Consider the following 52,319-nt stretch of genomic DNA (forward strand, 5'->3'; position numbering starts at 1 on the left):
ATTTCGGCAAGCAGCTGGTGCGGGTCGGGCCGGACAAAGCTTGATCGGCCGCTCTCGCCCCCTCGGGGGCCGGGTATGGTTAACAAAGAGTGACTGATCGGCCACACCCGCCCGTAAAAGCCGCAGGTGTGACCGTCGGTTCATTGACGGGCTCGCGAAGGCATTGAATCATTGCGCATATTTCAGGTGCGATGATGTTAGAGCTTGTTGTTTTCTGCGTAATCCTGCTGGCTGCCGGTTATTGGGCGACCATGTTTGTCATGGGCCGTCGCGACGACGTCATCCATGGCAAGTTCGTCCATACCGAGGACGTGTTCGCGCAATCCGCGATGCCCACACCCACGCCGCCATTCCCCAAGCGCCCGGTCAATGCCGCGCGGCCTGCCAATGTTCTGCCCGCCAATACCGGGGCCAAACCGGTGAACAGCGACGCGCTGCAGTCCTTGCTTGCCGCGATCCAGCAGGATCTCAAAAGCGTCGCTTGAGCCGCGACTGGCGGCGCTAATGCGCACCGCCCATCTGGGCGAGCAGCTCCTCGATATCGATATCGACCTGGCCCGCGGCCCTGACGTGGCGAACCTCGAAGCCGTCGGGCTGGAAGCGGTACTCCACGAGCCCGACCTCCTTGATCGCGATCCGGTCCTGGCGCGCATCGTTGATCTTGAAGCCGGCCGACGGCGCCCAGACGTGGCGGGTGTGGCGCCAGGTAAAGTCGCGCCGCTGGTGCACGTGACCGCTGGCGATGAGGCGCAGGTCGACATGTGCAAACATCTCGATCAGCCGCGCGCGGGCCGGCTGCGGCACATAGCGGATCGACGTCTCCGGCGTCTCGGGGTCGTCGGGCCCGTTGAGAAATACCGGCTTGTGTACGAACAGCGCGACCGGCTTGCCGTTCGTGCGCGAAACTTCCGAAGCAAGCCAATCGAACTGCTCGGCCTCGAAGGCGAGCCCTGAGTTCATCACCAGCGAGTTGAGGCCGAGGAAGCACCAGCCCGCGGCCTCGAACGACCAATGGTCCTCGCCGATGATCTCGCGGAATTGCTGACGATGCGCTTCCGCGACCGGCGGCTTCGGCGCAGGGCCGATCGCGGTCGGATTGTCGCCAATGTCGTGATTGCCGGGGATGTAGCGGCAGGCGACGGGCAGGGCATCGTGCAGGCCCTTGGCGAATTCGACATCGTCGCGGCTGGTCGGCCCGTCGAACGAGACGTCGCCGGTGTTGACAACGAGATCGGGCCTATCGGTGTCGATATGCTCGCTGAGCGCCTGGAAGTTGGCGATCAGGCCAGGGAAGCGCCGGCCAAGATGGGCGTCGGAGATCTGTGTCAGGCGAAATTCGGACATGGATCGATCATAGGCCACGCCCGACGTCGGAACGATGACGGCGCGTCCGCGGTCAGCGATCGAACAAAGTTTAAAGCACGCGATAGCGGATTGTGTAGGCGTCCTGCGGCGCGACCGGGCTTGCCAGCGGCGAGGCGATGCGGTCGGCGAGGTGCCAAGGGCCGAACTGAGGGCCGAACTGAGGGCCGAACTGAGCGCCGGACTGTTCGGAGCGATGCGGCTCGGCCGGCAGGCGGAGGCGGAATTCGAAGGTGCCCTTGCCGGGCAGGTTCACGACCAGCACGCGGTCCGCAGTGCGGTGGTTGAGCGGTACCGCGCCACGCAGCACGGAGCGGCCATCACCGAGCTCCCGCACGCCCTCGACCAGTGCCAGCGTCTGGTTGCGCTCGGTATGCAGCTCGATCTGGGTGTCGGACACCGCCGCCAAGGTCTCCTTGGGCATGCGGATCTCGAACTCGACCGCGGGTTTCGAGGGATTGAGGCCGAGATAGGCCAGCGCGGCATGGCGCATGTCGTAGGCGGCAAACGCAAACAGAGCGAGGAGGGCGAGCGCAGCGAGGCCATGCCTGAGGACATCGCGCCAGGTCCGATAGCTCATTCGGAAGTAGACCGTCATCGCCAGCGCCACCGCAAGCGCGGTCGCGATGCCTGCCAGCGCCGACATCAGGATGCCGAACTGCCCGTCGGCTGACTCGGTCAAAGTGCCGGTCAGGCTGCCGATCTGGCTGAAGAGGGTGTTCATGGCGGTATCTCGCCTTGCGCCCCGAGGGGCCAAAATCGCTTTAACTGTCGACAGTTGGTCGCCTCATCGGGAACGCCGGTTCAACTCGTTGATTGTCAGGACCAGCGGTGACCGCTAATGGACGCTAGCTGTGCCTTCCGCCGGATGGGAAAATCCCGAGAAATTTCGATGTCCATTCAAATGGTTTTGCTGCCGGTCTTCGTGCAGGTCGGTCTCACCTTCGCGCTCCTGATCGCCATGGCGCTGGGACGCCGGCGCGCGCTCGTCTCCGGCGAGACCAAGAGCCGTGACATTGCGCTCGGCGAGCCCAACTGGCCCAAGGGCGCCACACAAATCGCCAATTGCTACCGCAACCAGTTCGAATTGCCGGTGCTGTTCTACGCCCTGATCGCGCTGGCGCTCCCGTTGCGCCATGCCGATCTCTTCATCGTGCTGATGTCCTGGGTGTTCGTGGTGACGCGCTTCGTCCATGCCGGAATCTTCGTCTCCTCCAACAATCTCGGGCGCCGCTCCACGATCTGGCTCGCCGGCGTGCTCGTGCTGCTCGCGATGTGGATCTACTTCGCACTGAAGATGCTCTTGTTGATCTGACGGTTAGCCGTCGGATTTGATCTGAAAGATTCAAATGACTCCCGCTGCCCGGCTGTCCGCAGCCATCGAACTGATCGACACCATCGAGAAGGACCGCGTGCCCGCGGCCAAGGCGCTGAAGGAGTGGGGCACCGCGCACCGCTTCGCCGGATCCGGCGACCGCGCCGCCATTGCCGGCCTCGTCTGGGACGTGCTGCGCCGCTATGCCTCGAGCGCCTACCTGATGGATTCGGACACCGCGCGTGCTCGGCTGATCGGCATGCTCCGCCTCGAGCGCAACATGGACGCGGCGACCATGGCCGCGCTGTTCGACGGCAGCCGCTTTGCCCCCGCGCCGTTGACCGAGGCCGAGCAGGCCGCGCTCGCCTCGCGGTCGCTTGAAGGTGCCCCGGCCGCGATCGCCGGTGACTATCCGGAATGGCTGGATCCGTATTTGGCAAAAGCGTTCGGCGACGAACGCGTCGCGGAGGCGGCCGCGATGGCGAGCCGGGCGCCGCTCGACCTGCGCGTCAACACGTTAAAATCCAATCGCGACAAGACGCTGGGGGCGCTTGCTCACCTTCATGCGAAACCGACGCGTTGGTCCGCAACCGGCCTGCGCATCGAGCTTTCGGCCGATGCGCGCAACCCCGGCATCCAGGCCGAAGAGGATTTCATCAAGGGTGCCATTGAAGTGCAGGATGAGGGGTCACAGCTTGCGGCTGCGTTGACCGCGGCAAAACCCGGCGAGCAGGTGATCGATCTCTGTGCGGGGGCCGGCGGCAAGACGCTGGCGCTCGCCGCGATGATGCAGGGCAAGGGCCGGCTGATCGCGACCGACAGCGACAAGCGGCAACTTGCGCCCATTCACGAACGCCTGTCGCGCGCCGGCGTCCACAATGCCGATGTGCGCACGCCCAAGGGGGAGGCCGATCCGCTGGCGGAGATCAGCGCGACCGCCGACCTCGTCGTGATCGACGCGCCCTGCACGGGAACCGGAACCTGGCGCCGCAATCCCGATGCCAAATGGCGCATGCGTCCGGGCGCGCTGGAGATCCGCCTGCGGGACCAGACCGCGGTGCTCGATCGCGCGGTTCCGCTGCTCAAGGCCGGCGGCCGCATTGCCTACATCACCTGCTCGGTGCTCTCAGAGGAGAACGGCGACCAGGTGAGGGCGTTCACCGCCCGCCATCCCGAGTTCGCTGTGGTGCCGCCCGAGCAGACCGCGAGCGTGCTCTGGGACAAGGCCGAGGAGTTTGCGCAAGCCGCGCTGCAATCGCCGGAAGGCTGGCTGATGACACCGCGGCGGACGGGAACGGACGGGTTCTTCGTCTCGGTCTTGAAGAAGGCATAGCCCACCCCACGACATCGCGGATGACGCGACGCCTGTCTCACCAAACAAAAACCCCGCGAACCGGAACCCGGTCGCGGGGTTTTCTAACTCGACGTTCTGCCGGTACGTCCGTGGTCAGAACGGTGCGCGGGCTTTAGCCGACGCGGAGATTGTCAGCCGAGGACTTGCCGCTGCGACGATCGGCGACGATGTCGAACGAGACCTTCTGACCTTCGTTTAGGGTCGAGAGGCCAGCGCGCTCGACGGCGCTGATGTGCACGAACACGTCCTTGTCGCCGTCATCCGGCTGAATGAAACCAAAACCCTTTTGATTGTTGAACCACTTCACGGTGCCCATAGCCATGGGAATTTCCTTTGCTTAAGAAGTTAACACGCGGACCGGTACGCACTATTGCGCCCATAGTCCTGATCAGTCGATGTTGGAGAAATCATCTGAAGCGTGCGCGCCCGTCAGCAACGAAGCGAAGCGGCCCAGTCGTTCGGCCAAGTATCGATGATCACAATATAGCGAGATTTTGGGGCCACTTCAAGGCACCACCCGCCGCTCGGGATGTCGCCGAATTTTGCTATTTTGCGGTGCAAATTAACCCTTCCGGGGCGCCTCAATCGACGATAAACAGCGTCGCCCCCGTCGTCGTCGAGGATCGGTGCGCTGCATCGCCGAAATCCGAGACCTGGTAGCTCATCCCCGCCGTGAGCTTGAACTTGCGGCCGTCGCGCAGCTCGCTGTCGAGCTCGCCCTGCAGCACGTACAGCACGTGGCCGCGGTCGCACCAATGGTCGGCGAGATAGCCCGGCGAATATTCGACCATCCGCACCCGGAGATCGCCGATGTCGAGCGTACGCCACTTGGCTTGCCCGGTCTCGCCGGGATGGACGGTCGGCTCGACCTTGCTCCAGTCGGTGACGGTGAAAGGGGAGGTGGGGAGCTTCATGATGGTGATCCTGAGGCGGCGACGGCAGTGCCGTTACTATCGGATGCTTTCGCGGTAGTCCTCATTTTTACAGTTCTTATTGTTTTCGGCCCTTATTTTTGCCCATGCATCAGCGCGCAATCTGCCGTCACCGGCATCCTGCTTGCGATGATGACCCAGACCAGCAGCGCGGCGGCACTGATTCCCGCGCCGAGCACGCAGACGCCGGACCAGCCGGCCATCGCGTACACCATCGTCGACGCGATCGCGCCAATCGCGCTTCCGACCGAGTAGAACACCATGTAACCGCCCACCAGTCGGCTCGCCGCATCGGGCCGCACGGCGATGATCAGGCTCTGGCTCGTCACGTGCACGGCCTGGAGTCCCAGATCCAGCACGATCACGCCGGCGACGACCAGCCAGAGCGAGCTTTGCAGGCAGGCGATCGGAGCCCAGGCAGCCAGCATCAGCAGCAGTGACAGCCCGGTGGTCCGCTGGGCCCATCCGAGATCGGCAAGCCGCCCGGCATTGCGCGCCGCGAGCGCTCCGGCGAACCCGGCGACGCCGAGCAATCCGATGGTGGTATGCGACAGCGCGAAGGGAGGCGCCGAGAGCGGCAGCACGATCGACGTCCAGAACACGTTGAGATTGGCGAAGATCAGAAACGCAAACAACGCGCGCTCGCGCAGTATCGGCTCGTCGACAAACAGCGAGGCGGTTGAGCGCAACAGCGACAGATAAGAGGATCGGGCCAGCGCCGACTGCCGGCCGCGCGGCAGCACGCGCAGGAGCAGCGCCGCCATGGCCAGCATGAGGCCGGCCGAGACCAGGTAGACCATTCGCCAGCCGCCGAAATCGGCCAGCGCGCCCGAGGCGAACCGCGCCAGCAGGATGCCGGCGACGATGCCGCTCGTGACGGTGCCGATCGCGCGGCCGCGCCCGTCCGGTCTGGCCAGCGTCGCGGCAAAGGCGACGAGGACCTGGACGACGACGGCGAGCATGCCGACTAGCGCCATTCCCACAAGCAGCACGGCGGCATGCGCCGCCGTGCCGACGATGACGAGGCCGATCGCCGACAGCACGGTCTGGCCGACGATCAGGCGGCGGCGATCCCAGAGGTCGCCGAGCGGCACGATCAGGATCAGGCCGAACGCGTAGCCGATTTGGGTGAAGGTCACCACCATCCCGATCGCGGCGGGGTCGATGCCGAGATCGCGCGCCATGGCATCGAGCAGCGGCTGCGCGAAGTAGATATTGGCGACGCTCAGGCCGCAGGTCAGCGCCAGCAGCATCGCCATCCCGCGCGAGAGCCCGCGCCCGGCGGTGTCGTCGGCCTTTTCGTCGGCGTTGGTCGGTCCGGCTGTGGCGGCATCGTGGATTGTCATTGTCGTCTCCGGCACGTTCTGTCTAGTCTTAAAATAAGACCAGTTGCACACCGCGCTGTCCAGTCCTATTTTAAGACCAATTTGGAGGCGGCGAATGAAGCGGACCGGTTTTGCCGAGGCTGACTGCCCGGTGGCGCGTGCACTGGACGCAGTTGGGGACATTTGGTCGCTTCTGATCGTGCGCGATGCCTTCGACGGGCTGCGTCGATTTGGCGATTTCCAGAAGAACCTCGGCATCGCCAAGGGCATGCTCACTGCGCGGCTGCACAGGCTGGTGGAGCTTGGCGTGCTCGAACTGATTCCGGCCTCCGACGGCAGCGCCTATCGGGAATATGCGCTGACCAAGAGGGGGCGCGAGCTGTTTCCAGTCGTGGTCAGCTTGCGCCAATGGGGCGAAGCGAATCTCTACGCGCGCGGCGAAGTCCATTCGGACCTGGTGGACGAGACGGGCCAGCCGGTCGGGAAGCTCGTGCTTCCGTCGCGGGCCGGCCGTCCACTGGCATGGTCCGATACCAGGGTGAGAAAGGCCGGTCTGCGCAAGCGCTGATTCGCGTCGGCCTTGGTGCGTCCTCGAGCTAGAAGCGCGACTCAGGGCACCGGATGATTCGCCGATCCCTGCACGATCTTTCCGGCCGCGTTCACCCGCAGATATTCGCAGATCCGCTTTCCCCGCTCGTTCTCGTAGAACACCACCACGCTATCAGGGCTGACGAACAATTCGATCAGCGAGAAATGCAGATTCGGCAACAGGGCGAGCGCCTTGCCCCAATAGGCGCGCAACGCATCCTTTCCGCGCACGGTGCCGCTTTCATCGAATCCCATCGCGGGGATGCGGTCCGAGGTCATCACGGTTTCCTCGTCATAGAGCGTGAGCACGCGTTCGAGCTCGCGCGCGTTCCAGGCCTCGACCCAGGTGCGGCCGAGCTCTGCAAGCGATGACGGCTGATGATGGTTTGGCATGGCGTTCTCCCTGATCGGCCCTTGGTGAGTGGCGGGCCATATAGGTCAATAATACTTACCTATATCAATTTGTCCATACCCCAAAGAAGAATGTGGGCGCGCGGCCCGCGCGGTTGCGGGAAAAGCCCCCGTCGCGTATCTGCTTGCCATGACAGCAGCACAGACCGACCGCTCCGCGTCGACGCCCTCGGCGCATGACAAGATTCTCATCGTCGACTTCGGCAGCCAGGTGACGCAGCTCATTGCGCGTCGCGTGCGCGAGGACGGCGTCTATTGCGAAATCGTCCCGTTCAACAAGGCCGAACAAGCCTTCAACGAGATGAAGCCGAAGGCGGTGATTCTCTCCGGCGGCCCTGAATCGGTACATGAGGCGGGATCGCCCCGGGCGCCGCAAGCGATCTTCGATTCCGGCGTGCCGGTAATGGGCATCTGCTACGGCCAGATGGCCATGGCGGAGCAGCTCGGCGGCACCGTCGAGGGCGGCCATCACCGCGAATTCGGCCGCGCCGATGTGGAGGTGAAGGCGCCGAGCAAGCTGTTCGAGGACGTCTGGTCGGCAGGCGGCAAGAACCAGGTCTGGATGAGCCATGGCGACCGCATCACCAAGATGCCGCCGGGCTTCTCGGTCGCCGGCACCTCGCCGAACGCGCCGTTCGCGATCATACAGGACGAGACGCGCAAATATTACGGCCTGATGTTCCACCCGGAAGTGGTGCACACGCCCGACGGCGCCAAACTGATCCGAAATTTCGTCCGCAAGATCGCAGGCCTTTCCGGCGACTGGACCATGCGCGCCTTCCGCGAGGAGGAGATCGCGAAGATCCGCGCCCAGGTCGGCACGGGCAGGGTGCTCTGCGGCCTGTCCGGCGGAGTCGATTCCGCGGTCGCGGCCGTGCTGATCCACGAAGCGATCGGCGAGCAGCTCACCTGCGTTTTCGTCGATCACGGCATGCTGCGCCTTGACGAAGCGAAGACGGTCGTCGACCTGTTCCGCCACCACTACAACATCCCGCTCGTGCACGTGGATGCCTCGAAGCAGTTTTTGGGCGAGCTCGAAGGCGTCACCGACCCGGAAGTGAAGCGCAAGACCATCGGTCGCCTCTTCATCGAGGTGTTCGAGGCGGAGGCCAAGAAGATCGGCGGCGCTGACTTCCTGGCGCAAGGCACGCTCTATCCTGACGTGATCGAGAGCGTCTCCTTCACCGGCGGCCCGTCGGTGACGATCAAGTCGCACCACAATGTCGGCGGGCTCCCCGAGCGCATGAACATGAAGCTGGTCGAGCCCCTGCGCGAGCTGTTCAAGGACGAGGTGCGCAAGCTCGGCCGCGAGCTCGGCCTGCCCGAAATCTTCGTCGGCCGCCACCCGTTCCCGGGCCCCGGCCTCGCCATCCGCTGCCCCGGCGAGATCACCCGCGACAAGCTCGAGATCCTGCGCAAGGCGGACGCGGTCTACATCGACCAGATCAGGAAGCACGGTCTCTACGACGACATCTGGCAGGCCTTTGCCGTGCTGCTTCCTGTGAAGACCGTGGGCGTCATGGGCGACGGCCGCACCTACGACTTCGTCGTCGGCCTGCGCGCCGTCACCTCCACCGACGGCATGACCGCGGACTTCTACCAGTTCGACATGAAGTTCTTGGGCGAGACCGCGACGCGCATCATCAACGAGGTGAAGGGCGTGAACCGGGTGGTGTATGACGTGACCAGCAAGCCGCCTGGGACGATTGAGTGGGAGTAGTTTTTAGAGACCGAGGCATGCTGATGCGCGCCGCGTTGAAAGTGGTGATGGCCGCAATATTTGCCATGCCGGCTGCGGTGGCTCTGGCGAAGTCTCCGGACTGCGCGAGTTGGCCCAATAACATGGCCCTCGTGCACCTCAAGAACGCCGGCCTGATTGATATCCCATCAGTGATCGAGGCGCAGACGAAGGCCGTTCGTCTCGCATCCGAAAAGATCGGCAAAGACCTCTACCAGCAGGTTTACGACATCACGTTTCACACCAAGGATGGCAAGACGATCGAGGTCATCACGAAAAGCCAAGCATCAAGCGAGGAATGCTCGATGAGCGGCGTCGACATCTACGTGGTCTCGAACAAAATCGGCGGGTCGGCGGAGCTGCCATCTGACGGCAGGACTAAAAAGTGATCCGGTTGCATCGAAAGCTCAAGAACCGAAATTGACCTGCAGCGGATGCGTAGGGCGGATTAGCCGCAAATCCGGCCTCTCTCGCCGAGTCGCGCGCAAGATGGCAGATTACGCTTCGCTAATCCGCCCTACGATCTCTGTCACGGCTTCACGAACCGATACACGAAGCGATCGGTTTTGCCCTTGATGGCGGGATCGAACACCTTGATCGTGTGCGGATCGTCCTTGTTCGCGAGCAGGGTGCTTTCCGCGTCCAGCACGAAGCCGGCCGCCTCCACCTCCTTGCGAACGGATGCAGGCTCAATCCGATGCAGCGATTGGGCCTCGCTCGTGCCCGCCCCGAGCGCGGCGGCGTGGTCGACGATGACGTAGCACCCGCCGGGCTTCAGCCGCTCGTAGACGGCGCGATTGAAGTCGGCCGCCGTCGCGCCCCTGGCCTGGATCAGCGCGGTGTGGAGGTCGTGATAGAACAAGTGCAGCCACAGGACATCCGCTGGTCGCGTGACCTGCGGCATCGCCACGAGGTCCGCTGACACGGCTTCGACGTTGTCTCGGCCCGGCTCCTTCGCAAGCCTCCGCATAAGGCCGAGCGGATCGTTCTTGAAGTGCGCGACTTCGGCCGGCACGAAGCTGTCAACCCGTCCTTCGGGTCCCACGATCTCGGAGAAGACACGGGTCCAGTCGCCGTCGCCTGGGTAAACGTCGATCACGGTGGCGCCCGCATCGATACGTGCGAACCGGATCAACTCGGACAGCTTGGATTGGTCGTACATCTGGATTTCCTTTAGGCTTGGGCATTCGACACGCGCGCGGCTCGTGCCAGTGCCTGCGTGTCGACGTACTCCCGGATGTTCGTCAGTTTGCCGTTGCGAACGGCGATGGCGAAGACCCAGTCGTCCCTAAACGTCTTGTTCGTGGCTTTGATCTTTCCCTTTGCGAATCCGACGACCAGGACCCGGTCTCCTTGCGCCACGAACTCGCGGGGTTCGGTGGACGTTTCGATCGACTTGGATGCCGTCTCGAGCAAATCCGCCACCCCGTCGTGCCCGCGATGCGTTCCGGCCAGCGGCCAGTCCTCGCCGGGGATGATCCACTCGATGTCCTCGCTGACCAGCGCCAGCAGAGCCTCGCTGTCGCCGCGGCCGATCGCGGCGAAGAAGTCCTTCACGGTCTGGATGTTCTTGTCGGTGCTCATAGTCATTTCTCCATGTCACTCGGATCGGATCGCGCGCGATCCGATCCCGTGTGTCGTATCCCCCAGGGTGGGAACCTCGTGTTCGTCAGTCGAACTTGACCAGATCCTTGAAGATCAGTTGACCCCAGCTGTTTCCACGCGCCTGCAGGAGCAGTCCGCCTTCCGAAAGCCCGCCAAGCTTGATCGGCGCGAAGCCGAGAGTTTCCGCAAGCGTGCCAATCTCCACTGTGGCGTCGTGATCGTCGCTCGCCAGGAACACGACTCTCCTGCCACCATGGAGGGCCGGATCCTGGGCAAGGACGGCAGCACCCAAATGGTTGAAGCCCTTGACCAGTCGACCGCCGGTGAAGGCTTGCGCGAGGGCCTTGGACGAAGGTTGTCCCCCCAGTCTCTCAGGCGGCACGCCGTAGGCGTTGGTCACATCGACGATCGTCTTGCCCTGCCAGGTGGGCAGCGCTTTCGCGACATCCTGGTGCGACTCGAAACGGACCGCCAAAAAGACGATGTCCGCCTTGACGGCGTCCGCCAGCTTTTTGGGAATGATCGAGGGTCCGATCACGGCCGCGGCGGATGTAAAGCTTTCCGGGTCGCGCGTGGTTGCAACGGAGACTTCGATGCCGTTGCGGGCAAACGCGCTGGCCAGGGCTTGGCCGATAGGGCCGAAGCCGATGATTGCGTAGCTCATGATGTTTCTCCGAATTTGTGTCGATGGCGCGGTCAGACCTGGGCCATGCCGCCATCGACGGCGAGATCCACGCCGGTGATGTAAGAACTTTCATCGGAGGCGAGGAACGTGACGGCAGCCGCGATTTCCTCCGGCTTGCCCCTGCGACCCATCGGGACCTGTGAAGCAAATTGGCTGGCCGCTTGCTCGGCTTGCTCGCGGGTCAAGCCCGTCGTCGTCTCCAGGGCGGGAGTCTCCGTTGGCCCGGGGCTCATCGTATTGACGCGGATTTTGCGGTCCTTCAGCTCCAGCGTCCAAGCGCGCGAGAAGCTGCGCACCGCCGCCTTGCTCGCGGCGTAGACGCTGAACCCCGGCAACCCCTTCACGTTCGACACCGAAGAGTTCAGGATGATCGAACCGCCGTCCTTAAAGAGGGGGAGGGCTTTCTGCACCGTAAAGAACAGGCCTTTCACGTTCACATCGAAGGTCTGGTCGAAATGGGCCTTGGTCGCTAGCGCGAGCGGCGCGATTGTCCCCGCGCCTGCGTTCGCGAAGAGAATGTCGATGTGACCATGTTTCTCCTTCACGACGGCATAGAGCCGGTCCAGATCTTCCAGGCGCGACACGTCGCTCACGACCGTCGTCACGTTTCTCTCGATGAAGGCTGCGGCCTCCTTCAGCTCTTTCTCGCGTCGCCCGGTGATCACCACGTGCGCACCTTCGTCCACGAAGCGCTTGGCCGTGGCCAATCCAATGCCGCTGCTGCCGCCGGTGATGACGGCGATCTTGCCTTCTAGTTTTTTCATGATGTTTATCTTTCATTGTGTGTGGGCCAGGCGCGGGACCGCGCCGGGATCAGAGTTGCGCCAGGCCGCCGTCGACGGCGACTTCGCTGGCGGTCATGAAGCTGCTGTCCGAGGAGGCGAGAAAGGCAGCCACCGCCCCGATCTCCGCCGGATCGGCCATGCGCTGCAGCGGAGTCATCGCGGCGAACACCTTCTGTCCCTCTTCGCCCAGCGCTTCCTTCGCGAGTTCGGTCGCGGTCGCTCCGGGCGACAGCACGTTGACCCGGATGCCGCTGCCTTTCAGGTCCTCCGCCCAGGTCCGCGCGAGGTTTCGCACGGCCGCCTTGCTCGCGCTGTAGGCGCTCATGGCCGGGGCGCCCGTCGTGCCGGCGCTCGATCCCGTCAGGATGATCGAACCGCCCCGGCGCATCAGCGGCAGCGCCTTCTGCACCGTGAAAATCGTACCCTTCACATTGGTGTCGAAGGCCTCATCGATGTGCGCGGCGGTGATCTTGCCGAGCGCAAGCTGACTTCCCGCGCCGGCATTGGCGAAGACGATGTCGAGGGTTCCGCGCTCGGCCTTCACCGCCGCGTAGAGGCGGTCGAGGTCGGCTTCATCCGAGACCGAGCCCTTCACCGCGCGGGCATTGGGCCCGAGGGCGGCGACAGCAGCGTCGAGGGCTTGCTGTCGGCGGCCGAAGATGAAGACGAAAGCGCCATCCTCGATGAAGCGCTTTGCCGCGGCGCGGCCGATGCCGGTCGCGCCACCCGTGATGACTGCAACCTTGCCGTCAAGCTTTCCCATGATGTCTCCTGTCGTGGTGTCGGGGCAGCATCTGCCCCCGAGGACCCCGACATAGGTCCGCCGGCCCCAGGCGTTGAGTGCGGAAGCGCGCACATCGGTGGTGCGAAATCGATCCGGCCGGACGACTAACGCCGACGGCGACGATCGGTGTCCGTCGCTCAGAAAGGGCCCTGCTGGCCGGAACCGGCTATGATCACTGCCCATACTGCTGTAGGAGGCATCAGATACGGCTTGAAAGGCGCACCGCGCGGTGCGGGATTGCACCATGATCGACTGGGACGATGTTCGCTATTTTCTAGCCGTCGCGCGGGGAGGCTCGGTGCGGGCGGCCGCCGAGCACCTCGGCGTGAACCACGCGACCGTGCTGCGACGCATCGCCCAGCTCGAGGAACGCCTTGGGGTCCAGATGTTCGAAAAGCTGCCTTCGGGCTACCGGCTGACGGCTGCGGGCGAGGAGGTCCTCGAATTCGCCGACCAGATGGAAGCCTCGTCACACCAGCTGGAGACGCGCGTGTTCGGGCGCGATCAGAGCGTGCGCGGGCGTCTGCGGGTGACGCTGGCGCCGCCGATGGCGACACATTTGCTGATGCCTGATTTCGCCGATTTCGCGCGTCTGCATCCCGATATCGAGATGGATGTCCTGTCGTTCGGCGAACTGGCAAATCTGACCAACCGTGAGGCCGACGTCGCGATCCGCGTCGTCTACGAGCGCAAAACCCTGCCGCAAAATCTTCATGGCATGAAGGGACCGGAGCTGTTCGGCGCCGTCTACATGTCCAGGGATCGACTGGCCGCGTGGCGTGCGGGCGCGCCGGATCCCTTCCGCTGGATCGTCATCAGCATGCACGGCATCCCGGATTGGGCCAGCGCGGGCGAGGTTCGCACCACGGACGTTCCATTCAGGACCAGTGACGCCGGAGCGCAGATCGCTGCTGTCCGGCAAGGGCTGGGGATCACGACACTGCCGTGCTTCGTCGGCGATGCCGACCCGCTGCTGGTGCGGGTGCCGGGGACCGACCTGCACATGTACGGAACGGTCTGGCTCCTCACGCAGGGAGAGACGCGCAAGACCAAGCGCGTGCGGCTGTTCACGGAGTTCGTATCACGCAGGCTCGCCGCGTACGCGCCGCTGCTGGCGGGGCTGTCGGTGGCGCGCGAGTGACGCGGGGCGGGTCGTGGGCGGAAAGCTTGGCCTCGACAGATCAAGGCGTTATCGTGCTTCCGAAACAATCGAGTGGGAGTAGGGTTGTGACTGCTATTGATCCAGCATCGCTGGGTGTTGTTTCCTGGAGAGGCAGCGCCGATTAGGTCATGGGGTTTGGGGTATTCATCCATCGATTGGACTCGATCTACGACGACAGCCCCGCTGAGCAGTACCAATTTCCCAGTCAATATCTTCATCGCGTTGAAGCCTGCATCGGCGATTGGATAGTATATTACGAACCGAGCAAGGTTGCTGAAACGCGCGGTTACTTTGCAATTGCTCGGGTTCAGCAGGTTCTTCCCGATCCCGGTACTTCCGGGATGTATCTCGCTTTAATGGAACCGGGAAGCTATCTCGATTTTGCCAATTCAGTCCCATTCAACGGACCGACGGGTCCAGTAGAGCGCGGTGTTCTTAACGAACAGGGGCGGATTTCAGGACGCGCTCAGTCCGCAGTCCGCCCAATCTCTCCCGACGATTTCAATAGAATATGCGAGCTTGGTTTCGCGGAGAACGCGCCGCTGCTGCCGCGGCGCGACGGCGACCTTCCATCGCTCGATCTTAATGACCAGCCGCAGGTGCCATTCGCGGTTGAGCAGCAGCGCGACCGTGTTAGCGTAACGATCTCGAAAGTCCTGCGTGATCGAGTTTTCCGCCGCATCGTGCTGCGTGCCTATGAAGAGCGTTGCGCCATCACCGGCCTCAAGCTCATCAATGGAATGGGGCGCGCGGAGGTCGCGGCGGCTCACATACGCTCCGTCGAGGCAAACGGGCCGGACATCATCAGCAATGGCGTTGCTCTTTCGGGCACCGCACATTGGATGTTTGATCGTGGTCTCATCAGCTTCGCGGACGATCTGGAGATATTGATCTCGCGCCAGACAAACGATCTGGAGGGAGTGCAATCGATCATCAACAAGACGGAGCGCGCTCTTGCGCCGCGTCGTGCGTCAGATCGGCCACATCCGCACTTCTTAAAGTGGCACCGCGAGCATTGTTTCAAGCAATAAGCAAAACCATACGGCTCATGCGTTCGTACCCGCCCGCCGCTGAGCCGCAATCAGCATCTCCACAAACGCGGTCACCTTCGGCGGGCGGAAGCGGGCTGCGGGGTAGACCGTGTGGATGCCGCCGGATGGCAGTTGCCATTGCGGCAGGATGTGGATGAGGCGGCCCGCCGCGAGATCGTCGGCCACCAGGAAATCCGGCAGCACCGAAAGGCCGCCGCCGGCGAGCACCGCTGCGAGCACCCCCGGCGTCGTGTCGATGGCGATGCTCGCCTGCAGGCGCACGGCGCATCGATCGAGATCACCGCGCGAGAACTGCCACAGCAACGGCTCGCGCAGCGCCATGTTGGCGATGAACGGTAGCGTCACCAATTCGTCGGGATCGCGCGCGGCGGCGATCCGATCCGCGAATGCGGGAGCGCCGACCAGACATTGCCGGAACGATCCGATCTTGCGCGCCTGCAGGCTGGAATCGACCAGCCACCCCACACGGATCGCCATGTCGATGTGGCCTGAGGCGAGGTCGACCGTCTGATCTTCGAGCGTCAACTCCACGCGGCAGTGGGGATAGCGTGCCGCGTAGGCCGTGACGACGGCGATGACGACGGCGGTGCCGTAGTCGTTGGGCGCCGTGATCCGCAAGGTGCCGGTCGGCGCGGCGGCTGCCTGAGCGAGCTCGTCGAAGGCATCCTCCGCTTCGCGCAGGATCATGACGCAGCGCGAATGAAACATGCGGCCCGCCTCGGTCGGATGAACCCGGCGCGTCGTGCGCACGAGCAGGCTGGTGCCGAGATCGCGCTCCAGCTGCGCCACCTGCTGACTCACCACGGCCTTGGTGATGCCGAGCCGCTCGGCGGCCCGGGTGAAGGATCCGGTGTCCACGACGGCTGCGAAATAGGCGAGGCGGTTCAGGTTCATGGGCTCAGTCGGGTGCTATCCAACTGTCAGCCTATCACATACATTCTGTATGTTTTGTTGATATTTTTCTATCAATATGCCCGTGCCACATTGCTGTCCAAGGAGATCGCCATGTCCGCGCCCATTCAAATCACCTACCTGTTCGATCCGCTCTGCGGCTGGTGCTACGGCGCCTCAACGCTGCTCGAACAGCTCGTCGCCCGAACGGATTTCGCTGTCGAACTCGCGCCGACAGGCCTGTTCGCCGGCGAGGGCGCCCGTCCGATGGACGATGGTTTTGCGGCCTACGCCTGGAGCAACGACCAGCGGATCTCGCGCTTGAGCGGCCAGCCCTTCAGCGAAGCCTATCGCCGCGACGTGCTGGGCGACCGCACGCGCCTGTTCGATTCCGGCCCGGCAACATTGGCGCTCACGGCCGTTGCGCTCATGGCGCCTGATCGGGAGTTCGCGGCACTGAAAGCCTTGCAGCTCGTCCGCTATGTCGAGGGACGCGACAGCACGGACATCGCCGTTCTCTCGGATGTGCTGCGCGCGATGAATTTGCCGGAGGTCGCCGCGCGTCTGGCGAGCCCGGACGTCGCACTGATCACCGCATACCGCGCGCGCCTCGAGGCTGCGCGTGCCGAGATGCGCCGATTCGGCGCCAACGGCGTCCCGGCCCTGATCGTCGGGACGGGCCATGATCGCCGCCTCGTGCAAGCAAGCGCCCTGTTCGGCAGCCTGGACGTCCTCGTCGACGGACTGAAGGCGGCCTGAGCGCAGCGATCAACAGAGGCCGGACCATCCAGCTTTCATTTCGCAATCGTAGACAAGCACCAGGAGACCAACATGCCGACAAGGAGAACCATCATGAAAACCACTCTCGCCGCGGGCGCCGCCGCCGTCTTCGCACCCGCAGGCCTCGGCCATGCCGCGGGCGGGCTCGCCTGGAAGCATTTTCCGGCCGGACAGAACGGCTTCTTCCGGGCGCCCGTTCTGGTGTCCGGGCCAAGCGAAGCCGTGCTGATCGATGGCGGCTTCACGCTGTCCGATGGCAAGGCGGTCGCCGACGCCATCAAGGCCACCGGCAAGAAGCTCACCACCATCTATATCAGCCAGTCGGACCCGGATTATTATTTCAGCCTCGGCGCGATCAAGGCTGTCTTCCCCGAGGCCCGCGTGCTCGCGTCGCCAGCGACATTGGCGGCCATTCACGCCAGCGTCGAAAAGAAGCTTGCCGTCTGGGGGCCGCAACTCAAGGCGAACGGCCCGCAGGTGCTGGCCGATGTGGTCATCCCCGAAGCGTTCGACGGCAAGACGCTCAGCGTCGACGGCGAGACCATCGAGATCGTCAGCGCCGACGGCCTGGCCAACCGGCGCTATCTGTTCGTACCCTCGCTCAACGCGGTGTTCGGCGGCGTGCTGATCTTCTCCGGCGTCCATGTCTGGACCGCCGACACGCCGACCAGGGAGCAGCGCGCCGCCTGGATCGCCAATCTCGAAAAGATCGCGGCGCGCAAGCCGGCGATCGTCGTGCCCGGCCATTTGTCGGCGGATGCGAAGACCGACCTGTCCGGTGTCGAGCACACCATCGCCTACCTCAAGGCGTTCGACGAAGAGTTGGCCAAAACCAAGGATTCGGCGGCGCTCAAGGCGGCGATGGAAGCGCGCTTCCCCGGCCTCGGCATGGGCGTTGCGCTCGACATCGGCGCCAAGGTCGCCACCGGCGAGATGAAGTGGGGTTGAGATGGGGGCGAACCTCGACCTGATCCGCGCCACCTATGAGGGATCATCGTCGGAAGAGAACGGCCGCAACTTGCTGGCCGCTCTCGCTCCCGATGCCGCATGGACCGAAGCGGAAGGGTTTCCATACGCGGGCACCTATGTCGGGGCGGACGCGATCATATCAGGCGTGTTCCGGCGTCTCGCCACCGAATGGACCGGCTACCGCGCCGACGTTCACACCTATCTCGAAGACGGCGACCGCGTCGCCGCCTTCGGCGTCTACTCCGGGACCTACAAGGCGACGGGCAAGTCCATGCGCGCCAATTTCGCGCATCTCTATCTGGTGAAGGACGGCAAGATCGCCAGCATGACCCAATATGTCGACACCGCGATGGTGCAAAAGGCATTGGAGCCTGCCGGCCGGTAACAGCCGCATCACGTCGGAATGCAGGAGGGGGAGCCCGCGACATGCGGGCTCCCCTTTTTCGTTCCGGCGTCTGCTAGATCTTGATGGAATTGTGCCTGGCCGAGGAAGTCCACCGCGCGCCAGAACGTGGTCATGGATATGACCGCCGGCCCCGTCTATACCGAGGTCCCACGACAGGCCAGAGCGGCGATCGTATGCTCGCAGTCATGGTGTTGAAGATATGACTGCCGACGACCTTGGATTTTTGACGTGAGGAGCCATGGCGGTTTCGGAAGACAACAAATCTCTCGCCCGCTATCTGAGAGATGTTACGCAGGGTTCACCGACGGTTACGAAATATTGGGATGACGCCCACGTCAGTGACGTCGACATCATGATCATCAAGGACGTGCCGGCAGGAGGCGTTTCCACTTATGCCAGCCTCGCGCTCTCTGACGCAAAAACCGGCCTGACGTCTGGCGGCAAGGCCCTGGGCGTCGAGATTCTGCTGGCTCTGGCGACGGCCGAGGGCGCCAACATGATCGCGACTTGCGCTTTCAGCATCAAGAAGGGCGAGATCACACCCTTGCCCGGCGTCGTCATTCCGCGAGCCCTGGAACTGTATGGCGAAGGGCGCGAGATGAAGCACGCCATGCTCATCTCTCCGTTCGTGTGGGACCTGGAAACACAGTCCTTCTCGGCCAAGTCCGTCGCCTGGCTGCAGGTACTGCCTATTTCCGACGCCGAGCGGGACTACGCGCTGGCGAACGGGCCCGAAGCGCTGGAGGATCTGCTCCAGGACCGACAGATCGACGTGTTTGACATCGATCGTCCCAGCGCTCTTTGATACCCTGACCGCCGCTATCTTCGTGGACGCCTGCGCTTCGCCTGGAGGATGCTGATGGCATTCGGCCCGATGGGTATCGCTTCGCGTCTCCCTACCGCGGCGCCAGCCCCGCACCGTTTTGAAATGCCAACAGCCCAATGCAGAAAATCGCTGCGCCAACCCACAGCACCACCGGGACCAGGTACGGCGACGAAATGACTTCGAGCACCGGGAACGCTTTGTCTGAAACAAACCTTCTGTGTGCCACCCATGCGGTTGCGACGAGGGGCGTAAAGGTGACAACGAAGTAGAGCGCCCCCAAAACCCAGCCAAAGGCGGTCAAATCCCTGGATCGCGTGACCTCTCCCGCGAAGCCAAGCGCGGCAATTGATACGAACGCGCCCAACGCGCTGATGAGGAGCTCGGCAGCCAGGACGACGATGGATAGAGTTGCAGTCATGCTTGGATTCCGTTTGCGAATGAGATTTCCCTGAAGCCGCAGCCCGGATGGCCGGTGACCGCATCAGCCACGATTGAAGTCCTCGAGATCGCGGATGAAGCGTTCGAAGTCGGGCGCCAGTTCGTGCAGAGGAAGGCAGTTCATCCGTACTGACATCTTGAAGGGGAACGCCCACTTTGTGGGTGAAGGGGGGCCGACAGTCTAACGCGTAGAGGAAGGTGCTTGCAATCGGTGTGGTCTTCCCTGAGGAAACCAGTTGCCGGACGTAGCTCCATCCGGGCTAGCGATCCGTGCCAAACCGCAAGATCGGTCGAGCGTGTCATGGCCGTCAGCGACTAGATGGAGCCGCCACGGAGGAGGGACGATGAAGGCGGCGGTGCAAAACTATCAGGACCGCATGCGACGGGTGCTGGACCATATCGACCGGCATCTCGACGGAGATCTGGACCTGGACGGCTTAAGCGCTGTTGCCGCCTTCTCGAAATTTCATTTCCACCGGCAGTTCTCGGCAACCTTCGGATTATCTGTGCATCGCTATGTCCAGCTGGCCCGCATGAAGCGCGCTTCGCACCAGCTGGCCTATATGGACGCCCTTGATGTCACGGATGTTGCGATGGATGCCGATTACGACGCACCGGATGCCTTCGCCCGCGCCTTTCGGCAACGGTTCGGGCAATCTCCGTCGTCGTTCCGGAAGTCTCCCGACTGGGAGCCGTGGCTTGCGGCCTTAGGGCCTCTCGACAACGCCAGGAGCAAGCTCATGCAGAAGACGTTTACCACCGACGACGTGACGATCCGCGATGTGCAACCCACCAAGGTGGCGATCATGGAGCATCGCGGCGACCCGGCGACGCTTCCCGCCACAATCCAGCGCTTCATCGCGTGGCGCAAGGCGGCTCACCTGCACCCCAGCACAAGTCCGACCTTCAATGTCTGGCGTTCCGAGCGGCGGCCTGCGTCACCCGCCGATTACAGCGTGGACCTTTGCGTCGGGACCGCACAAGCGATCGTGGCGAACGGCGAAGAAATCAAGGCCGGCGAGATCCCCGGCGGACGCTGCGCGGTGCTGCGCGTCGTCGGTTACACCGACAATCTGGAGCCCGCCGCGCTCTATCTTTATCGCAACTGGCTTCCCGCCAGCGGCGAAGAAGCACGCGACTTCCCGATCTATTGCCAGCGGCTGAGCTTCTTCCCGGAGGTGCCGGAGCACGAGACGGTCGCGGACGTTTTTCTGCCGCTGAAATAGCGCCGCTCGCGGCGGCCTGTCGCTTCCGATCACGGAAACGGGCAGGCCGCCATTCCCCGATCAATATCGCCACGATGTGATCCCGCGTTCAACTCGGGAAACGGGTGGCAGCTCGCCGGTGCCTGATGTCTTGTTCGGCTCCTTTTTGACATCAGGAGAGTCTCGCGGTGGAACTGGCCAACAAGACGATCATCATAACCGGCGCCAGCAGCGGTATCGGTGCTGCCGCAGCGTCGCTGTTCGCGTCCGAAGGCGCCGATGTGGTGCTCGGGGCGCGTCGCGGCCCCGAGCTGCAGACCGTGGTTGCAAGCATCAAGAGCGCCGGAGGGCGCGCGACTTTTCTTGCGGGCGACGTTCGGGACACCGGCTATGCAGCCCGCCTTGTCGAGCACGCCGTCGAGACCTTCGGAAAACTTGACGGCGCTTTCGACAATGCCGGCGTGGTCGGCGAGATGACGCCGGTCCCCGAGATGAGCGTCGAAAACTGGACCGATGTGCTTGCGGTGAATCTCACCTCGGCGTTCCTCAGCGCGAAGGCGCAGATCCCGGCGCTGCGCAAGCAGGGCGGCGGTTCGATCGTTTTCACCTCGTCCTTCGTTGGCTTCAGCAACGGGGGCCTGCCGGGAATGGCGGCGTACGCAGCCTCAAAGGCAGGACTGATCGGCCTGGCTCAATCACTGGGCGCCGAGCATGCGGCCGAAGGCATTCGCGTCAACGCGCTTCTGCCTGGAGGGACCATCACCCCGGCGGCGGGCGAAGGAAATCCCGACGCCCTGAATTTCATCGCCGGGCTCCACCCGATGAAGCGGATGGCCAGTCCCAAGGAGATCGCGCAGGCGGCGGTTTTTCTCCTGAGCGACCGGGCATCGTTCATGACGGGCAGCCCCATGACGGTTGACGGCGGCATGTCGGTCCGCCTGACCTGACCACGAATCCGCTCGGGCTCGACCGACGGGGCTCTGCGCCGTCGATCGAGCCAATTGATAGCGGGGCGCGCAGTGCGCGAAAGGCCTGCTTCACCCGTGCGCCTCCTGCCAGTGCGGATAGGTGACATAGGCGGTGACGGCGCCTTGCTCATGCGAGCGAATGGTGACCTGCGTGCCCTTGGGCATGTGGACGGTCTCGCCCGGACCGGCGGTCACGGTGCCGGCGTTGCTCGACACCGAGAGCTTCCCTTCGAGCACGATCATGACGTCGTCGACGGCGATTGTCTCGTCGAGGATCTGGCTCGGCGCGTAGCGGCCGTAGCCGATGGTGATCGGCGCGCCGTGACGCTGGTCGATCACGTTGCCGACGAATATGTCGCCATCCTGGCCGGGCGAACGCTCGAGCGTTGCGTCCGAGATGGCAAACTTGCGAACTTGCATGAGATGTCTTCCGTCTTTTCAAAGTGGGCGGGTTGAGGACGATAGAAGCCTCAGGCAAGTGTTTTGTTCAGCGCGCCTTGCGGGACCGTTTGACGCAGATTGCGCGACGATGGCTGGCGCGCAGGAGACGATTGGTGCCCAGCCCACGGCGACGGTCGCCTCGGCGCAAACACTGGATGTTCGCCACGCATCTCCATGATACGAAACCCCCGTCGTTCGCTTCCGGAGCCAATGTTCATGTCTGCCACCGCGCCGAGTCAGTCGCCCGCAACCGCCGCCGAAACTGATCCCGAAACACTCGGCTGGATGAAAGGCTTCCCGCCGTCTCCGGACCGCACCATCAGCTTCCAGGATGGTTCGTTCCGCAGCTTCCCCGAGCTACGCTGGGCATGGAGCAACATCCGCCAGCTGGTGCCGACCGTGAATGTCTGGCGCGGCGCGGGGCCTGCATCGGTGTTGCCGCGGGAAGGCCACGACATCGATGCGTCGGCCTCGACCACCATGGACAGGCGGCCCATGACGTTCGCGAAGATGCTCGAGGAAACCTACACCGACGGCATCGCCGTGCTGCATCGGGGCAAGCTGATCTATGAGCGCTATTTCGGTGCGTTGAAGCCGCACAAGCCGCATATCGCGATGTCGGTGACGAAGTCGTTCACCGGCGTGCTCGCCGGCATTCTGGTCGCCGAGGGCAAGATCGATCCGCAGGCGCCCGTCACGGACTATGTGCCGGAGCTGAAGGCGAGCGCGTTCGGCGACGCGCGCGTGCACGAGGTCATGGATATGACCACCGGGCTCGAATACACCGAAGTCTACACCGACAAGAACTCGCATGTGTGGGGACTGCGGCGCGCCAACGGCATGGCGCCGATTCCACCCGACTATGACGGTGCGACCACCATCTTCGATTTCCTGGTCGGGCAAAAGAAGCAGGGCGAGCACGGCAAGGTCTTTGCCTACAAGACCGTCAACACAGACGTGCTGGCCTGGATCATCCGGCGCGTCAGCGGCATGACGTTGTCCGATCTGCTCTCCGAGCGCATCTGGCAGCCGATGGGCGCGGAGGAAGACGCGCATTACCACGTCGATCGCATCGGCACCGAAAGCGGCGGCGGCGGCCTGTCGACCTGCTTGCGCGATCTCGCCCGATTCGGCGAGACCATGCGCAATCACGGCCGCTCCAACGGCCGGCAGATCGTGCCTTCATCTGTCGTCGAGGACATCGCGCGCGGTGGCGATCCCGAGAAATTCAAGCCCGCCGGTTACACCACGCTACCCGGCGCCTCCTATCGCAATCAATGGTGGGTCACGCACAATGCCCACGGCGCATATATGGCGCGTGGCGTTCACGGCCAGGGCATCTATATCGATCCCAAGGCCGAGATGGTGATCGCGCGCTACGCCTCGCACCCCGCAGCGGGCAACGCCGCCAACGACCCCGTGACGCTGCCGGCCTACATGGCGCTGGCGAAGGAGCTGATGGCGGGCGAGTGAGGTCCGCCTACGGCAGCTCCCGCCAGCGCATCGGCAAAATGCCGTCCTGCCTGAAACTGGCGAGGAAGCGGAAGCGGGCGGCTTGCGGATTGGGGCGGGCTTCGATCGGCGTGCCCAGGATCTGCACAACGTCCGTCTCGTCATAGGCGGGCCAGGGTGGCAGACCCGATCCGTTCGGGTCCCCGTGCGCAGCGAAATTCACCCAATAGCTCATCATGATCCGCGCCAGAGCGCGGTCCTGTTCGGCCGGCGGTGCTGAGCTGCCGATCACCTGTTGCGGTGTCAGTGTGCCGAACACGAACGGGATTTCAGTGACGTGCGAGGCGATCGGCGTGTAGTGCGAGGTATAGCTGAAGTGATAGCCGTAGACTGGCGCGCGTCCCCCGCGCCAATGCAATCGCAGCCACTGCCAGCATTGCTCGCCGACCACGATGTCGCCCGTGAGCGCCGCCGCAGAAGTCCTGGCCTCCGCATCGGTCGCCGCGGGATAGACCTTCAGGAAATCGGCCATGCGCTCCTTGCCGAACATCGCCTCGGCCGCGGCGAGAAAGGCTTGCGCTGATTCGTCGGGGAGTGACTGCGAACGGAAAGGAAATTCCTCGGCCGCATTCCAGCCCGCCAGCAGCGGGATGTACATCTGTTCGCCGCGCCGGAAGCGCCGCGCGGGCACATCAGGAACGACAAGACCATCGATACTCGGCGAGAAGGCCGTCACGACCGGGCTGGTCCTGAAACTCCACGGCGCGGCTGCATTCAACCGATCGGCCGGCATGCTGCGCAAAGCTGCGATCGACGCGTTGTCCTGTTGCCGGGCAAAAGCGAGACCACGCGCGCGGGCTTCTTCAAAGCCCTGAAGCGGGCCGTGCTTGCCATCCCAGAACGCGCCGCTCTGTCCAATGGCCTTGTGAAACAGCCCATGTGCGAGAGGCGAGGCCATCAGGATGCCGACGGCCATGGCGCCGGCGGATTCGCCGAACACGGTGACGTTCTCGGGGTCGCCGCCGAAGCCGGCGATGTTGGCCTTGACCCAGCGCAGCGCCGCCAGTTGATCCTGCAGGCCGTAATTGCCTGAAGGCGCCTCCGCGTCGAGATCGGGGTGGGCGAAGAAGCCTAAGATGCCGAGGCGGTAGTTGAAGCTGACGACGACGACACCTTTCGCTGCTAGCGCGTTGCCATCGGTTGCGGGATTCGCCGAGGAGCCGAACTGAAAGCCGCCGCCGTGAATCCACACCATCACGGGCCGCTTCTCATCCGCGTGCTTCGCCGCGGTCCAGATGTTGAGATAGAGGCAATCCTCGTCGCGTGGTCCCGGCCGCGGGTCGTTTTCGAGCGCCGATAGACACCCCGCGCCGAACACAAGCGCATCGCGCACGCCATCCCAGGACTCCGGGGGCTGCGGAGCGCACCAACGCAGAGGCCCGACCGGCGGTGCTGCGTAGGGAATGCCTTTGAACGCGATCACGCCGCTTGCATCGCGCGGGCCGCCACGCACGGCCCCCGCTTGCGTGCGGACCACGCGTTGCAGCCCGGCTGCTGTCGTACTCGTGAAACCATGCATGGCCGTTTCTTTCGATAGCGTGGGCGGCGCCCGGACGCCCCCGGGCAGGTTCAGGCGGCACCCTATCGACATTCCTCTTCGCTCGATTTAGATGTTCTGCCAATCAATTTCTAAAAACCGGCAACATGCGGCAGCCGCTCCGTTTTCCATGGCCTGATCTTGATGTGGATGATGTCTCCGCGCCCGTTATCGCCGTGCGCGTCGACGTGATCGGGACCAAGGACGAGGTGCCCGATCACAGGCACCGCAAGGGGCAACTTGTCTTTGCGCTGGGCGGCGCCGTGACGTGCCGCGTTCCCACCGGTCTGTGGATGGTGCCGCCGCATTGCGCGGTGTGGATTCCAGGAGGCATGCAGCACAGCAACCTCGCGACGGAAAACGCCCGGCTGTTTTTCGTCTACATCGAGCCTGAGGTCGTGGACCTGCCGGATCGGTGCTGCACGCTTTCGATCTCCCCACTGTTGCGTGAAGTGATCGTCGAGCTGGCCAATCAGATCGCGAATGACGAGGCGAGGGTGGAGCTTCTGGCGAGCGTCCTGCTGCGCGAGCTTCCCCGCATGCCGGTTCAGCAGCTGCATCTGCCGCTCTCGCCCGAGCCGCGGTTGAAGAAGATTGCCGCGGCGCTGGCGAAAAACCCTTCCGATCGCAGGACGCTGGCCGAATGGGCCGATCGCGTCGCGCTGAGCGAGAGCAGCCTCGCGCGTCTCGTGGTCAGGGAGACGGGCTTAAGCTTCGGGCGGTGGCGCCAGCAATTGCACCTGATCGTCGCCTTGCGGGAGCTGACGTCCGGCGCGAGCGTGCAGCAGGTGTCCGCCGATCTCGGCTACGACTCCGTCGCGGCCTTCATCACCATGTTCAAGAAGGCGCTCGGGAAACCACCAGGGAAATATCTGAGCGGTATTTTCCCTGAATATAAGAATTGACTTATATTAGCGTCGACCGATATTAATCCTGGCACGAAACGACAAGGAGGAGCGCCATGGAGATCGACGTCGTCAGGGTATTAGGGCTGGTTACGCGTTCGGTGAGGAATTTCGAGAAGGACGGGAAGGCAGCCAGTGCGGTGACACTGACGCGGCTTTACGAGACCAGCGTCGACGATCTCTGGGACGCAGTGACCAGCGAGCAACGCATTCCGCGCTGGTTCTTGCCGGTCGGGGGAGATCTCCGGCTCGGCGGAAAATACCAGCTCAAGGGGAATGCAGGCGGGACCATCACGGCATGTACGCCGCCGACCCATTTTGCGGCGACCTGGGAATTCGGCGGCGCGATGAGCTGGATCGACGTCAAGCTGACGGCAGAACGAAGCCAGGCGCGGCTGACGCTCGAGCACACCGCGATGATCGAGGATCATTGGAATCAGTTCGGTCCAGGGGCAGTCGGGATCGGCTGGGATCTCGCCATTGCCGGGCTGGAGCGATATGTTGCGACCGGGGCATCGGTCGACCATGAGACGGCCGAGGCATGGATGGGCTCTCCCGCGGGCAAGGAATTCATGACGAGCAGCGGCGAGTATTGGCGCGCAGCGCATGTCGCAAGCGGCGTGGATCCTGCGTCCGCGAAACAGCGGTCGGACCGTACCATCGCTTTCTATCGCGGCGAGACGCCGCCCGACGTGGCGCATCCGGGCACAGGAAGCTGATGCAAATCTTCGAGGTCCTTGCCGACCCCGTCCGCCGTCGCATCCTCGAGCTGCTTGCGCCCGGCGAGATGGCGTCCGGCGAGGTCGTCGAAGTGATCGGAGCGGAGTTCGGGATCACGCAGGCCGCCGTGTCGCAGCACCTCAAGGTGCTGCGCGAGAGCGGCTTCGCGACGGTTCGGGCGGAGGCGCAAAGACGGCTCTATTCGGTCGATGCTGCGGGCCTCCAAGCGGTGGATGCATGGATCGGTCAGTTCCGCAATTTCTGGGAGCCGAAGCTGGATGCGCTGGCGACGGAAATCGCGCGCGGCAAACGCGAGCGTCGTAACGCGCCAATGAGCAAGCGGAGCGGGAAGCGGGCGTGAAGGCATTGCGGCCACGCCTCATGGAGACGTTTCCGTTCTTTGCCCGGCGGGGGATGGGCTTGAGCGGCGGCATCTCGGTGTCGCCCGGGCTGGCGGCCCATCTGAGGCCGTACTGCAGGTTCGCGGCCTGCGCGGCGGCGACGAGCTGTACAAAGCCCCAGACGATTGCGGCGGGCAGCATCGATAGCTCGAAGCTCATCGCCATTGGCTGTCCCCCAATCTGCAAGAAATCAGCGCGATCCCGGGTGCCATCCGGGAGTTTGGGAATCTCGGGATCGAGGTGATCCCAGGCATATCCGCGCGAGCAGAACAGCACGACGGACGGTTTGAACGTGCTGGCATCGTCCAGCGTGCCGACATAGATGCCGATTAAGTCCGGCTTCTCGTCCGGCTTGTTGTAGATAGGCGAGCCGCAGTTCGGACAGAACCCTTTGCGCTTGACCGCGCCGCTGACGGCAGTGCGCTCGATTTCGCGCACCTCGCCTGTCACCGCGACTGCGCTGCGCGCGAACACGAAGATGCAGCTGTGGCCGCTGCCGGTATCGCGCTGACAGTCGCTGCACTGGCATTGGAAGCCGCGGATCGGCGCGGACGCAATGGTGTAACAAACCGCGCCGCAGGCACAACGACCTGAATATGTCATTCGTCTCCCTCCCAACGGGCCGGCGCGATTTCACACAAGCCGGATATTTGCCGGCCCGCTCACTCGCGCGACATCTTCTCGAACCTCTTCACCAGCCGCTCCCGCTTCAGCCGCGACAGGCGCTGGATCCAGAACATGCCGTCGAGCTGGTCGATCTCGTGCTGGTGGCAGACAGCACGCAAGGCTTCCGACTCCTCTTTGTGCATGCTGCCGTCGAGATCCCGATAGCTGATCCGCACGCGGGCGTGGCGCTGGACCTCGTCGTTGACGCCGGGCATCGAGACGCTGCCTTCGCGATGCAGGATCATCTCGGGTGAGGCCCATTCGATCTCCGGATTGACATAGGTCTGTGCACCGTCCCTGGCGTCGAGCTCGAGCACGACGACGCGCAAGGGCACGCCGACATGCGGCGCCGTGATGCCGATGCCGGGCGCGGCGCGCATGGTCTCGAGCAGATCATTTGCAAGCTCGCGGAGCGCATCGTCGAACGCGGTGACGGGGTCAGCCGGCATCGCGAGCCGGCGGTCGGGATAGCGGACGATCGGGCGAATGGTCATGCAAGCTCCTAGCACTCACGGATGGTTGAAGCATCCCGTTCTTGACGCCCTACCAACTGGAAGGTAGCTAGGGACAATGACCCACGTTTCCTCGACAGCCGACGACATCCTGGCCTGCGCGCGCAGCTTGATCATCGCGGGCGGCTACAATGGTTTCAGCTACGCCGACGTGGCCGAGGTGGTCGGTATCCGCAAGCCGAGCATCCACCATCATTTCGCCAGCAAGGTCGATCTGGTCCGCACGCTCGTGTCGCGCTACCGCGCCGAAGCCGAGGCGGGACTGTCCGCGCTCGAGCGCAATGTCCCTGATCCGCGCGACCAGCTCGAAAACTATGTCGCGTACTGGAAGGCGTGCATCAATGATGCGACAGCGCCGTTCTGCGTGTGCGCGCTGCTGGCCAGCGAGCTTCCGATCCTGCCGGAGGAGGTTGCGCTCGAAGTCCGTGCGCACTTCCGCTCCTTGGCTTCCTGGCTGACGGCCGTCATGGAGCGTGGCAAGCGGAAAGGGCAACTCAAACTCTCCGGCACAGCCCGCGTCGAGGCCGAAGGATTCATGGCGACCATTCACGGCGCCATGCTGTCGGCGCGTGCCTATGGCGATCCAAAGATGTTCGGTGTGATTACCACCCCGCTGCTGGACCGGCTGTCCAACAAGCACTGAGAGACATCGGCGAGACGATGACGATAGCCAGCAAGTGGGCTGGATCGAAGACGGTTTCGTTGTGTGTAAGAAAACTACCAACTAGTAGGTATAGGAGAGACTGCGATGGCGCGATATCAATTGAATCCGGTTCATTGCGACCGCGAGCGATGGCTGAAGCAATATTACTTCGTGCGAGCGGCGTTCTCGGTTGCCTGGGTCGCTGCTGCGTTTGCCGCCGGGGCTTCTTCTCCAGTGATCGCCGGCGCCTTGCTCGTCCTCTATCCCGCATGGGACGCCGCTGCCAACTTCGCGGACGCGGTTCGCAGCGGCGGACTCGCTCAAAGCCGCCCGCAGGCTCTGAACGTTGTGGTCAGCCTGGCGACCACCGTCGCGGTGCTTGTGACCTTGCAGATGAGCATGAACCGGGTGCTCGGAATCTTCGGGGCATGGGCGATCCTGTCGGGATTGCTCCAACTCGGAACGGCCATCCAGCGCTGGCGGAGTTTTGGCGCGCAATGGGCCATGGTGCTCAGCGGGGGCCAGTCGGCTCTCGCAGGCGGCTTCTTCATCTTTCAGGCCACGATGCCCGCGATTCCCTCGATCGCGAATGTCGCGGGCTATGCTGCAGTCGGTGCGCTCTACTTCCTGGTCTCGGCGGTCTGGCTCACGGTCGGCGAGTGGCGGCGTAGCGCGGCTGTTTGAAGCCTTGCCATTCAAGCCTTGTCGCGGACGCTCACCCGTCCGGATAGGGCGTGCCGTCCTTGTGCACGAATCGGCCGTCGGAGTTGGCGCTCATCATGTCGATGTCGGAGCAAATCGTGAGATCGTCGGGCGAGCGAGAGCCGACTTCGAGATAGAGGGCGATGGCGCTCGAACGGTTGATCAAGTGATGGCCGTTGCCGCTGTTTTTCGCGAAGGCGGCGCAGTCACCGGCGCGGAGCACGATCTCGCATTTGTCCTCGATCAGCGTCACTTCGCCTTCGAGGACATAGACGAATTCGTCCTCATGCGAGTGCCAATGCCGCTGGCTCGACCAGTTGCCGGGCGGCAAGCGCATCAGGTTGACGCCGAAATCGGACAAGCCTCCGGCATTGCCGAGCCGCTGCCGGACCCGATCGGCGCAAGGTGCATCGAAGGGCGCGGGGTAGCCGGCGCCCTTGCGGGCGGGTACGGCAGCGATGTCGATTTTCGGCATAAGCATTTCCCTGCAGTTCTCTAGCGTTGCGTGGCCTGGCACATCGCGGAGCGCCAGGCGCGTCGTCGAACCCGGTCACGGATTTCGCCGCATCCGCACGGCCAGTTTCGCACGGCAAGGCCGGATGGCGCGCGAGGAGGCGGACGATCGCGTTAGCGACGGGACGAATTCAATAGCGGCGGGATGATGCCATCATGCAGGTGTTTTGCCCGACGAGTCAAACGGCGGGTCTTCCTTCGCACTGCAAAGAGCTGCGCTGTAAGTCCTTGATCCGACAGCGCCCCGCTACTGTGCATGGGGTTGTTTTCGCGTTTTTTGTTTGGCAGGTCACAAAAGCGTGCCGCAAAAACTTGCGTCGGCCTGTCGGCCCACCATGTTCCCATTCGTCTTCCACCCAGACAGATCTGACGGGAGACCAAAATGAACGCTTCCTCCTATCGCTGGGTGATCGTCGCCGCGGGCGGCTTGCTCGGCTGCGTCGCCATCGGCGGCATGTTTTCGCTGCCGGTATTCCTGCAGCCGATCGCAAAGGACACCGGCTGGTCCGTGACCGGCATCTCCAGCGCCATGACGATCGGCTTTCTGGCAATGGCCTGCACCAGCATGGTCTGGGGCACGTTGACGGACCGGTTCGGGCCGCGGCTGGTGGTGCTGACGGGATCGACGGTGCTGACCGTGAGCCTGTTCGCGGCGAGTCACGCCACCTCGCTGCTGGCGTTTCAGTTCGTCTTCGGGCTTCTGGTCGGAGCGTCCTGTGCGGCGATCTTCGCGCCGATGATGGCGACCGTGACCGGCTGGTTCGACACCCATCGCAGCCTCGCGGTCTCGCTGGTGTCGGCCGGCATGGGCATGGCGCCGATGACGATGGCGCCGCTCGCGGCCTGGCTCGTCTCCGGCCATGACTGGCGCACCTCGATGCAGATCGTGGCGCTGGTGGTCGGCGCCATCATGATCCCGGTCTCGTTCCTGGTGCGCCGCCCGCCGGCGCTCGCGCACGCCTTGGCCGCGCCTGCGGGCGAGGGCGCCGTGCAAGGTGAGATGTCGATGGGAGAGGCGCTGCGCTCGCCGCAATTCCTGATCCTGCTCGCGACCAATTTCTTCTGCTGCGCCACGCATTCCGGTCCGATCATTCACACCGTCTCCTATGCCGTGAGCTGCGGCATCCCGCTGGTCGCGGCGGTGACGATCTACAGTATCGAAGGCTTTGCCGGCCTCGGCGGACGCATCGCCTTCGGCCTGATGGGTGACCGCTTCGGCGCCAAGCGCGTGCTCGTCTCGGGCCTGCTGTTGCAGGCCTTCGGCGCACTCGCCTATGTCTTCGCGCATCAGCTCGCGACGTTCTACGCCGTCGGGGCCGTCTTCGGCTTCATCTATGCCGGCACCATGCCGCTCTACGCGGTGCTGATCCGCGAAAATTTCCCGCTCAAGATGATGGGCACCGTGATCGGCGGCACCGCCATGGCCGGCAGTCTCGGCATGGCCACGGGCCCGCTCGCCGGCGGCCTGATCTACGATGCGTTCTCGAGCTACGCCTGGCTCTATATCGCCTCCTGGGCGATGGGCCTCGGCGCCTTCCTGATGGCGATGAATTTCAAGCCGTTCCCGAAGCCGCGAGCGGAGTTGGCGCCGGCGGCGGCGTAAGCAAGTTCATCGAGGCGCAGCACTAGAGCTGCGCCTCGATCGCGGGCTTGTCGATGATGGACCACACTTGCCGTATTTTTCCGTCGCGAAATCGATAGAACACGTTTTCGCAGAAGGACACGCGCCTGCCGTTCACATCCAGCCCCAGAAACGTTCCAGCCGGTGTGCAATCGAACTTCAGCCGGGCGGCGATGTGGGGCGGATCGCAGACCAGCAGCTCGATGTTGAAATGCAGATCCGGAATTGTGCGAAAATCCTGCTCCAGCATGGCACGATAGCCGGACAGTCCGAATGGTCGCGCATTGTGGGCGACATCATCGTGGACGAACTGTCCGAGCGCGGGCCAATCCTGCCGGTTCAGGCAGGCGATGTAATTGCGGTAGATGTCGGCGAGGTCGGACCTGGTCATGGCGTGCTCCTGCGGCTTCGGCCATAACGCAGCAACAGGGCAATCGGCGCAGGCGCTCACTGACGTTTTTCGAAGAACAGGTCCGGGTAGGGATCGTCATTGAAGCGGGGGATCTCGCTCCAGCCGCTTCGTCGGTAGAGCTGGCTGGCCTCCGCCAGGGCGCTGTTGGTGTCGAGCCGCAATAGCTTGATGCCGAGCCCGCGCGCAGCATCCTCGGTCATGTCCATCAGACGCCGGCCAAGCCGCAATCCGCGCGCCGCCGGTGCGACCCACAGCCGCTTGATCTCGGCATAGCCGTGATCGGTGCCCTTGAGCCCGACGCAGCCGACCGGTAGCGTGTCCGACATCGCGACGATGAACGTGCCGCGCGGGCGGCGCATATCCTTGGCGTCGGGATCGCGCGACAGCGAGACGTCGAACCCCTGCTTGAAGCGGCGGCCGAGCTCGCCATAATATTCGCCGAGGCAATAGCGCGCCTGTTCGCTCCGCGGGTCCATCTCGTCCAGCGTGACGCGCTCGCGCGTCAGCGCGGAAGCAACCAAATCCATCGCCGCCAGCAGCGCCTCGCGTTGCGCATGTTGGGCGAGGAAGCCCTCGGCCTGCGTATTCGACAGCGCCTCGTAGGCCGCGAACTCGCGCCGGCCCGCACGCGTCAACGTCGCGACGCGACGGCGCGCATCGTCCTCATGCGCATTGGTCTCGACCAGCCCTTCGTCCTCGAGGCAGCGGAGGAGGCGGCTCATCAGGCCGGAATCGAGGCCGAGATAGTCGCGAATCTCGGCCACGTCCGAACGTCCATGCCCGATCGCGTTGAGCACGCGCGCCGCCCCCAGTGGCCGCCCGCGTCCCAGGAATGACGTGTCGAGCGCGCCGACAGCGGACGTGACGGCACGATTGAAGCGGCGGACGCGGGAAACAGGGTCGAGCATGATATATCTGACTTTAGTCAGACATATCATCGAAGTCAATCAGTGCACGTTTTCGCTTCACCAGCGAACTGCGCTTCAATCCAGGCCCAGGACCTTGCGGGATTTCCGCGTGAGTTTCGCCGCGATCAGCGCGTGCGCCTGCGCCAGATAGGCCGTGAGCTCGGCGTCCGGCAGCGCGTTGTTGCCGACGAGTTGCACCCATTTGGCGCGCGCCAGATAGGGCGCCGGCCGCGCAAGGCCGTGCTCGATCAGCATGGCATAGGCCATGTTCGAGACCTTGAACATGTAGCCGCCGGAGCGCGCGGCAAAGCCGCCGCCGAGTGCGAACATCTTGCCGCCGACCTTGAACACGGAGGTACCCTCCCACTGCACCACCTTGGTGACGGCGGGCAGGCGCAGGCAGCGGGTTTCGAAAGTTTTGGGAGTCATCGCCTAAGCGATAGCACAGCGTAGGCGGCTTGCAACGCCGCAACGATGGAGCGCCTCTGCGTGCCGCACCGCGTCCGCGATACGAGAGGAACGACCCCACTTGTATCGTGCCGTCCGATCCCCCACACTCCACATCACTCAATCAGTCACAGGAATAAGGTCATGGCTCGCATTCGCTGTATCACCGAGATGGGGATGGGCGTCGACGTGCACGGCAGGGACGCCACCAAGGCGGCGAAGCGTGCCGTTTCTGATGCCATCAGGCATTCGAGCCTCGGCTTCTTCCGGATGATCGACAAGACTGCGAACGACATGTTCGTCGACGTCACGATCGCGGTGCCGAATCCCGAAGCCGTCGACAAGGACGCGGTCGCGAAGGAGCTGCCTTACGGCACCGTCACCGTCAACGCGGTGAAGGGCGGGCTGGAGATTCCCTCGGCTGCGGAGCAGGGTAACGACCCCATCCTCATCGCCAATGCCGCCGTCATCGTCAGCTTCGATAAGGACTAGGCCGGTGTCCGACGGTGACGTGACCCTACTGGATCGCCCGATCTGGAGCGCGCTGACGACCAGCCACAAACATCTGGCCGAGGGTGGCCCGGGAGCGCTGCGCTATCCGGTGGACGTGACGCCTTTTGCCGACATGGTCGACATGTCCGAGACGAGCTTTGCCGAGCTCGGCAATCTCCTGTCGGGCTCGCAGGTCGCCGCGCTGTTCACACCCGAGGCCGTCGACGTTCCCGCCGGTTTCAAGGTCGTGCTGGCCGGACCCTGCGAGCAGATGATCGGCTCCCCGGCCGATAGCCCGCTTCGCGATGCCGAGATCGTCCGGCTGGGTGCAGCCGACGTTCCCGCCATGATGGCATTGACGGAGTTGACGAAGCCCGGTCCATTCGCGCGGCGCACGCACGAACTCGGGACGTTTCTTGGCATCCGCGCCGGCGGCGAATTGGTCGCGATGGCCGGCGAGCGCATGAAGCCGGGCAATTTCGTCGAGATGACGGCCGTCTGCGTCCACCCTGATCATCGGGGGCGGGGCTACGCGCAGGCGCTGCTGGCGGCGGTCGCGCGGCAGATCGAGGCGCGCAGCGAAATTCCGTTCCTGCACGTGTTCTCGAGCAACTCGTCGGCCATCGCGCTGTACCAGCGGCAGGGGATGCGGACTCGGCGCCGCCTGCACGTGACTGCGTTCATGAAGCAGAGATGAGCCGCGCCGTCCGGTCAGGCTTCATATCTGGCGAATTCACGCTATATCGATCCCAACCATCATTGGGGAAACACATGGACGCCAGAACACCTGATTTTTCCGCCACGCGGACAGCAATGCAGAGTTACGTCGATCAGGAGATCATTCCGGGTGCATCCTGGGCGGTGCTGCGGGGCCGCGAGGTCGTCGATCAGCAGTGCGTCGGTTTCGCCGATCGCGAGACCAGCACCGCGCTGCGGCCCGATCACATTTTTCGCGCCTTCTCCAATACCAAGATCTTCGTCACCTGCGCGATCATGCTGTTGGCCGAGGAAGGCCGCATCGGGCTCGATGACGTTGTCGAGAAATTCCTGCCGCAACTCGGCAATCGCAAGGTTCTGAAGCCGGGCGCTTTGAGCCTTGCCGACGTCGAACCGGCGAAGAGCCCGATCACGATCCGGCAGCTTCTGACCCATACCTCCGGCCTCAGCTACGGCATCTTCGATCCCGGCACGGTGCTGTTCAAAAGCTATAACGAGGCGCGCGTTCTCAATCCGTTGACGCCGCTGACCGACATGATCGACCAGCTCGCCGATCTGCCGCTGTCCTTTCATCCCGGCGCGTCCTGGGAATATTCGGTTGCGACCGACGTGCTCGGGCGTGTCGTGGAGGTCGTCTCCGGCAAGCCGCTCGACGCCGTGCTCAAGGCGCGCATTTTCGAGCCGCTCGGCATGACCGACACCGGCTTCCACGTGCCGGACGCGCAGCAGGGCAGGCTGGTCGCGCTCTACAACGGCACGGATGTCCTCGATCCCATGAAGCCCGGCCTCACCCGGGCCGACGACCTGCCTTATCCGCAGGCTTATCGGCGGCAATTCCCGCGGCTGTCGGGCGGCGGCGGACTGGTCTCGACCTTGCCCGACATGCTCGCTTTGATACGGGCGCTGCTTCCCGGCTCGGATGCTCTGCTGAAGCCGGAGACGCTGCGGCAGATGATGACGAACCAGTTGCCCGCCGGCGAGAACATCCGCTTCGCCAATCTCGGCCCGATCCCCGGCAAGGGCTTTGGCCTCGGCGGCGCGGTCACCTTCGCGCCGATGCCGTTCGATCCCCCGAATTCGACCGGCGAATTCCAGTGGGGCGGCCTCGCCGGCACCCATTGGTGGATCTGCCCGCAGGCCAATACCGCCGGTGTGCTGATGACGCAGCGCTACATGGGCTTCTGGAATCCGTTCTTCTTCGAGTTCAAGCGTCTGGCCTATCAGGCCGTCGGAGGCTGATCGCGAAAAAAATTGCAGGTTGCCGCGAATCCTTTCCGGTCGTCGCGCCCTCTCTTGACGGTCGAGGCATTTTGCTTCGGCTCATCTCGGAGGATGTGATGACATTTTACAGAAAGAACATCGGCGGCCTGCATCAGGCCGTGCGGATCGCCTTAGGCGTCGCGGTGGCGGTCGCGACATTCGTGTATCTTACCGGCGCTGCGGCGTGGCTGGTTGCGCTCGGCGGCGCCGGCTTCGCACTGACCGGCCTCGTCGGCTATTGTCCGATGTGCGCGATGGCCGGCATCGGAAGAGGAGGCGCGTCGTGAGCGCGGCCGGGATCTCGCCGGACCTGTTCGAGGCCGCGCGCCTCGGCGATCCCCAGGCGATCGCGTCTCTGCTCGAGACGGCGCAACCGAACATCCGCCGCTACGCCCGCGCCACCTGTCGCAGCTCGGCGGACGCCGAGGATGCGACGCAGGAGGCGCTGTGGATCCTGTTTCGCCATGTCGGCACGATCCGCTCGTGGCTGGCGTTTTCGGCCTGGCTGTTCAGTGTGGTCCGCCGCGAATGCCTGCGGCTTGCCCGCAAGGCAGGCCTCGCGCCGGCGATCGACGACGGAGAGGCGGAGGCGCTGCTGCTGTCGCGTCCTGAGGCCGATTTGCGGATCGACATCGCGGCGGCCTTCGAGGCGCTGCCGCCGCACTACCGCGACGTCGCGCTGATGCGCGACGTCAAGGAAATGACCATCGACGAGATCGCCGTCGCGCTCGGCGCGACCCGGCAGACCGTGAAGGCACGTCTGCATCGCGCCCGCGCCCTGATGCGCGAATATCTGACGAGATGAGCCATGACCGATTATCAAAGACGTGACGACCTGAAATCTATCCCGGCCTTCGTGGCGCTCGCGCCGGTCGAGGCCAACGCGTTCCTTGCGTTCAACCACGCGGTCGAGCGCAAGGACGGATTGATTCCGCCAAAATATCGCGAGCTGATCTCGCTCGCGGTCGCGCTCACCACGCCATGCGCCTATTGCCTCGACGTGCACACTGCGCAGGCGGCGAAGGCCGGTGCAACGCGAGAAGAAGTCGCGGAAGCCGCGTTGATTGCGGCCGCGGTTCGCGCCGGCGGCACGCTCGGCCATGCGTTGTTGGCGCAGCGCCTGTTCGAGCGACATCGGGGCGAGGAACTGGGATAGAGGAGCGGGCGGATGTCCCGCAGAGATCAGGAACTTGCCAAACTATCTCGGCCTCGACGGATTTCGCTTCGGCTGGGTCGTCGCCTGGATCGACCAGCGCGGCGATCACGGCTTTGATTATTCGCCGGGTCTTGCGCGGCTGCTCGCGCTGCCGCATGCCGGGGCGATGATCGACATGCCGATCGGATTGAAATGGAGTGGTTATCGCATCTGCGATTTGCGCGCACGCGAGCTGGTCGGTCCCGCCGTGTTTCTCGGCGCCCGCCGCGATCTCTGGACGTTCGCCGATATGGCGGCAGCCAATCGCCACTACTGGGAGCGCGAGGGCAAGGGCAGGGGCGTATCGGCGCAGCTCTGGAACATCAGGGACAAGATCAGGGACGTCGACGCGATCATGACGCCGGCGCGGCAGGCGACCATCGGCGAAGCGCATCCGGAATTGATTTTTTGGAATTTGGCTGGGCGGGTCCGGCTTGCAAAGAAGACATCGGCGGAGGGCCGCGGGCAGCGCATCGCACTCCTGCAGCAGCGCGGCTTCGGGCGCTTGCCGACATGGCTGACTCAACGACATAGCACCGGCATCGGCGGTGACGATCTGATCGACGCCTGTGCCTGCGCGATCGCGGCACGCGACAGCACGCAGCGGTTCGGCGGGGAGGAGACCGATCCGCGGGGCTTGCGGATGGAGATCAATTATTGAGGCCGTCGGGGTGCGAGGAGCCGGGAAAAAGCTGCAATTTATTTGAAGCTTGCAGGAACAGACGACGGCTGGCCCGCGTTCCTCGTGCGAACCGAACACGGAGAAGCTCGTCCGATGAGGGATGTCAGTCAGTTCGCGACCGCGATGCTTGCGCTCGTCTTCACCGGAGCACTGCTCGTCACCGGCCAGCTCTTCATCGAGCAACGCGCACAGCGCGATGTGATGCACGCCACCAACCATTTGCTGCGGCCATTGTGACCTGTACGGGAAAATGACCTGACTACTCGACCTTGCGTCGTTCGTCCGCTCGCCTAGACTAGGCGGCATCTCATGAACGAAGCCGGGGTCCTGATGTCCGATCTGTCCGCCTTTCCCATCACCAAGCGCTGGCCGGCCAAGCACCCGGAGCTGCTCCAGCTTTATTCGCTACCGACGCCGAACGGCGTCAAGGTCTCGATCATGCTGGAAGAGATCGGGCTTCCCTACGAAGTCCATCTCGTCGATTTCGGCAAGGATGACCAGAAGACGCCGGAATTCCTCTCGCTCAATCCGAACGGCAAGATCCCGGCGATCCTCGATCCCGATGGTCCCGGCGGCAGGCCGCTGCCGCTGTTCGAGTCCGGGGCGATCCTGCAATACCTCGCGGAGAAGACCGGCAAGCTGCTGCCGCAGGACGCCGCGCGCCGTTATCAGACCATCCAGTGGCTGCATTTCCAGATGGGCGGCATCGGGCCGATGTTCGGCCAAGTCGGCTTTTTCCACAAATTCGCCGGCAAGGACTTCGAGGACAAGCGGCCGCTCGAGCGCTACGTGGGCGAAGCCAAGCGGCTGCTCGGGGTGATGGAGATGCATCTTGCCGGCCGGCAATGGTTCATGGACGACGATTACACCATCGCGGACATCTCCATGCTCGGCTGGGTGCGCAACCTCATCGGGTTCTACGGCGCCCGCGATCTCGTCGAGTTCAGCCAGTTCAAATCCGTCCCCGCCTGGCTCGACCGCGGGCTGGCGCGTCCGGCGGTCGAGCGCGGGCTGAACATTCCGAAGCGGCCGTGAGATCAGGTTAGCGCCTTTTGGGTCATGTAGAGCGCCATCAGCAAGATGAGGGCGATCATGACCCGGCGCAGCACCGATTTGCTGACGCCATTAGCCGCGCGTGCGCCGAGATCGGTGCCGACCCAGAGGCCGGCAAGGATGCCGATGATGGCAGGCCAGCCGACCATGAGGCCCTTGCTCCAGTAGATCCAGGCCGCCGGAATATTGGTCGGGATGACCGAGAAGACGAGGCTGACGAGCTGGGCCTGATGCTGCGGCACCCGCAGGCCCGCCGCGAGCCCGACGGTGATCGCGAGCCCACCGCCGATGCCCATGAAGCCGGAGGAAAATCCGGCAAGCATGCCGATGAGGAGCAGCGGCAGCCAAGGCAGCTTGTCTCGGTCGCAGGTCTCATTGCTTTTCTCCTCGCGGTCGCGGCGCAGGATCAGGAGAGCGATCAGCGCGACGAGATAGACGACGTAGGTCCATTGCAACACCGAGTCGGACACTGCGGCCGCAGCGTAGCCGCCGCCGGCACCGCCGAAGAGAAACCCGATGCCGATCCAGACGATCCACAGCAACGGGCTGCGATTGCCGCTCTGCCAGTAGCGGCGAACGCCCGCGAGTCCCGTCGGTGGAACCTGCGTGATCAGCGATGTCCCCTGGGCGACGTGTTGCTCGGCGCCCAGTAGCAGTACGCTGAAAATCACGAGGCCGCCTCCGGGACTCGTGCCCATGAAGCCCGATGTCAGCCCGCCGATGAGGCCGACCCCAATGCCTGCGAGCAGGTCATGGACCCACGACATCGCTCAGCTCCTGGTCCGTCGCTTGACGTCGGCCTTTGTGGTGCGAAATCCATCGATCACGCCGGTCACGGCCGCCATGCAGGCCTCGATGTCAAAATCCTGGCCCCAGCATTTTTGCAGCACAAAACCCTGGAAGATCGCGATCAGCACGCGCGCGATCGCTTCCGCACCGAGATCGCGTTTGATGAGGCCGTCATGCTGGCCCCGCTCGACCAGGGCGACGATCAGGGCGCGGGGCATGTCGATGCCTTCCACGACGCTGGTGCGGACGCGGCGGTTGCGTAGGGCTTCGGCCCAGCCATGGATGCCGACACGGCGGCGCGCTTCGCCGGCGGAGTCGGTGAGCCATTGCGCGTAGACGCCGACCAGCGCGTGAAGTCCTTCGATCGGATCGCCGGATCCTTGCGCGACCGAATTGAGCACGGCCTCGCGCCGATGCCGGTCGTCGGCGAGTGCCTCGATCAGATCGTCCTTGCTCTGGAAGTAGAGATAGACCGCACCGTGGCTCAGCCCCGACCGTTTGACGATGTCGGCCATCCCGGTCTGGTGAAAACCGTCCTCGGCGAAGCAGGCAAGGGCGGCTTCGAGAATCTGCTGCCGCCGGCCTTCACGTTGCTTGTCGCTGATTTTCGGCATTCGCCATCCACAAAAAAATGACAAATCAATCGTTTTAGTCGTTCTGCAGGACAAGCGGCTTCGCAACACCTGATATGATAAAAAACGATCAGTCAGTCATTTTTATTATGAAAGGGTATCGTGGTCAAGCCCGAGGAACCGGGGGCCGGGAAACAGGAGGTAACCTTCAAAGGCGCCCCCGGCGGCCAGGAAACGCCCCTTGAGCGCGCGGTCCTAGAACAGCCGTCCGCCGTTCGGCACGGGCTTGCTCGGCTGCACCAGCACGACTTTGCCGTCGGCATCGGGGAAACCGAGGGTCAGCACCTCCGAGACAACGGGGCCGATCTGGCGCGGCGGGAAATTCACGACCGCAGCCACCTGTTGGCCCACTAGCGTTTCAAGCGGATGATTTTCGGTGATCTGCGCCGAGCTCTTGCGCACGCCGATCGCGGGACCGAAGTCGATCCACAGCCGCCAGGCCGGCTTGCGCGCCTCGGGGAACGGCTTTGCATCGACGATGGTGCCGACGCGGATATCGACCGCGAGAAAAGTGTCGAAGTCGATGGTCGGCGATGCGGTCGCGGCTGGATCGTGGGTGACGTGCATGGAGTGTCCGTTCGAAGAGCTGGCATCGTTTTCGCAATATTGTCGCGCGAACCGGAGTTGCGTACAACGCCTTGGGATCACGATACGACGCATGCGCGAGGAACGCTTTGCCCAACATCATCTACGGCATCAAGAACTGCGACACCATGAAGAAGGCGCGCGCCTGGCTCGACAGCCATGGCGTCGCCTACGCGTTTCACGACTACAAGACGGCGGGCGTGGAGAAGGACAAGCTCAAGCAGTGGAGCGAGAAGGTCGGTTGGGAGACGCTGCTCAACCGCGCCGGCACGACTTTCAAGAAGCTGCCCGATGCCGACAAGGAAGGCCTCTCCGAGAAAAAGGCGCTGGCGTTGATGCTAGCGCAACCATCGATGATCAAGCGGCCGGTGCTTGAAGTCGGCGGCAAGCTGCTGGTCGGCTTCAAGCCGGAGATCTATGTCAAGGAAGTCACGACCAAGGAAGCCGCCGCCAAATCGCGCTGACCGCTAGTTCAGCTCGATGATCTCGGTGGGAACACCTGAGCCCTGCTGGTCCGCGAACTCGACCAGTTCGGCCGGCGCGATGCGGCCCGGGGTGCGATGGAACAGGTCGTGGTCGATCACCGCGCGCAATCTCGGGCGCGGCAGCGCGTCATTTCCGCGCATCAGATTCTTGATCTCGAAGCCGCCGTCCTCGCAGAAGGTCTTGAGCGACGCGATGATGTGACAGACCTTGCCGTCGCTCTGGAACGGCAGCAGCAGGCGCTCATAGGCGACGATACGGCCGTAGATGTCATCGACGTCGGCAACGCTGTAGACAGGCAGCCCACGCGCCACGCATTCATGATAGACCGGCATCACCAGGGGCGCGAGACGCGGCCCGATATAGTCGTCGAGCAGAACGCCCTTGCCGGTGTGTCCATAGGCGCGCGAGATGCGCGTGCCTTCGCTCTGGATGGTCAGACGCGGTGTCGGCATCGACGCATCCACCGTATAATAGATCAGATCGGAGAGCTCTTCCTCGAGCCGCGCAGGCTGGTACTCCCAGATCGCCGGGGCCGTCTGCTCGCGCGCATAGAGCCGCAGCCACGTGTTCAGGAGATCACGCTGCCTGATCGACTTGACCACGGAAGGAGCCGCGCTTGCAAAATCCAAGACAATATTCCCGGCGAATAGAAATTCCGGACGCATGAAACCCGCGCATGATCCTCGCTGCGGGAAAATTTTCTATGAAGGCTGGCGCATGGAACGAAAGACCGTTAACGACGGCTTGATGACCGGCGCTTTGCGAACCGGGAAGCCGGGCAGGCGCGACAACAAAACATGTCCGACTAAGGGAGCATAAGTCTCCCGGCCGGAGGCCTGACCTGCTCAGCTTTCCGCCTTGCCTAACCCCCGTCACCTCCGGCATATTCCGCGCCCGGAGGCGGCGTTCCGGATGGGCTCCAGGGAGTGGCTCCAAGGGCCTCCGGAAAGCCGAAGCAACAAGGATAGCCACGCGCGTTGTGCGGGCAGGGGGAAAACTGTTTGGCCGATGAGTTCATTCTCGAAACGGAAGGCTTGACCAAGGAGTTCGCGGGCTTCTTCGCCGTCCGCGGCGTTGCGCTCAAGGTTCGCCGTGGGAGCATTCACGCGTTGATCGGCCCGAACGGCGCCGGCAAGACGACGTGCTTCAATCTTTTGACCAAGTTCCTCAAACCGTCTGCCGGAAAAATCCTGTACAAGGGGCAGGACATCACCGCGATGGCGCCCGCCGACGTGGCTCGCCTGGGGCTGGTTCGCTCGTTCCAGATCTCGGCGGTATTTCCCCATCTCACCGCGCTGGAAAACGTGCGCGTCGCGCTTCAGCGCCAGCACGGCAGCTCCTTCGATTTCTGGCGCTCCAAGTCCGTCCTCAACCAATTCAACGATCGCGCGCGCGAGCTGTTGAACGATGTCGGCCTCAGCGAGTTTTCCAATACGCCCGCGGTCGAGATGCCCTACGGGCGCAAGCGCGCACTGGAGATCGCAACCACGCTCGCGCTCGACCCGGAGATGATGCTGCTGGACGAGCCGATGGCCGGCATGGGCCACGAGGACATCGACAAGATCGCGGCGTTGATCAAGCGCATCTCCGCGAAATACACCATCCTGATGGTCGAGCATAATCTGAGCGTCGTTGCCAATCTCTCCGACATCATCACCGTGTTGACGCGCGGCCAGGTGCTGGCGCAAGGCCATTACAGCGAGCTCACCAAGGACGAACGCGTCAAGGAAGCCTATCTGGGAGCCGGTCATGGCTGAGACTGCAACGGCGGAAGCTCCCGCAAAGGCCGCGAGCGGCGGCAACCTCCTCCAGGTCCGCAACCTCGAAGCTTGGTACGGCGAGTCCCACATCCTGCACGGGATCAACTTCGACGTGAACGCGGGCGAGGTCGTCACCCTGCTCGGGCGCAACGGCGCCGGCAAGACCACCACGCTGAAGTCGATCATGGGCATCATCGGCAAGCGCACCGGCTCGGTGAAGTTCAATAACCAGGACATCATCCGCACGACCTCGGACAAGATCGCGCGGATGGGAATCGCGTTCTGCCCGGAAGAGCGGGGAATTTTCGCCAGCCTCGATGTCCGCGAGAACCTGCTGCTGCCACCGGTGGTGCGTCCCGGCGGATTGCCGCTCGAGCAGATCTTCGATCTGTTTCCGAACCTGAAGGAACGGCTCAACAGCCAGGGAACCAAACTCTCCGGCGGCGAGCAGCAGATGCTCGCGATCGCGCGCATCCTGCGCACCGGCGCGAACTTCCTGATGCTGGACGAGCCGACGGAGGGTCTCGCGCCCGTCATCATCCAGCAGATCGGCCACACCATTGCGCGGCTCAAGAAGGAGGGTTTTACGATCCTCCTGGTCGAGCAGAACTTCCGGTTCGCATCCACTGTCGCTGACCGCTATTACGTGGTCGAGCACGGCAAGATCATTGACGGATTTTCCAATGCGGAGCTCGCCGCCAACATGGACAAGCTCCACACCTATCTCGGTGTCTAGAACTGCCAACAAGAAGATTCATAGGGAAGTAGCATGATGACAAAGTCGATTGCGTCGTTTCTGCTCGGCACGGCTCTGGCCGTGACCACCGCGGGCGTAGCCTTCGCGCAGGACAAGACCGTCAAGATCGGCGCGCTGTCCGATCAGTCCGGGCTCTATGCCGATCTCGGCGGGCCGGGCTCGACGCTCGCCGCGCAGATGGCCATTGAAGATTCCGGTCTGGCTGCGAAGGGCTGGAAGATCGACATCATCTCGGGTGATCACCAGAACAAGCCCGACATCGGCACCGCGATCGCGCGGCAATGGTTCGACGTCGACAAGGTCGACCTCATCGTCGACGTGCCGAATTCCGGCGTGGCGCTCGCGGTCAACAACGTCATCAAGGAAAAGAACGGCGTCTATATCAACTCGGGCGCGGCGACCTCGGATTTGACCAACGCGCAGTGCTCGCCCAACACGGTGCACTGGACCTACGACACATACATGCTGGCCCACACCACCGGCCAGGCGCTGGTGAAGGCCGGCGGCGACACGTGGTTCTTCCTGACCGCGGACTACGCCTTTGGCGCGGCGCTGGAGCGCGACACCACCGCTGTCGTTACCGCAAATGGCGGCAAGGTGGTCGGCGGCGTCAAGCACCCGCTGAACACGCCGGACTTCTCGTCCTTCCTGCTCCAGGCGCAGGCTTCCAAGGCCAAGATCATCGGCCTTGCCAATGCCGGCGGCGATACCACCAACACGATCAAGCAGGCGGCCGAGTTCGGCATCGTCAAGGGCGGCCAGAAGCTCGCGGCGCTGCTGCTGTTCCTCACCGACGTCAAGGCGATCGGGCTCGAGACCGCACAGGGCCTCAACTTCACCGAGACCTTCTACTGGGACATGAACGACCAGACCCGGGCGTTCTCGAAGCGCTTCGCCGAGAAGATGAAGAACAACGCGCCGCCGACCATGGTGCAGGCCGGCGTCTATGCGGGCGTGCGTCACTATTTCAAGGCACTGGAAGCGCTCGGCGGCAACCCGCATGACGGCGTCAAGGTCGTCGAGAAGATGAAGTCGATGCCGACGGAAGACGATCTGTTCGGCAAGGGCGAGATCCAGCCCAACGGCCGCACCATCCACAATGCCTATCTGTTCGAGGTGAAGAAGCCCTCCGAGTCCAAGGGACCGTGGGACTTCTACAAGCTGGTCGGCACGGTGCCGGGCGACCAGGCCTTCACGCCGCTGTCCGAGAGCAAGTGCGCGCTCTTGAAGAAGTAAGCTAACCGCCCGCAGGCCATCAGGCCTGCGGGCGACTTTCAGGGAACGCCGAAGGGACCAGGTGCGGGATCGATGCAGGCTCTTTACGCTCAGCTACTGGTAGGACTGATCAACGGCTCGTTCTACGCGCTGCTCAGTCTCGGGCTTGCCGTGATCTTCGGCATGCTCAACATCATCAATTTCGCCCATGGCGCGCTCTACATGATGGGCGCGTTCGTCGCCTACTTCCTGCTGAACCTCGGCGGCATCAACTACTGGTGGGCGTTGCTGCTTGCGCCTGTTATCGTCGGCATCTTCGGCATGATCCTGGAACGGACCATGCTGCAATGGCTGACCGGGCTGGATCATCTCTACGGCCTGCTGCTGACCTTCGGCATTGCGCTAATCGTGCAGGGCGTGTTTCAGAACTACTTCGGCTCCTCCGGCCTGCCTTACGCCATTCCGGACCAGCTCAAGGGCGGCATGAATCTCGGCTTCATGTTCCTGCCGGTCTATCGCGGCTGGGTCGTCATCTTCTCGCTGGTGGTCTGCATCGCGACCTGGTTCCTGATCGAGAAGACGCGGCTCGGCGCCTATTTGCGCGCCGCCACCGAAAACCCGACGCTCGTGCGCGCCTTCGGCGTCAACGTGCCGCGCATGATCACGCTGACCTACGGCCTCGGTGTCGGCCTTGCAGCACTCGCCGGCGTGCTGTCGGCGCCGATCAACCAGGTGCGGCCGTTGATGGGCGCCGACCTCATCATCGTGGTGTTCGCGGTGGTCGTGATCGGCGGCATGGGATCGATCATGGGCTCCATCATCACCGGCTTCGCGCTCGGTGTGATCGAAGGCCTGACCAAATATTTCTACCCCGAGGCCTCCAACACCGTCGTGTTCGTGCTGATGGTGCTGGTGCTCTTGGTGAAGCCAACGGGATTGACGGGAAGGGCGGCCTGATATGACAGCCTTGACGGACGACACGCTGCCGGTAACCCCGCGCGCGATCCGCGACGAGATGATCGTGTTCGTGGTGATGGCGCTGCTGCTGGCTTCGGTGCCATTCACGGGGGTCTACCCGTTCTTCGTGATGCAGGCGCTGTGCTTCGCGCTGCTCGCCTGCGCCTTCAACCTGCTGATCGGCTACGGCGGTTTACTGTCCTTCGGCCATGCGATGTTCCTGGGCACGGCCGGCTATTGCAGCGCGCATGCGCTGAAAGTATGGGCGCTGCCGCCGGAACTCGGCATCCTCGTCGGGGTCGCCGGTGCCTTCGTGCTCTCGCTCATCACGGGCTATATCTCGATCCGCCGCCAGGGCATCTATTTCTCGATGATCACGCTGGCGCTGTCGCAGCTCTTGTACTTCATCTACCTCCAGGCGCCGTTCACCCATGGCGAAGACGGTATCCAGGGCATTCCGCAGGGACGCATGTTCGGCGTCTTCGATCTGACCAAGCCCACCGTGCTCTACTACGTGGTGCTGGTCGGTTTCCTCGCCGGCTTCCTGCTGATCTTCCGCATCATCAACTCGCCGTTCGGCGAAGTCCTCAAGGCGATCCGCGAGAACGAGCCGCGCGCGATCTCGCTGGGTTACCGCACCGATCAGTACAAGTTCCTGGCTTTCGTCCTGTCGGGCACGCTGGCCGGCTTTGCCGGTGCGCTGAAAGTCTTCGTGGCGCAGAATGCCTCGCTCACCGACGTGCACTGGTCGATGTCGGGCGAAGTCGTGCTGATGACGCTGGTCGGCGGACTCGGAACCGTCTTCGGTCCCGTGGTCGGTGCCTTCGTGATCATCGCCATGCAGCAATATCTGGCGGGGTTCGGTCAATGGGTGACCGTGATCCAGGGCTCGATCTTCGTGATCTGCGTGCTCACCTTCCGCCGTGGCGTCATCGGCGAAATCGCGCATTACTTCCGGCGGTCGCTGTAAGTCGTTGATATAATAGAAGATGTGTTGACGCGCGAAAGCGGTGGATGATCCGGCTCCACGGGCGTGAGGTGGCACGCGCGTGGATCGAAAATGGTCTATGACAGTTTCATGACGGCCCGCTTGGGCCAGGCCATCATCCAACCGGTAGTCTCTCTCCCATGATGCGATTGTTTCGCGCTTTCCTGCCGAAGGAAGAACGGTTCTTCGACCTGTTCGACCGCCACGCCCAGACCGTGATCCAGGGCTCGATCGCGCTCCAGAGCATGCTCAACGGGGGCGAGGAGACGCCGGTCTATTGCCAGCGCGTCAACCAGTTCGAGAACGATGCCGACAACATCACCCGTGAGGTGCTGACCGCGGTGCGCCGCACCTTCATCACCCCGTTCGACCGCGGCGACATCAAGAACCTGATCACCTCGATGGACGACGCCATCGACCAGATGCAGCAGACCGCCAAGGCCGTGATGCTGTTCGAGGTCCGCAGCTTCGAGCCGCCGATGCGGGAGATCGGCGGGCTTCTGATCGAATGCGCCAATCTGGTCGGCCGCGCGCTGCCGCTGATGCAGAAGATCGGTCAGAACGTGGCCATGCTGACCGCGATCACGGAAGAGCTTGGCAAGCTGGAAGGCCGCGTCGACGATCTCCATGATATCGGGCTGAAGGAACTGTTCCTCAAGCATCGCGGCGGCAACGCGATGGATTTCATCGTCGGCGCAGAGATCTACGACCATCTCGAGAAAGTCGCCGACCGCTTCGACGACGTCGCGAACGAGATCAACAGCATCGTCATCGAGCAAGTTTAGGGCAGGGGCCACGCCGTGGATGTTGCGTTGGGTCTTCCCGTCCTTGTCGGATTGATCGCCGTCGCGCTGCTGTTCGACTTCCTGAACGGCCTGCACGACGCCGCCAATTCGATCGCGACCATCGTCTCGACCCGCGTGCTGCGGCCGCAATACGCGGTGTTCTGGGCCGCGTTCTTCAACTTCGTCGCCTTCATGGTGTTCGGGCTGCACGTTGCCCAGACTATCGGCACCGGCATCATCGATCCCGCGATCGTGGATGCTCAGGTGATCTTCGCCGCGCTGGTCGGCGCCATCGTCTGGAACCTGGTGACATGGGCGCTCGGCATCCCATCGTCCTCGTCTCATGCATTGATCGGCGGCTTGTTTGGTGCCGGCGTGGCCAAAGCCGGCCTTTCAGCGGCGGTCTGGAGCGGGTTGTCCAAGACGGTGATCGCCATCGTGCTGTCTCCGCTGGTCGGCTTCCTGCTCGCGATGGTGCTGGTCGCGATCGTCTCCTGGGCCTCGGTGCGCTCCACGCCCTTTGCCGTGGATCGCGCCTTCCGCATCCTGCAATTCGCCTCCGCCTCGCTCTATTCGCTCGGCCATGGTGGTAACGACGCTCAGAAGACCATGGGCATCATCGCCGTGCTGCTCTATTCGCAGGGCCAGCTCGGCGGCGAATTCTTCGTACCCTTCTGGGTGGTGCTCTCGTGCCAGGCCGCGATGGCGATGGGGACGCTGATGGGCGGCTGGCGCATCGTCCGCACCATGGGCCTGCGCATCACCAGGCTGACCCCGATGCAGGGCTTTTGCGCCGAGACCGGCGGTGCCGCGACCCTGTTCATGGCGACCTTTCTCGGTGTTCCGGTCTCGACCACCCACACCATCACCGGCGCCATCGTCGGCGTCGGCGCGGCCCGCCGCCTCTCGGCGGTGCGCTGGAACGTCGCCAGCTCGATCGTCTATGCCTGGGTGATCACGATGCCGGCCTCGGCCATCGTCGCCGCGCTGAGCTGGTGGGCGGTCAAGATCTTCGTCAGGTAACCAGCTTCAGTCCGACAATGCCGGCGACGATCAGCCCGATGCTGGCGAGGCGGAACGCGGTGGCCGGCTCGCCGAACAGGACGATGCCGAGCGTCGCGGTGCCGACCGCACCGATGCCGGTCCAGACCGCATAAGCGGTTCCAATCGGCAGCGATTTGAGAGCGAGCCCGAGCAGGATGATGCTGCCGGCCATGGCGCCGAGCGTGAGGATTGACGGAACGAGCCTGGTGAACCCCTCGGTATATTTGAGGCCGATGGCCCAGGAGATCTCCAGCAGACCGGCGACGAACAGGATGCTCCAGGCCATGACGACCCTCCATTCAAGGCAGGGTCGTCCCCGCGACTGGTGTGCTGATAGCAAGGGAAGGCCGTCCCTCCCAACCCAAGCCCGATATGGGGCTGGCCGGAAGCCTCCGCAATCACCAGATCAGGCTTGATCAGGCTCATTTTCCCTGCCAAACGCTGCCGCAATGTCCGACATCGCCACCACAGCCGAATCGACGGCCCGTTCCTCGCTTGCCGCTGAAGTGTCGCGGCGGCGTACCTTTGCGATCATCTCGCATCCGGACGCCGGCAAGACCACGCTGACCGAAAAGCTGCTGCTGTTCGGTGGCGCCATCAATCTGGCCGGCCAGGTCAAGGCCAAGGGCGAGCGGCGCAACACGCGTTCGGACTGGATGAAGATCGAGCGCGAGCGCGGCATCTCGGTCGTGACCTCGGTCATGACCTTCGAGTTCGAGGGCCTCGTGTTCAACCTGCTGGACACGCCGGGCCACGAGGACTTTTCGGAAGACACCTATCGCACGCTCACGGCGGTCGATTCCGCCGTCATGGTGATCGACGCCGCCAAGGGCATCGAGGCGCGCACCCGAAAGCTGTTCGAGGTGTGTCGTCTTCGGGATATCCCGATCATCACCTTCATCAACAAGATGGACCGCGAGAGCCGCGACGTCTTCGAGCTTCTCGACGAGATCGAGAAGACGCTGGCGCTCGATACCACGCCGATGACCTGGCCTGTCGGCCGCGGCCGCGAGTTCCTCGGCACCTATGACGTCGTCAATGGCGGCGTGCGCCTGCTCGAAGGCGGTGGCGCCAAAACTGGCGCGGCGCAGCAGATCGAGATCGCCGAGCTCGCCAAGCTCAATGCCAATCTCGACGTGTCGGCGGTCAAGGACGAGCTCGAACTCGTCACCGCGGCTTCAAAACCGTTCGAGCTCGAAGCGTTTCGCGAGGGTCATCTGACGCCGGTTTATTTCGGCAGCGCGCTGCGCAATTTCGGCGTCGGTGACCTGCTGCAAGGACTCGGCAAGTTCGCGCCCGAGCCACGCGCGCAGGAGAGCGACCAGCGCAAGGTCGAAGCCACCGACCCGCGCATGAGCGCCTTCGTGTTCAAGATCCAGGCCAACATGGATCCCAACCACCGCGACCGCATCGCTTTCGCCCGCCTCTGCTCCGGAAAGCTGAGCCGCGGCATGAAGGCGAAGCTCGTGCGCACCGGCAAGAGCATGCCGCTGTCCAGCCCGCAATTCTTCTTCGCGCAGGACCGTTCGGTTGCGGACGAGGCCTATGCCGGCGACGTCGTCGGCATTCCCAATCACGGCACGCTGCGCATCGGCGATACGCTGACCGACGGTGAGGATTTCAACTTCGTCGGCGTGCCGAGCTTTGCGCCCGAAATCGTCCGCCGCGTGCGTCTCACCGATGCGATGAAAGCGAAGAAGTTGAAGGAAGCGCTTCAGCAGATGTCGGAAGAGGGCGTGGTGCAGGTGTTCCGCCCGCGCGACGGCGCACCGGCGTTGGTCGGAGTCGTTGGCGCACTCCAGCTCGACGTGCTCAAGGCCCGGCTGGATGCGGAATATTCGCTCCCAGTCGAATTCGAGGTCAGCGAGTTCCAGCTCGCGCGCTGGGTCTCGTCGGACGACCGCAAGAAGCTCGATACCTTCATCGCTGCCAACACCTCCAGCATCGCCGACGATGTCGACGGCGATCCCGTCTATCTGGCGCGGAACGAGTTCTATCTCGGCTACACAAGGGAACGGGCGGAGGGCATCGAGTTCACCAACGTCAAGGACGTCAAGAAGAAGGGCTAGGGTGGGGCTCCGTCCGCTCCTCACCCTCCGCTGTCATGCCCCGGCTTGACCGGGGCATCCAGTACGCCGCGGCCTCTCGGCTCAACAACGATCGCCTCTGGAATACTGGGTCGTCCGATCAAGCCGGACGACGACACCGTGGGTAAACGCGAGCACGTGAACGCGAATGGCTTGAAGCCGCTTCAAGTCCTACCAATTTGAATGTGGTCGCCCGTTTGGTGCTCCCGATGTTGCGCGCAATCCTCGTGCTGTTCCTGACCGTCTTTGCCGTGATCGCCGCCGATGCGCGGCCGCGACAAATCAACCCAATTCCGTTTTCGCACGAGCCGTGCAGCGTCCTCGATGGCCGGCCCTGCACGCCGTCCTATTGCAGCCCGCTCGAGCCTGGCCCCTGCATTCCCGAGATCGACTATCCCTACGGCCAGAACCTCCAGCTCACGATCCAAAGCGTGCCGGCGGAGGCGGATCGCGCCAAATACCAAAAGCCGGATCACGATCTCGATACGATTGGCGATCTCTTCGCCGAGCTGCGCAGCTGCTGGTCGCCGCCATCGGACAATGCGCGCGCGGGCATGCAGATCGCCGTGCGCTTCAGCTTCAACAAATCGGGCGGCCTGATCGGCCCGCCGCGCCTGACCTTTGCGACCGCAGGCGTGCCCGCCGAGACGAGAACTACCTATCTTAATGCAATCAATTCATCGTTGAACGCCTGCCTGCCGCTGAAGTTCACCGGCGGTTTTGGCGGTGCCATCGCCGGGCGGCCGATCGCGATCCGGTATGTCGACAATCGCGAGATCGGCAAGTAGCGCATCAGTTGCGACCCGCGGCCAATCGATGATACGCCATGGGCTGGGGCGCTGGTTGAGGGGAGAATCTCGTGGGTCTGCTGGTTATGATCCTGGGGCTTGCGCTGTTTTTTGCGGCGCATGTGCTCACGACGAAACGCGAGGCGCGCGCGCAGGCCATCGCGAGAGTGGGCGAGGGGACCTACAAGATCCTCTATTCGCTTGCCTCGCTCGCGGGGCTCGCACTGATCATCTGGGGCTTCGCCCACTACCGCGCGACCGGCTGGATCGACGTCTGGTATCCACCGAAGGCGCTGAAGCACATCACGCTCGCGCTGATGCTGCCCGCGGTCATCCTGGTGGTTGCGTCCTATCTGCGCGGCCGCATCTATGCGACGCTGAAGCATCCGATGCTGGCCGGCATCAAGCTGTGGGCGGCGGCGCATCTTCTGGCCAATGGCGATCTCGGCTCCATCATCCTGTTCGGGTCCTTTCTGGGCTGGGCGGTGTATGACCGCATCACGCTGAAGCGTCGCACCGATGGCGG

67 protein-coding genes and 1 pseudogene (2 of these 68 only partly in view) are annotated in these 52,319 nt (G+C 63.6%); 42 read left to right on the forward strand and 26 right to left on the reverse strand.

From position 1 onward, the window contains the following. Both AC0L23_RS07105 and AC0L23_RS07110 read left to right on the forward strand, forming a co-directional pair. Window positions 1–44 carry the 3' portion of an NADP-dependent oxidoreductase gene (locus tag AC0L23_RS07105; protein WP_085352852.1) on the forward strand. It extends 979 nt beyond the left edge of the window, so only the last 44 of its 1,023 coding nucleotides appear in the window; its start codon lies off the left edge, out of view; the stop codon is at window positions 42–44. Between the two features lie 150 nt (window positions 45–194). Continuing rightward, window positions 195–485: a hypothetical protein gene (locus tag AC0L23_RS07110; protein WP_026233756.1), complete on the forward strand. Its 291-nt coding sequence runs from the start codon at window positions 195–197 to the stop codon at window positions 483–485. 16 nt (window positions 486–501) lie between these two features. Here AC0L23_RS07110 and AC0L23_RS07115 read toward each other — a convergent pair whose 3' ends face one another. Beyond that, window positions 502–1,344: a metallophosphoesterase family protein gene (locus tag AC0L23_RS07115; protein WP_085352853.1), complete on the reverse strand. Its 843-nt coding sequence runs from the start codon at window positions 1,342–1,344 to the stop codon at window positions 502–504. Window positions 1,345–1,414: 70 nt separating this feature from the next. Then, window positions 1,415–2,086, reverse strand: a complete 672-nt coding sequence (locus tag AC0L23_RS07120) for an acriflavin resistance protein (protein ID WP_085352854.1) — start codon at window positions 2,084–2,086, stop codon at window positions 1,415–1,417. Window positions 2,087–2,254: 168 nt separating this feature from the next. Between AC0L23_RS07120 and AC0L23_RS07125 the strand changes: the two genes are divergently transcribed. Together AC0L23_RS07125 and AC0L23_RS07130 are read left to right on the forward strand one after the other, a co-directional pair. After that, entirely contained in the window at window positions 2,255–2,677 is a 423-nt protein-coding gene (locus tag AC0L23_RS07125) for an MAPEG family protein (protein WP_026233755.1), read from the forward strand. A gap of 34 nt (window positions 2,678–2,711) precedes the next feature. After that, the gene (locus AC0L23_RS07130) at window positions 2,712–4,010 is read left to right on the forward strand and encodes an RsmB/NOP family class I SAM-dependent RNA methyltransferase (RefSeq protein ID WP_085352855.1); all 1,299 of its coding nucleotides are present in this window, start codon (window positions 2,712–2,714) and stop codon (window positions 4,008–4,010) included. A 133-nt stretch (window positions 4,011–4,143) separates the two neighbouring features. Here the strand turns inward: AC0L23_RS07130 and AC0L23_RS07135 are convergent, their stop codons facing one another. From AC0L23_RS07135 to AC0L23_RS07145, 3 genes are all read right to left on the reverse strand, one after another. Next, window positions 4,144–4,353, reverse strand: coding sequence for a cold-shock protein (locus AC0L23_RS07135; RefSeq protein ID WP_007592195.1), 210 nt, complete (start codon window positions 4,351–4,353; stop codon window positions 4,144–4,146). A 259-nt stretch (window positions 4,354–4,612) separates the two neighbouring features. Then, complete coding sequence (locus tag AC0L23_RS07140) at window positions 4,613–4,945, reverse strand: DHCW motif cupin fold protein (protein ID WP_085362172.1); 333 nt, start codon at window positions 4,943–4,945, stop codon at window positions 4,613–4,615. 92 nt (window positions 4,946–5,037) lie between these two features. Continuing rightward, window positions 5,038–6,309, reverse strand: a complete 1,272-nt coding sequence (locus AC0L23_RS07145) for an MFS transporter (RefSeq protein WP_085352857.1) — start codon at window positions 6,307–6,309, stop codon at window positions 5,038–5,040. A gap of 94 nt (window positions 6,310–6,403) precedes the next feature. Between AC0L23_RS07145 and AC0L23_RS07150 the strand changes: the two genes are divergently transcribed. Then, window positions 6,404–6,856: a winged helix-turn-helix transcriptional regulator gene (locus AC0L23_RS07150; RefSeq protein WP_018459192.1), complete on the forward strand. Its 453-nt coding sequence runs from the start codon at window positions 6,404–6,406 to the stop codon at window positions 6,854–6,856. A 41-nt stretch (window positions 6,857–6,897) separates the two neighbouring features. Here AC0L23_RS07150 and AC0L23_RS07155 read toward each other — a convergent pair whose 3' ends face one another. Next, window positions 6,898–7,269 (reverse strand): nuclear transport factor 2 family protein, encoded by a 372-nt coding sequence (locus AC0L23_RS07155; protein WP_085352858.1) that lies wholly within the window; start codon window positions 7,267–7,269, stop codon window positions 6,898–6,900. Between the two features lie 148 nt (window positions 7,270–7,417). On the opposite strand from AC0L23_RS07155, the gene guaA reads away from it, so the two are divergent. Together guaA and AC0L23_RS07165 are read left to right on the forward strand one after the other, a co-directional pair. Next, complete coding sequence (guaA, locus tag AC0L23_RS07160; protein WP_085352859.1) at window positions 7,418–9,007, forward strand: glutamine-hydrolyzing GMP synthase; 1,590 nt, start codon at window positions 7,418–7,420, stop codon at window positions 9,005–9,007. Window positions 9,008–9,024: 17 nt separating this feature from the next. Then, window positions 9,025–9,414, forward strand: coding sequence for a hypothetical protein (locus AC0L23_RS07165; protein ID WP_018459189.1), 390 nt, complete (start codon window positions 9,025–9,027; stop codon window positions 9,412–9,414). Between the two features lie 140 nt (window positions 9,415–9,554). Here the strand turns inward: AC0L23_RS07165 and AC0L23_RS07170 are convergent, their stop codons facing one another. The 5 genes from AC0L23_RS07170 to AC0L23_RS07190 all read right to left on the reverse strand — a co-directional run bounded on the left by AC0L23_RS07170 (window position 9,555) and on the right by AC0L23_RS07190 (window position 12,863). Beyond that, complete coding sequence (locus AC0L23_RS07170) at window positions 9,555–10,187, reverse strand: class I SAM-dependent methyltransferase (RefSeq protein WP_085352860.1); 633 nt, start codon at window positions 10,185–10,187, stop codon at window positions 9,555–9,557. Window positions 10,188–10,198: 11 nt separating this feature from the next. Then, on the reverse strand, window positions 10,199–10,609 hold the full coding sequence (locus tag AC0L23_RS07175) for a nuclear transport factor 2 family protein (RefSeq protein ID WP_085352861.1): 411 nt from the start codon (window positions 10,607–10,609) through the stop codon (window positions 10,199–10,201). 85 nt (window positions 10,610–10,694) lie between these two features. Beyond that, window positions 10,695–11,294, reverse strand: a complete 600-nt coding sequence (locus tag AC0L23_RS07180; protein WP_085352862.1) for an NADPH-dependent F420 reductase — start codon at window positions 11,292–11,294, stop codon at window positions 10,695–10,697. Between the two features lie 32 nt (window positions 11,295–11,326). Beyond that, window positions 11,327–12,079: an SDR family NAD(P)-dependent oxidoreductase gene (locus tag AC0L23_RS07185; RefSeq protein WP_247455685.1), complete on the reverse strand. Its 753-nt coding sequence runs from the start codon at window positions 12,077–12,079 to the stop codon at window positions 11,327–11,329. A gap of 49 nt (window positions 12,080–12,128) precedes the next feature. Then, window positions 12,129–12,863 carry an SDR family NAD(P)-dependent oxidoreductase gene (locus tag AC0L23_RS07190; protein WP_085352864.1) on the reverse strand — a complete coding sequence of 245 codons (735 nt, stop codon included), beginning with the start codon at window positions 12,861–12,863 and terminating at the stop codon, window positions 12,129–12,131. A gap of 265 nt (window positions 12,864–13,128) precedes the next feature. Between AC0L23_RS07190 and AC0L23_RS07195 the strand changes: the two genes are divergently transcribed. Next, the gene (locus AC0L23_RS07195) at window positions 13,129–14,025 is read left to right on the forward strand and encodes a LysR family transcriptional regulator (protein WP_018459184.1); all 897 of its coding nucleotides are present in this window, start codon (window positions 13,129–13,131) and stop codon (window positions 14,023–14,025) included. A 149-nt stretch (window positions 14,026–14,174) separates the two neighbouring features. After that, complete coding sequence (locus tag AC0L23_RS07200; protein WP_085352865.1) at window positions 14,175–15,077, forward strand: HNH endonuclease; 903 nt, start codon at window positions 14,175–14,177, stop codon at window positions 15,075–15,077. 15 nt (window positions 15,078–15,092) lie between these two features. Here AC0L23_RS07200 and AC0L23_RS07205 read toward each other — a convergent pair whose 3' ends face one another. Further along, window positions 15,093–15,992, reverse strand: coding sequence for a LysR family transcriptional regulator (locus AC0L23_RS07205; protein ID WP_085352866.1), 900 nt, complete (start codon window positions 15,990–15,992; stop codon window positions 15,093–15,095). A 111-nt stretch (window positions 15,993–16,103) separates the two neighbouring features. On the opposite strand from AC0L23_RS07205, the gene AC0L23_RS07210 reads away from it, so the two are divergent. The 4 genes from AC0L23_RS07210 (at window position 16,104) to AC0L23_RS07225 (ending at window position 18,949) form a co-directional block, all read left to right on the forward strand. Further along, entirely contained in the window at window positions 16,104–16,748 is a 645-nt protein-coding gene (locus AC0L23_RS07210; protein ID WP_085353049.1) for a DsbA family protein, read from the forward strand. 72 nt (window positions 16,749–16,820) lie between these two features. Beyond that, on the forward strand, window positions 16,821–17,717 hold the full coding sequence (locus AC0L23_RS07215) for an MBL fold metallo-hydrolase (protein ID WP_026233752.1): 897 nt from the start codon (window positions 16,821–16,823) through the stop codon (window positions 17,715–17,717). A gap of 1 nt (window position 17,718) precedes the next feature. Further along, on the forward strand, window positions 17,719–18,123 hold the full coding sequence (locus AC0L23_RS07220; protein ID WP_085352867.1) for a nuclear transport factor 2 family protein: 405 nt from the start codon (window positions 17,719–17,721) through the stop codon (window positions 18,121–18,123). Window positions 18,124–18,382: 259 nt separating this feature from the next. Next, a complete protein-coding gene (locus AC0L23_RS07225) occupies window positions 18,383–18,949 on the forward strand; it encodes a suppressor of fused domain protein (RefSeq protein ID WP_085352868.1) in 567 nt (188 codons plus the stop codon). 91 nt (window positions 18,950–19,040) lie between these two features. On the opposite strand, the gene AC0L23_RS07230 is transcribed toward AC0L23_RS07225, so the two are convergent. Then, a complete protein-coding gene (locus tag AC0L23_RS07230) occupies window positions 19,041–19,388 on the reverse strand; it encodes a hypothetical protein (RefSeq protein WP_085352869.1) in 348 nt (115 codons plus the stop codon). 364 nt (window positions 19,389–19,752) lie between these two features. Here AC0L23_RS07230 and AC0L23_RS07235 point away from each other — a divergent pair, with 364 nt between their 5' ends. Both AC0L23_RS07235 and AC0L23_RS07240 read left to right on the forward strand, forming a co-directional pair. Continuing rightward, window positions 19,753–20,634, forward strand: coding sequence for an AraC family transcriptional regulator (locus AC0L23_RS07235; RefSeq protein ID WP_085352870.1), 882 nt, complete (start codon window positions 19,753–19,755; stop codon window positions 20,632–20,634). 167 nt (window positions 20,635–20,801) lie between these two features. Continuing rightward, window positions 20,802–21,560, forward strand: coding sequence for an SDR family oxidoreductase (locus AC0L23_RS07240; RefSeq protein ID WP_085352871.1), 759 nt, complete (start codon window positions 20,802–20,804; stop codon window positions 21,558–21,560). Between the two features lie 90 nt (window positions 21,561–21,650). On the opposite strand, the gene AC0L23_RS07245 is transcribed toward AC0L23_RS07240, so the two are convergent. Continuing rightward, a complete protein-coding gene (locus AC0L23_RS07245; protein WP_085352872.1) occupies window positions 21,651–22,001 on the reverse strand; it encodes an ethanolamine utilization protein in 351 nt (116 codons plus the stop codon). A 237-nt stretch (window positions 22,002–22,238) separates the two neighbouring features. Between AC0L23_RS07245 and AC0L23_RS07250 the strand changes: the two genes are divergently transcribed. Beyond that, window positions 22,239–23,495 (forward strand): serine hydrolase domain-containing protein, encoded by a 1,257-nt coding sequence (locus AC0L23_RS07250; RefSeq protein WP_094183363.1) that lies wholly within the window; start codon window positions 22,239–22,241, stop codon window positions 23,493–23,495. A gap of 7 nt (window positions 23,496–23,502) precedes the next feature. Here AC0L23_RS07250 and AC0L23_RS07255 read toward each other — a convergent pair whose 3' ends face one another. Next, on the reverse strand, window positions 23,503–25,053 hold the full coding sequence (locus AC0L23_RS07255) for a carboxylesterase/lipase family protein (protein ID WP_085352873.1): 1,551 nt from the start codon (window positions 25,051–25,053) through the stop codon (window positions 23,503–23,505). Between the two features lie 125 nt (window positions 25,054–25,178). Here AC0L23_RS07255 and AC0L23_RS07260 point away from each other — a divergent pair, with 125 nt between their 5' ends. Genes AC0L23_RS07260 through AC0L23_RS07270 form a run of 3 tightly spaced genes read left to right on the forward strand, consistent with a single transcriptional unit; the run spans window position 25,179 to window position 27,057 of the window. Continuing rightward, a complete protein-coding gene (locus AC0L23_RS07260; protein ID WP_085352874.1) occupies window positions 25,179–25,976 on the forward strand; it encodes an AraC family transcriptional regulator in 798 nt (265 codons plus the stop codon). Window positions 25,977–26,032: 56 nt separating this feature from the next. Next, window positions 26,033–26,695: an SRPBCC family protein gene (locus AC0L23_RS07265; RefSeq protein ID WP_085352875.1), complete on the forward strand. Its 663-nt coding sequence runs from the start codon at window positions 26,033–26,035 to the stop codon at window positions 26,693–26,695. Beyond that, a complete protein-coding gene (locus AC0L23_RS07270; protein ID WP_018459176.1) occupies window positions 26,695–27,057 on the forward strand; it encodes an ArsR/SmtB family transcription factor in 363 nt (120 codons plus the stop codon). Before AC0L23_RS07265 ends, AC0L23_RS07270 begins: the two co-directional genes overlap by 1 nt. A gap of 361 nt (window positions 27,058–27,418) precedes the next feature. Here AC0L23_RS07270 and AC0L23_RS07275 read toward each other — a convergent pair. Both AC0L23_RS07275 and AC0L23_RS07280 read right to left on the reverse strand, forming a co-directional pair. After that, window positions 27,419–27,700 (reverse strand): annotated as a pseudogene (locus tag AC0L23_RS07275) (GFA family protein); the annotation flags it as partial. A 59-nt stretch (window positions 27,701–27,759) separates the two neighbouring features. After that, window positions 27,760–28,257 (reverse strand): peptide deformylase, encoded by a 498-nt coding sequence (locus tag AC0L23_RS07280; RefSeq protein ID WP_085352876.1) that lies wholly within the window; start codon window positions 28,255–28,257, stop codon window positions 27,760–27,762. A gap of 76 nt (window positions 28,258–28,333) precedes the next feature. Here AC0L23_RS07280 and AC0L23_RS07285 point away from each other — a divergent pair, with 76 nt between their 5' ends. Together AC0L23_RS07285 and AC0L23_RS07290 are read left to right on the forward strand one after the other, a co-directional pair. Continuing rightward, complete coding sequence (locus tag AC0L23_RS07285; RefSeq protein WP_085352877.1) at window positions 28,334–28,918, forward strand: TetR/AcrR family transcriptional regulator; 585 nt, start codon at window positions 28,334–28,336, stop codon at window positions 28,916–28,918. 105 nt (window positions 28,919–29,023) lie between these two features. Beyond that, the gene (locus AC0L23_RS07290) at window positions 29,024–29,602 is read left to right on the forward strand and encodes a membrane protein (RefSeq protein ID WP_018459172.1); all 579 of its coding nucleotides are present in this window, start codon (window positions 29,024–29,026) and stop codon (window positions 29,600–29,602) included. 31 nt (window positions 29,603–29,633) lie between these two features. Here AC0L23_RS07290 and AC0L23_RS07295 read toward each other — a convergent pair whose 3' ends face one another. Then, entirely contained in the window at window positions 29,634–30,095 is a 462-nt protein-coding gene (locus tag AC0L23_RS07295; RefSeq protein ID WP_018459171.1) for a cupin domain-containing protein, read from the reverse strand. 420 nt (window positions 30,096–30,515) lie between these two features. Between AC0L23_RS07295 and AC0L23_RS07300 the strand changes: the two genes are divergently transcribed. Beyond that, on the forward strand, window positions 30,516–31,736 hold the full coding sequence (locus AC0L23_RS07300) for an MFS transporter (protein ID WP_085352878.1): 1,221 nt from the start codon (window positions 30,516–30,518) through the stop codon (window positions 31,734–31,736). 22 nt (window positions 31,737–31,758) lie between these two features. Here AC0L23_RS07300 and AC0L23_RS07305 read toward each other — a convergent pair whose 3' ends face one another. The 3 genes from AC0L23_RS07305 to AC0L23_RS07315 form a co-directional block, all read right to left on the reverse strand. After that, the gene (locus AC0L23_RS07305) at window positions 31,759–32,145 is read right to left on the reverse strand and encodes an ester cyclase (RefSeq protein ID WP_026233750.1); all 387 of its coding nucleotides are present in this window, start codon (window positions 32,143–32,145) and stop codon (window positions 31,759–31,761) included. Between the two features lie 56 nt (window positions 32,146–32,201). Further along, entirely contained in the window at window positions 32,202–33,074 is an 873-nt protein-coding gene (locus AC0L23_RS07310) for a bifunctional helix-turn-helix transcriptional regulator/GNAT family N-acetyltransferase (protein ID WP_085362173.1), read from the reverse strand. Window positions 33,075–33,149: 75 nt separating this feature from the next. Beyond that, window positions 33,150–33,503 carry an MmcQ/YjbR family DNA-binding protein gene (locus AC0L23_RS07315; protein ID WP_085352880.1) on the reverse strand — a complete coding sequence of 118 codons (354 nt, stop codon included), beginning with the start codon at window positions 33,501–33,503 and terminating at the stop codon, window positions 33,150–33,152. A gap of 162 nt (window positions 33,504–33,665) precedes the next feature. Between AC0L23_RS07315 and AC0L23_RS07320 the strand changes: the two genes are divergently transcribed. From AC0L23_RS07320 to AC0L23_RS07360, 9 genes are all read left to right on the forward strand, one after another. Then, entirely contained in the window at window positions 33,666–34,013 is a 348-nt protein-coding gene (locus AC0L23_RS07320; protein WP_026233749.1) for a Lin0512 family protein, read from the forward strand. Between the two features lie 4 nt (window positions 34,014–34,017). Continuing rightward, the gene (locus AC0L23_RS07325; RefSeq protein ID WP_085384875.1) at window positions 34,018–34,710 is read left to right on the forward strand and encodes a GNAT family N-acetyltransferase; all 693 of its coding nucleotides are present in this window, start codon (window positions 34,018–34,020) and stop codon (window positions 34,708–34,710) included. Window positions 34,711–34,784: 74 nt separating this feature from the next. After that, window positions 34,785–35,969, forward strand: a complete 1,185-nt coding sequence (locus AC0L23_RS07330) for a serine hydrolase domain-containing protein (protein WP_085352882.1) — start codon at window positions 34,785–34,787, stop codon at window positions 35,967–35,969. Between the two features lie 98 nt (window positions 35,970–36,067). Next, window positions 36,068–36,277: a YgaP family membrane protein gene (locus AC0L23_RS07335; protein ID WP_085384884.1), complete on the forward strand. Its 210-nt coding sequence runs from the start codon at window positions 36,068–36,070 to the stop codon at window positions 36,275–36,277. Further along, complete coding sequence (locus AC0L23_RS07340) at window positions 36,274–36,795, forward strand: RNA polymerase sigma factor (protein ID WP_085352883.1); 522 nt, start codon at window positions 36,274–36,276, stop codon at window positions 36,793–36,795. Before AC0L23_RS07335 ends, AC0L23_RS07340 begins: the two co-directional genes overlap by 4 nt. Before the next feature lie 3 nt (window positions 36,796–36,798). Beyond that, window positions 36,799–37,146, forward strand: a complete 348-nt coding sequence (locus AC0L23_RS07345) for a carboxymuconolactone decarboxylase family protein (RefSeq protein WP_085352884.1) — start codon at window positions 36,799–36,801, stop codon at window positions 37,144–37,146. Between the two features lie 34 nt (window positions 37,147–37,180). Further along, entirely contained in the window at window positions 37,181–37,846 is a 666-nt protein-coding gene (locus AC0L23_RS07350; protein WP_085352885.1) for a DUF429 domain-containing protein, read from the forward strand. Between the two features lie 114 nt (window positions 37,847–37,960). Continuing rightward, entirely contained in the window at window positions 37,961–38,104 is a 144-nt protein-coding gene (locus tag AC0L23_RS07355; RefSeq protein ID WP_162847292.1) for a hypothetical protein, read from the forward strand. 93 nt (window positions 38,105–38,197) lie between these two features. Further along, entirely contained in the window at window positions 38,198–38,902 is a 705-nt protein-coding gene (locus AC0L23_RS07360) for a glutathione S-transferase family protein (protein ID WP_085353053.1), read from the forward strand. A gap of 2 nt (window positions 38,903–38,904) precedes the next feature. On the opposite strand, the gene AC0L23_RS07365 is transcribed toward AC0L23_RS07360, so the two are convergent. The 3 genes from AC0L23_RS07365 to AC0L23_RS07375 form a co-directional block, all read right to left on the reverse strand. Beyond that, window positions 38,905–39,687, reverse strand: coding sequence for a sulfite exporter TauE/SafE family protein (locus tag AC0L23_RS07365; RefSeq protein WP_085352886.1), 783 nt, complete (start codon window positions 39,685–39,687; stop codon window positions 38,905–38,907). Between the two features lie 3 nt (window positions 39,688–39,690). After that, window positions 39,691–40,323 carry a TetR/AcrR family transcriptional regulator gene (locus AC0L23_RS07370; protein WP_085362174.1) on the reverse strand — a complete coding sequence of 211 codons (633 nt, stop codon included), beginning with the start codon at window positions 40,321–40,323 and terminating at the stop codon, window positions 39,691–39,693. Between the two features lie 213 nt (window positions 40,324–40,536). Next, entirely contained in the window at window positions 40,537–40,908 is a 372-nt protein-coding gene (locus AC0L23_RS07375; RefSeq protein WP_018459156.1) for a tRNA-binding protein, read from the reverse strand. 107 nt (window positions 40,909–41,015) lie between these two features. On the opposite strand from AC0L23_RS07375, the gene AC0L23_RS07380 reads away from it, so the two are divergent. Then, complete coding sequence (locus tag AC0L23_RS07380; protein WP_085352888.1) at window positions 41,016–41,390, forward strand: ArsC family reductase; 375 nt, start codon at window positions 41,016–41,018, stop codon at window positions 41,388–41,390. A gap of 3 nt (window positions 41,391–41,393) precedes the next feature. On the opposite strand, the gene AC0L23_RS07385 is transcribed toward AC0L23_RS07380, so the two are convergent. After that, a complete protein-coding gene (locus tag AC0L23_RS07385) occupies window positions 41,394–42,077 on the reverse strand; it encodes a PAS domain-containing protein (protein WP_018459154.1) in 684 nt (227 codons plus the stop codon). A gap of 336 nt (window positions 42,078–42,413) precedes the next feature. Between AC0L23_RS07385 and AC0L23_RS07390 the strand changes: the two genes are divergently transcribed. The 7 genes from AC0L23_RS07390 to AC0L23_RS07420 all read left to right on the forward strand — a co-directional run bounded on the left by AC0L23_RS07390 (window position 42,414) and on the right by AC0L23_RS07420 (window position 48,897). Then, window positions 42,414–43,169, forward strand: coding sequence for an ABC transporter ATP-binding protein (locus AC0L23_RS07390; protein ID WP_085352889.1), 756 nt, complete (start codon window positions 42,414–42,416; stop codon window positions 43,167–43,169). Then, the gene (locus AC0L23_RS07395) at window positions 43,162–43,908 is read left to right on the forward strand and encodes an ABC transporter ATP-binding protein (protein ID WP_007609233.1); all 747 of its coding nucleotides are present in this window, start codon (window positions 43,162–43,164) and stop codon (window positions 43,906–43,908) included. The genes AC0L23_RS07390 and AC0L23_RS07395 overlap by 8 nt, the downstream gene beginning before the upstream one ends. A gap of 33 nt (window positions 43,909–43,941) precedes the next feature. Then, entirely contained in the window at window positions 43,942–45,165 is a 1,224-nt protein-coding gene (locus AC0L23_RS07400) for an ABC transporter substrate-binding protein (RefSeq protein ID WP_018459152.1), read from the forward strand. A 72-nt stretch (window positions 45,166–45,237) separates the two neighbouring features. Then, complete coding sequence (locus AC0L23_RS07405; protein WP_018459151.1) at window positions 45,238–46,101, forward strand: branched-chain amino acid ABC transporter permease; 864 nt, start codon at window positions 45,238–45,240, stop codon at window positions 46,099–46,101. 1 nt (window position 46,102) lies between these two features. Beyond that, on the forward strand, window positions 46,103–47,071 hold the full coding sequence (locus AC0L23_RS07410; protein ID WP_007592084.1) for a branched-chain amino acid ABC transporter permease: 969 nt from the start codon (window positions 46,103–46,105) through the stop codon (window positions 47,069–47,071). Window positions 47,072–47,229: 158 nt separating this feature from the next. Continuing rightward, window positions 47,230–47,874 carry a DUF47 domain-containing protein gene (locus AC0L23_RS07415; protein WP_018459150.1) on the forward strand — a complete coding sequence of 215 codons (645 nt, stop codon included), beginning with the start codon at window positions 47,230–47,232 and terminating at the stop codon, window positions 47,872–47,874. A 15-nt stretch (window positions 47,875–47,889) separates the two neighbouring features. Continuing rightward, window positions 47,890–48,897 carry an inorganic phosphate transporter gene (locus AC0L23_RS07420; RefSeq protein WP_026233745.1) on the forward strand — a complete coding sequence of 336 codons (1,008 nt, stop codon included), beginning with the start codon at window positions 47,890–47,892 and terminating at the stop codon, window positions 48,895–48,897. On the opposite strand, the gene sugE is transcribed toward AC0L23_RS07420, so the two are convergent. Then, on the reverse strand, window positions 48,890–49,204 hold the full coding sequence (gene sugE, locus AC0L23_RS07425; protein WP_018459148.1) for a quaternary ammonium compound efflux SMR transporter SugE: 315 nt from the start codon (window positions 49,202–49,204) through the stop codon (window positions 48,890–48,892). The two genes, AC0L23_RS07420 and sugE, sit on opposite strands and share 8 nt — an antisense overlap. A 163-nt stretch (window positions 49,205–49,367) precedes the next feature. On the opposite strand from sugE, the gene AC0L23_RS07430 reads away from it, so the two are divergent. From AC0L23_RS07430 to AC0L23_RS07440, 3 genes are all read left to right on the forward strand, one after another. Next, window positions 49,368–50,987 (forward strand): peptide chain release factor 3, encoded by a 1,620-nt coding sequence (locus AC0L23_RS07430; RefSeq protein ID WP_085352891.1) that lies wholly within the window; start codon window positions 49,368–49,370, stop codon window positions 50,985–50,987. Between the two features lie 227 nt (window positions 50,988–51,214). Beyond that, window positions 51,215–51,793, forward strand: coding sequence for a hypothetical protein (locus tag AC0L23_RS07435; RefSeq protein WP_085352892.1), 579 nt, complete (start codon window positions 51,215–51,217; stop codon window positions 51,791–51,793). Window positions 51,794–51,864: 71 nt separating this feature from the next. Further along, on the forward strand, window positions 51,865–52,319 hold the 5' portion of the coding sequence (locus AC0L23_RS07440) for an NnrU family protein (RefSeq protein WP_085352893.1). 130 nt of this gene lie beyond the right edge of the window; 455 of the gene's 585 nt are visible here — the first part of the coding sequence; it begins with the start codon at window positions 51,865–51,867; the stop codon falls past the right edge of the window.

This window comes from Bradyrhizobium sp. MI1.4 (assembly GCF_055811315.1).

Coding starts and splice junctions, on each gene's coding strand:
- AC0L23_RS07115 (WP_085352853.1), bottom strand. CDS start 1,344: ATGTCCGAATTTCGCCTGACACAGATCTCCGACGCCCATCTTGGCCGG.
- AC0L23_RS07110 (WP_026233756.1), top strand. CDS start 195: ATGTTAGAGCTTGTTGTTTTCTGCGTAATCCTGCTGGCTGCCGGTTAT.
- AC0L23_RS07210 (WP_085353049.1), top strand. CDS start 16,104: ATGTCCGCGCCCATTCAAATCACCTACCTGTTCGATCCGCTCTGCGGC.
- AC0L23_RS07225 (WP_085352868.1), top strand. CDS start 18,383: ATGGCGGTTTCGGAAGACAACAAATCTCTCGCCCGCTATCTGAGAGAT.
- AC0L23_RS07200 (WP_085352865.1), top strand. CDS start 14,175: ATGGGGTTTGGGGTATTCATCCATCGATTGGACTCGATCTACGACGAC.
- AC0L23_RS07410 (WP_007592084.1), top strand. CDS start 46,103: ATGACAGCCTTGACGGACGACACGCTGCCGGTAACCCCGCGCGCGATC.
- AC0L23_RS07215 (WP_026233752.1), top strand. CDS start 16,821: ATGCCGACAAGGAGAACCATCATGAAAACCACTCTCGCCGCGGGCGCC.
- AC0L23_RS07435 (WP_085352892.1), top strand. CDS start 51,215: ATGTTGCGCGCAATCCTCGTGCTGTTCCTGACCGTCTTTGCCGTGATC.
- AC0L23_RS07355 (WP_162847292.1), top strand. CDS start 37,961: ATGAGGGATGTCAGTCAGTTCGCGACCGCGATGCTTGCGCTCGTCTTC.
- AC0L23_RS07180 (WP_085352862.1), bottom strand. CDS start 11,294: ATGAGCTACGCAATCATCGGCTTCGGCCCTATCGGCCAAGCCCTGGCC.
- AC0L23_RS07360 (WP_085353053.1), top strand. CDS start 38,198: ATGTCCGATCTGTCCGCCTTTCCCATCACCAAGCGCTGGCCGGCCAAG.
- guaA (WP_085352859.1), top strand. CDS start 7,418: ATGACAGCAGCACAGACCGACCGCTCCGCGTCGACGCCCTCGGCGCAT.
- AC0L23_RS07385 (WP_018459154.1), bottom strand. CDS start 42,077: ATGCGTCCGGAATTTCTATTCGCCGGGAATATTGTCTTGGATTTTGCA.
- AC0L23_RS07405 (WP_018459151.1), top strand. CDS start 45,238: ATGCAGGCTCTTTACGCTCAGCTACTGGTAGGACTGATCAACGGCTCG.
- AC0L23_RS07165 (WP_018459189.1), top strand. CDS start 9,025: ATGCTGATGCGCGCCGCGTTGAAAGTGGTGATGGCCGCAATATTTGCC.
- AC0L23_RS07250 (WP_094183363.1), top strand. CDS start 22,239: ATGTCTGCCACCGCGCCGAGTCAGTCGCCCGCAACCGCCGCCGAAACT.
- AC0L23_RS07295 (WP_018459171.1), bottom strand. CDS start 30,095: ATGCCGAAAATCGACATCGCTGCCGTACCCGCCCGCAAGGGCGCCGGC.
- sugE (WP_018459148.1), bottom strand. CDS start 49,204: ATGGCCTGGAGCATCCTGTTCGTCGCCGGTCTGCTGGAGATCTCCTGG.
- AC0L23_RS07260 (WP_085352874.1), top strand. CDS start 25,179: ATGCGGCAGCCGCTCCGTTTTCCATGGCCTGATCTTGATGTGGATGAT.
- AC0L23_RS07315 (WP_085352880.1), bottom strand. CDS start 33,503: ATGACTCCCAAAACTTTCGAAACCCGCTGCCTGCGCCTGCCCGCCGTC.
- AC0L23_RS07125 (WP_026233755.1), top strand. CDS start 2,255: ATGTCCATTCAAATGGTTTTGCTGCCGGTCTTCGTGCAGGTCGGTCTC.
- AC0L23_RS07150 (WP_018459192.1), top strand. CDS start 6,404: ATGAAGCGGACCGGTTTTGCCGAGGCTGACTGCCCGGTGGCGCGTGCA.
- AC0L23_RS07270 (WP_018459176.1), top strand. CDS start 26,695: ATGCAAATCTTCGAGGTCCTTGCCGACCCCGTCCGCCGTCGCATCCTC.
- AC0L23_RS07235 (WP_085352870.1), top strand. CDS start 19,753: ATGAAGGCGGCGGTGCAAAACTATCAGGACCGCATGCGACGGGTGCTG.
- AC0L23_RS07140 (WP_085362172.1), bottom strand. CDS start 4,945: ATGAAGCTCCCCACCTCCCCTTTCACCGTCACCGACTGGAGCAAGGTC.
- AC0L23_RS07370 (WP_085362174.1), bottom strand. CDS start 40,323: ATGCCGAAAATCAGCGACAAGCAACGTGAAGGCCGGCGGCAGCAGATT.
- AC0L23_RS07415 (WP_018459150.1), top strand. CDS start 47,230: ATGATGCGATTGTTTCGCGCTTTCCTGCCGAAGGAAGAACGGTTCTTC.
- AC0L23_RS07365 (WP_085352886.1), bottom strand. CDS start 39,687: ATGTCGTGGGTCCATGACCTGCTCGCAGGCATTGGGGTCGGCCTCATC.
- AC0L23_RS07185 (WP_247455685.1), bottom strand. CDS start 12,079: ATGAAAAAACTAGAAGGCAAGATCGCCGTCATCACCGGCGGCAGCAGC.
- AC0L23_RS07320 (WP_026233749.1), top strand. CDS start 33,666: ATGGCTCGCATTCGCTGTATCACCGAGATGGGGATGGGCGTCGACGTG.
- AC0L23_RS07255 (WP_085352873.1), bottom strand. CDS start 25,053: ATGCATGGTTTCACGAGTACGACAGCAGCCGGGCTGCAACGCGTGGTC.
- AC0L23_RS07230 (WP_085352869.1), bottom strand. CDS start 19,388: ATGACTGCAACTCTATCCATCGTCGTCCTGGCTGCCGAGCTCCTCATC.
- AC0L23_RS07375 (WP_018459156.1), bottom strand. CDS start 40,908: ATGCACGTCACCCACGATCCAGCCGCGACCGCATCGCCGACCATCGAC.
- AC0L23_RS07195 (WP_018459184.1), top strand. CDS start 13,129: ATGATCGACTGGGACGATGTTCGCTATTTTCTAGCCGTCGCGCGGGGA.
- AC0L23_RS07430 (WP_085352891.1), top strand. CDS start 49,368: ATGTCCGACATCGCCACCACAGCCGAATCGACGGCCCGTTCCTCGCTT.
- AC0L23_RS07205 (WP_085352866.1), bottom strand. CDS start 15,992: ATGAACCTGAACCGCCTCGCCTATTTCGCAGCCGTCGTGGACACCGGA.
- AC0L23_RS07145 (WP_085352857.1), bottom strand. CDS start 6,309: ATGACAATCCACGATGCCGCCACAGCCGGACCGACCAACGCCGACGAA.
- AC0L23_RS07175 (WP_085352861.1), bottom strand. CDS start 10,609: ATGAGCACCGACAAGAACATCCAGACCGTGAAGGACTTCTTCGCCGCG.
- AC0L23_RS07170 (WP_085352860.1), bottom strand. CDS start 10,187: ATGTACGACCAATCCAAGCTGTCCGAGTTGATCCGGTTCGCACGTATC.
- AC0L23_RS07155 (WP_085352858.1), bottom strand. CDS start 7,269: ATGCCAAACCATCATCAGCCGTCATCGCTTGCAGAGCTCGGCCGCACC.
- AC0L23_RS07285 (WP_085352877.1), top strand. CDS start 28,334: ATGACCCACGTTTCCTCGACAGCCGACGACATCCTGGCCTGCGCGCGC.
- AC0L23_RS07265 (WP_085352875.1), top strand. CDS start 26,033: ATGGAGATCGACGTCGTCAGGGTATTAGGGCTGGTTACGCGTTCGGTG.
- AC0L23_RS07280 (WP_085352876.1), bottom strand. CDS start 28,257: ATGACCATTCGCCCGATCGTCCGCTATCCCGACCGCCGGCTCGCGATG.
- AC0L23_RS07300 (WP_085352878.1), top strand. CDS start 30,516: ATGAACGCTTCCTCCTATCGCTGGGTGATCGTCGCCGCGGGCGGCTTG.
- AC0L23_RS07290 (WP_018459172.1), top strand. CDS start 29,024: ATGGCGCGATATCAATTGAATCCGGTTCATTGCGACCGCGAGCGATGG.
- AC0L23_RS07400 (WP_018459152.1), top strand. CDS start 43,942: ATGATGACAAAGTCGATTGCGTCGTTTCTGCTCGGCACGGCTCTGGCC.
- AC0L23_RS07310 (WP_085362173.1), bottom strand. CDS start 33,074: ATGCTCGACCCTGTTTCCCGCGTCCGCCGCTTCAATCGTGCCGTCACG.
- AC0L23_RS07245 (WP_085352872.1), bottom strand. CDS start 22,001: ATGCAAGTTCGCAAGTTTGCCATCTCGGACGCAACGCTCGAGCGTTCG.
- AC0L23_RS07190 (WP_085352864.1), bottom strand. CDS start 12,863: ATGGGAAAGCTTGACGGCAAGGTTGCAGTCATCACGGGTGGCGCGACC.
- AC0L23_RS07130 (WP_085352855.1), top strand. CDS start 2,712: ATGACTCCCGCTGCCCGGCTGTCCGCAGCCATCGAACTGATCGACACC.
- AC0L23_RS07135 (WP_007592195.1), bottom strand. CDS start 4,353: ATGGCTATGGGCACCGTGAAGTGGTTCAACAATCAAAAGGGTTTTGGT.
- AC0L23_RS07395 (WP_007609233.1), top strand. CDS start 43,162: ATGGCTGAGACTGCAACGGCGGAAGCTCCCGCAAAGGCCGCGAGCGGC.
- AC0L23_RS07305 (WP_026233750.1), bottom strand. CDS start 32,145: ATGACCAGGTCCGACCTCGCCGACATCTACCGCAATTACATCGCCTGC.
- AC0L23_RS07345 (WP_085352884.1), top strand. CDS start 36,799: ATGACCGATTATCAAAGACGTGACGACCTGAAATCTATCCCGGCCTTC.
- AC0L23_RS07330 (WP_085352882.1), top strand. CDS start 34,785: ATGGACGCCAGAACACCTGATTTTTCCGCCACGCGGACAGCAATGCAG.
- AC0L23_RS07335 (WP_085384884.1), top strand. CDS start 36,068: ATGACATTTTACAGAAAGAACATCGGCGGCCTGCATCAGGCCGTGCGG.
- AC0L23_RS07220 (WP_085352867.1), top strand. CDS start 17,719: ATGGGGGCGAACCTCGACCTGATCCGCGCCACCTATGAGGGATCATCG.
- AC0L23_RS07120 (WP_085352854.1), bottom strand. CDS start 2,086: ATGAACACCCTCTTCAGCCAGATCGGCAGCCTGACCGGCACTTTGACC.